At 64.2% G+C, this 55,976-nt stretch carries 56 protein-coding genes (2 of these 56 only partly in view); 39 read left to right on the top strand and 17 right to left on the bottom strand.

The features are described from left to right. A protein-coding gene (locus C1H84_RS01075) for an NAD(P)/FAD-dependent oxidoreductase (protein WP_113606322.1) crosses the window boundary here: on the bottom strand, positions 1-579 show its 5' portion. The gene continues 381 nt to the left of window position 1, outside the view; only the first 579 of its 960 coding nucleotides appear in the window; it begins with the start codon at positions 577-579; the stop codon falls past the left edge of the window. 72 nt (positions 580-651) lie between these two features. Here C1H84_RS01075 and C1H84_RS01070 point away from each other — a divergent pair, with 72 nt between their 5' ends. After that, a complete protein-coding gene (locus tag C1H84_RS01070; RefSeq protein ID WP_113606321.1) occupies positions 652-1,227 on the top strand; it encodes a helix-turn-helix domain-containing protein in 576 nt (191 codons plus the stop codon). Between the two features lie 92 nt (positions 1,228-1,319). Then, positions 1,320-2,138 (top strand): thioesterase family protein, encoded by an 819-nt coding sequence (locus C1H84_RS01065; RefSeq protein WP_047119235.1) that lies wholly within the window; start codon positions 1,320-1,322, stop codon positions 2,136-2,138. On the opposite strand, the gene C1H84_RS01060 is transcribed toward C1H84_RS01065, so the two are convergent. After that, a complete protein-coding gene (locus tag C1H84_RS01060; RefSeq protein WP_244910773.1) occupies positions 2,135-2,743 on the bottom strand; it encodes a uridine kinase family protein in 609 nt (202 codons plus the stop codon). The genes C1H84_RS01065 and C1H84_RS01060 overlap by 4 nt on opposite strands. A 119-nt stretch (positions 2,744-2,862) precedes the next feature. On the opposite strand from C1H84_RS01060, the gene C1H84_RS01055 reads away from it, so the two are divergent. Continuing rightward, on the top strand, positions 2,863-3,609 hold the full coding sequence (locus tag C1H84_RS01055; protein WP_181728003.1) for a lipoate--protein ligase family protein: 747 nt from the start codon (positions 2,863-2,865) through the stop codon (positions 3,607-3,609). Positions 3,610-3,664: 55 nt separating this feature from the next. Here C1H84_RS01055 and C1H84_RS01050 read toward each other — a convergent pair whose 3' ends face one another. Together C1H84_RS01050 and C1H84_RS18160 are read right to left on the bottom strand one after the other, a co-directional pair. Then, positions 3,665-3,943 (bottom strand): mycoredoxin, encoded by a 279-nt coding sequence (locus tag C1H84_RS01050; RefSeq protein ID WP_113606318.1) that lies wholly within the window; start codon positions 3,941-3,943, stop codon positions 3,665-3,667. A 3-nt stretch (positions 3,944-3,946) separates the two neighbouring features. Beyond that, entirely contained in the window at positions 3,947-4,186 is a 240-nt protein-coding gene (locus C1H84_RS18160; RefSeq protein WP_181728002.1) for a hypothetical protein, read from the bottom strand. A gap of 226 nt (positions 4,187-4,412) precedes the next feature. Here C1H84_RS18160 and C1H84_RS01045 point away from each other — a divergent pair, with 226 nt between their 5' ends. Together C1H84_RS01045 and C1H84_RS01040 are read left to right on the top strand one after the other, a co-directional pair. Then, complete coding sequence (locus C1H84_RS01045; protein WP_181728001.1) at positions 4,413-5,456, top strand: S1C family serine protease; 1,044 nt, start codon at positions 4,413-4,415, stop codon at positions 5,454-5,456. A gap of 62 nt (positions 5,457-5,518) precedes the next feature. Next, a complete protein-coding gene (locus tag C1H84_RS01040; protein ID WP_113606316.1) occupies positions 5,519-6,244 on the top strand; it encodes an SOS response-associated peptidase in 726 nt (241 codons plus the stop codon). On the opposite strand, the gene C1H84_RS01035 is transcribed toward C1H84_RS01040, so the two are convergent. The 3 genes from C1H84_RS01035 to C1H84_RS01025 all read right to left on the bottom strand — a co-directional run bounded on the left by C1H84_RS01035 (position 6,241) and on the right by C1H84_RS01025 (position 8,581). Continuing rightward, positions 6,241-6,777 carry a hypothetical protein gene (locus C1H84_RS01035; protein WP_113606315.1) on the bottom strand — a complete coding sequence of 179 codons (537 nt, stop codon included), beginning with the start codon at positions 6,775-6,777 and terminating at the stop codon, positions 6,241-6,243. The genes C1H84_RS01040 and C1H84_RS01035 overlap by 4 nt on opposite strands. 89 nt (positions 6,778-6,866) lie before the next feature. Next, positions 6,867-7,496: an MBL fold metallo-hydrolase gene (locus tag C1H84_RS01030; protein WP_113606314.1), complete on the bottom strand. Its 630-nt coding sequence runs from the start codon at positions 7,494-7,496 to the stop codon at positions 6,867-6,869. Further along, on the bottom strand, positions 7,496-8,581 hold the full coding sequence (locus C1H84_RS01025; RefSeq protein ID WP_047119228.1) for an S-(hydroxymethyl)mycothiol dehydrogenase: 1,086 nt from the start codon (positions 8,579-8,581) through the stop codon (positions 7,496-7,498). Before C1H84_RS01025 ends, C1H84_RS01030 begins: the two co-directional genes overlap by 1 nt. A gap of 253 nt (positions 8,582-8,834) precedes the next feature. Here C1H84_RS01025 and C1H84_RS01020 point away from each other — a divergent pair, with 253 nt between their 5' ends. The 6 genes from C1H84_RS01020 to C1H84_RS00995 all read left to right on the top strand — a co-directional run bounded on the left by C1H84_RS01020 (position 8,835) and on the right by C1H84_RS00995 (position 16,893). Beyond that, complete coding sequence (locus tag C1H84_RS01020; RefSeq protein WP_113606313.1) at positions 8,835-9,662, top strand: aldo/keto reductase; 828 nt, start codon at positions 8,835-8,837, stop codon at positions 9,660-9,662. Positions 9,663-9,907: 245 nt separating this feature from the next. Continuing rightward, positions 9,908-11,263 carry an MFS transporter gene (locus C1H84_RS01015; protein WP_047119226.1) on the top strand — a complete coding sequence of 452 codons (1,356 nt, stop codon included), beginning with the start codon at positions 9,908-9,910 and terminating at the stop codon, positions 11,261-11,263. A 195-nt stretch (positions 11,264-11,458) separates the two neighbouring features. Beyond that, on the top strand, positions 11,459-12,319 hold the full coding sequence (locus C1H84_RS01010) for an SDR family NAD(P)-dependent oxidoreductase (protein WP_113606312.1): 861 nt from the start codon (positions 11,459-11,461) through the stop codon (positions 12,317-12,319). Positions 12,320-12,368: 49 nt separating this feature from the next. Beyond that, entirely contained in the window at positions 12,369-12,872 is a 504-nt protein-coding gene (locus C1H84_RS01005; protein ID WP_113606311.1) for a nuclear transport factor 2 family protein, read from the top strand. A 220-nt stretch (positions 12,873-13,092) separates the two neighbouring features. After that, a complete protein-coding gene (locus C1H84_RS01000) occupies positions 13,093-13,401 on the top strand; it encodes a DUF6504 family protein (RefSeq protein ID WP_202605475.1) in 309 nt (102 codons plus the stop codon). 33 nt (positions 13,402-13,434) lie between these two features. Continuing rightward, on the top strand, positions 13,435-16,893 hold the full coding sequence (locus tag C1H84_RS00995) for a DNA polymerase III subunit alpha (RefSeq protein ID WP_113606309.1): 3,459 nt from the start codon (positions 13,435-13,437) through the stop codon (positions 16,891-16,893). A 30-nt stretch (positions 16,894-16,923) separates the two neighbouring features. Here the strand turns inward: C1H84_RS00995 and C1H84_RS00990 are convergent, their stop codons facing one another. The 4 genes from C1H84_RS00990 to C1H84_RS00980 all read right to left on the bottom strand — a co-directional run bounded on the left by C1H84_RS00990 (position 16,924) and on the right by C1H84_RS00980 (position 19,843). Then, positions 16,924-17,607, bottom strand: coding sequence for an HAD family hydrolase (locus C1H84_RS00990; protein WP_113606308.1), 684 nt, complete (start codon positions 17,605-17,607; stop codon positions 16,924-16,926). 48 nt (positions 17,608-17,655) lie between these two features. Further along, positions 17,656-18,096, bottom strand: coding sequence for a VOC family protein (locus tag C1H84_RS00985; protein WP_113606307.1), 441 nt, complete (start codon positions 18,094-18,096; stop codon positions 17,656-17,658). 164 nt (positions 18,097-18,260) lie between these two features. Then, positions 18,261-18,437: a hypothetical protein gene (locus C1H84_RS18155; RefSeq protein ID WP_181728000.1), complete on the bottom strand. Its 177-nt coding sequence runs from the start codon at positions 18,435-18,437 to the stop codon at positions 18,261-18,263. Beyond that, a complete protein-coding gene (locus C1H84_RS00980) occupies positions 18,434-19,843 on the bottom strand; it encodes an MFS transporter (RefSeq protein WP_113606306.1) in 1,410 nt (469 codons plus the stop codon). Before C1H84_RS00980 ends, C1H84_RS18155 begins: the two co-directional genes overlap by 4 nt. Before the next feature lie 79 nt (positions 19,844-19,922). Here C1H84_RS00980 and C1H84_RS00975 point away from each other — a divergent pair, with 79 nt between their 5' ends. From C1H84_RS00975 to C1H84_RS00925, 11 genes are all read left to right on the top strand, one after another. Continuing rightward, positions 19,923-20,570 carry a winged helix-turn-helix domain-containing protein gene (locus C1H84_RS00975; protein WP_082344767.1) on the top strand — a complete coding sequence of 216 codons (648 nt, stop codon included), beginning with the start codon at positions 19,923-19,925 and terminating at the stop codon, positions 20,568-20,570. A 108-nt stretch (positions 20,571-20,678) separates the two neighbouring features. Further along, positions 20,679-22,694 (top strand): threonine--tRNA ligase, encoded by a 2,016-nt coding sequence (thrS, locus tag C1H84_RS00970; protein ID WP_113606305.1) that lies wholly within the window; start codon positions 20,679-20,681, stop codon positions 22,692-22,694. Between the two features lie 27 nt (positions 22,695-22,721). Continuing rightward, a complete protein-coding gene (locus C1H84_RS00965) occupies positions 22,722-23,282 on the top strand; it encodes an HIT family protein (RefSeq protein ID WP_053798199.1) in 561 nt (186 codons plus the stop codon). 506 nt (positions 23,283-23,788) lie between these two features. Continuing rightward, positions 23,789-25,009 (top strand): biotin synthase BioB, encoded by a 1,221-nt coding sequence (gene bioB / locus C1H84_RS00960; protein WP_113606304.1) that lies wholly within the window; start codon positions 23,789-23,791, stop codon positions 25,007-25,009. Then, positions 25,006-26,367, top strand: a complete 1,362-nt coding sequence (bioA, locus tag C1H84_RS00955) for an adenosylmethionine--8-amino-7-oxononanoate transaminase (protein ID WP_113606303.1) — start codon at positions 25,006-25,008, stop codon at positions 26,365-26,367. The genes bioB and bioA overlap by 4 nt, the downstream gene beginning before the upstream one ends. Then, the gene (locus C1H84_RS00950; RefSeq protein WP_244910772.1) at positions 26,360-27,550 is read left to right on the top strand and encodes an aminotransferase class I/II-fold pyridoxal phosphate-dependent enzyme; all 1,191 of its coding nucleotides are present in this window, start codon (positions 26,360-26,362) and stop codon (positions 27,548-27,550) included. The genes bioA and C1H84_RS00950 overlap by 8 nt, the downstream gene beginning before the upstream one ends. Continuing rightward, positions 27,547-28,728 carry a cytochrome P450 gene (locus tag C1H84_RS00945; protein ID WP_113606302.1) on the top strand — a complete coding sequence of 394 codons (1,182 nt, stop codon included), beginning with the start codon at positions 27,547-27,549 and terminating at the stop codon, positions 28,726-28,728. The genes C1H84_RS00950 and C1H84_RS00945 overlap by 4 nt, the downstream gene beginning before the upstream one ends. Next, positions 28,725-29,441 carry a dethiobiotin synthase gene (gene bioD, locus C1H84_RS00940; protein WP_113606301.1) on the top strand — a complete coding sequence of 239 codons (717 nt, stop codon included), beginning with the start codon at positions 28,725-28,727 and terminating at the stop codon, positions 29,439-29,441. Before C1H84_RS00945 ends, bioD begins: the two co-directional genes overlap by 4 nt. Before the next feature lie 88 nt (positions 29,442-29,529). Then, entirely contained in the window at positions 29,530-30,201 is a 672-nt protein-coding gene (locus C1H84_RS00935) for a TetR/AcrR family transcriptional regulator (RefSeq protein ID WP_160309083.1), read from the top strand. A 10-nt stretch (positions 30,202-30,211) separates the two neighbouring features. Next, entirely contained in the window at positions 30,212-31,141 is a 930-nt protein-coding gene (locus C1H84_RS00930) for an ABC transporter ATP-binding protein (protein WP_113606300.1), read from the top strand. Then, positions 31,141-32,805 (top strand): ABC transporter permease, encoded by a 1,665-nt coding sequence (locus tag C1H84_RS00925; protein ID WP_113606299.1) that lies wholly within the window; start codon positions 31,141-31,143, stop codon positions 32,803-32,805. The genes C1H84_RS00930 and C1H84_RS00925 overlap by 1 nt, the downstream gene beginning before the upstream one ends. Here C1H84_RS00925 and C1H84_RS00920 read toward each other — a convergent pair. Next, a complete protein-coding gene (locus tag C1H84_RS00920) occupies positions 32,802-33,494 on the bottom strand; it encodes an HAD family hydrolase (RefSeq protein WP_113606298.1) in 693 nt (230 codons plus the stop codon). The two genes, C1H84_RS00925 and C1H84_RS00920, sit on opposite strands and share 4 nt — an antisense overlap. After that, positions 33,491-34,294, bottom strand: a complete 804-nt coding sequence (locus tag C1H84_RS00915; protein ID WP_113606297.1) for a DeoR/GlpR family DNA-binding transcription regulator — start codon at positions 34,292-34,294, stop codon at positions 33,491-33,493. The genes C1H84_RS00920 and C1H84_RS00915 overlap by 4 nt, the downstream gene beginning before the upstream one ends. Before the next feature lie 511 nt (positions 34,295-34,805). Between C1H84_RS00915 and C1H84_RS00910 the strand changes: the two genes are divergently transcribed. From C1H84_RS00910 to C1H84_RS00880, 7 genes are all read left to right on the top strand, one after another. Further along, on the top strand, positions 34,806-35,579 hold the full coding sequence (locus C1H84_RS00910; RefSeq protein WP_202605464.1) for a carbohydrate ABC transporter permease: 774 nt from the start codon (positions 34,806-34,808) through the stop codon (positions 35,577-35,579). Further along, positions 35,576-36,460 (top strand): carbohydrate ABC transporter permease, encoded by an 885-nt coding sequence (locus C1H84_RS00905; protein WP_220124865.1) that lies wholly within the window; start codon positions 35,576-35,578, stop codon positions 36,458-36,460. Before C1H84_RS00910 ends, C1H84_RS00905 begins: the two co-directional genes overlap by 4 nt. A 61-nt stretch (positions 36,461-36,521) precedes the next feature. Beyond that, complete coding sequence (locus tag C1H84_RS00900) at positions 36,522-37,889, top strand: ABC transporter substrate-binding protein (protein WP_113606295.1); 1,368 nt, start codon at positions 36,522-36,524, stop codon at positions 37,887-37,889. Between the two features lie 2 nt (positions 37,890-37,891). Then, positions 37,892-38,641 carry a glycerophosphodiester phosphodiesterase gene (locus C1H84_RS00895; RefSeq protein ID WP_113606294.1) on the top strand — a complete coding sequence of 250 codons (750 nt, stop codon included), beginning with the start codon at positions 37,892-37,894 and terminating at the stop codon, positions 38,639-38,641. A 602-nt stretch (positions 38,642-39,243) separates the two neighbouring features. Then, on the top strand, positions 39,244-40,146 hold the full coding sequence (pdxS, locus tag C1H84_RS00890; protein ID WP_047119207.1) for a pyridoxal 5'-phosphate synthase lyase subunit PdxS: 903 nt from the start codon (positions 39,244-39,246) through the stop codon (positions 40,144-40,146). Positions 40,147-40,332: 186 nt separating this feature from the next. Further along, complete coding sequence (locus tag C1H84_RS00885; protein ID WP_113606293.1) at positions 40,333-41,214, top strand: class II glutamine amidotransferase; 882 nt, start codon at positions 40,333-40,335, stop codon at positions 41,212-41,214. Between the two features lie 40 nt (positions 41,215-41,254). Beyond that, on the top strand, positions 41,255-41,815 hold the full coding sequence (locus C1H84_RS00880; RefSeq protein ID WP_113606292.1) for a dihydrofolate reductase family protein: 561 nt from the start codon (positions 41,255-41,257) through the stop codon (positions 41,813-41,815). Positions 41,816-41,904: 89 nt separating this feature from the next. Here the strand turns inward: C1H84_RS00880 and C1H84_RS00875 are convergent, their stop codons facing one another. Next, a complete protein-coding gene (locus tag C1H84_RS00875) occupies positions 41,905-42,669 on the bottom strand; it encodes a GNAT family N-acetyltransferase (RefSeq protein WP_047119205.1) in 765 nt (254 codons plus the stop codon). Continuing rightward, positions 42,669-44,675 (bottom strand): M3 family metallopeptidase, encoded by a 2,007-nt coding sequence (locus C1H84_RS00870; RefSeq protein WP_113606291.1) that lies wholly within the window; start codon positions 44,673-44,675, stop codon positions 42,669-42,671. The genes C1H84_RS00875 and C1H84_RS00870 overlap by 1 nt, the downstream gene beginning before the upstream one ends. A gap of 93 nt (positions 44,676-44,768) precedes the next feature. Between C1H84_RS00870 and C1H84_RS00865 the strand changes: the two genes are divergently transcribed. Continuing rightward, positions 44,769-45,977, top strand: coding sequence for a CapA family protein (locus C1H84_RS00865; RefSeq protein ID WP_113606544.1), 1,209 nt, complete (start codon positions 44,769-44,771; stop codon positions 45,975-45,977). Between the two features lie 15 nt (positions 45,978-45,992). Here the strand turns inward: C1H84_RS00865 and C1H84_RS17895 are convergent, their stop codons facing one another. Together C1H84_RS17895 and C1H84_RS17890 are read right to left on the bottom strand one after the other, a co-directional pair. Continuing rightward, the gene (locus tag C1H84_RS17895; protein WP_146955798.1) at positions 45,993-46,901 is read right to left on the bottom strand and encodes a PKD domain-containing protein; all 909 of its coding nucleotides are present in this window, start codon (positions 46,899-46,901) and stop codon (positions 45,993-45,995) included. A 2-nt stretch (positions 46,902-46,903) separates the two neighbouring features. After that, on the bottom strand, positions 46,904-47,551 hold the full coding sequence (locus tag C1H84_RS17890) for a DUF6318 family protein (protein WP_146955795.1): 648 nt from the start codon (positions 47,549-47,551) through the stop codon (positions 46,904-46,906). A gap of 404 nt (positions 47,552-47,955) precedes the next feature. Here C1H84_RS17890 and pdxT point away from each other — a divergent pair, with 404 nt between their 5' ends. From pdxT to C1H84_RS00820, 9 genes are all read left to right on the top strand, one after another. Further along, positions 47,956-48,567, top strand: a complete 612-nt coding sequence (pdxT, locus tag C1H84_RS00860) for a pyridoxal 5'-phosphate synthase glutaminase subunit PdxT (RefSeq protein WP_113606290.1) — start codon at positions 47,956-47,958, stop codon at positions 48,565-48,567. 3 nt (positions 48,568-48,570) lie between these two features. Then, complete coding sequence (locus C1H84_RS00855) at positions 48,571-49,329, top strand: YebC/PmpR family DNA-binding transcriptional regulator (RefSeq protein WP_113606289.1); 759 nt, start codon at positions 48,571-48,573, stop codon at positions 49,327-49,329. Positions 49,330-49,333: 4 nt separating this feature from the next. Next, positions 49,334-49,933 carry a crossover junction endodeoxyribonuclease RuvC gene (ruvC, locus tag C1H84_RS00850; RefSeq protein WP_047119200.1) on the top strand — a complete coding sequence of 200 codons (600 nt, stop codon included), beginning with the start codon at positions 49,334-49,336 and terminating at the stop codon, positions 49,931-49,933. Between the two features lie 85 nt (positions 49,934-50,018). Further along, positions 50,019-50,642 carry a Holliday junction branch migration protein RuvA gene (gene ruvA / locus C1H84_RS00845; RefSeq protein WP_047119199.1) on the top strand — a complete coding sequence of 208 codons (624 nt, stop codon included), beginning with the start codon at positions 50,019-50,021 and terminating at the stop codon, positions 50,640-50,642. Between the two features lie 9 nt (positions 50,643-50,651). Continuing rightward, a complete protein-coding gene (gene ruvB / locus C1H84_RS00840; protein WP_082344761.1) occupies positions 50,652-51,701 on the top strand; it encodes a Holliday junction branch migration DNA helicase RuvB in 1,050 nt (349 codons plus the stop codon). Between the two features lie 185 nt (positions 51,702-51,886). After that, the gene (gene yajC / locus C1H84_RS00835; protein ID WP_113606288.1) at positions 51,887-52,306 is read left to right on the top strand and encodes a preprotein translocase subunit YajC; all 420 of its coding nucleotides are present in this window, start codon (positions 51,887-51,889) and stop codon (positions 52,304-52,306) included. Positions 52,307-52,362: 56 nt separating this feature from the next. Then, entirely contained in the window at positions 52,363-54,099 is a 1,737-nt protein-coding gene (gene secD / locus C1H84_RS00830) for a protein translocase subunit SecD (RefSeq protein ID WP_113606287.1), read from the top strand. After that, a complete protein-coding gene (secF, locus tag C1H84_RS00825) occupies positions 54,092-55,066 on the top strand; it encodes a protein translocase subunit SecF (RefSeq protein WP_047119197.1) in 975 nt (324 codons plus the stop codon). The genes secD and secF overlap by 8 nt, the downstream gene beginning before the upstream one ends. Before the next feature lie 272 nt (positions 55,067-55,338). Beyond that, on the top strand, positions 55,339-55,976 hold the beginning of the coding sequence (locus tag C1H84_RS00820; protein ID WP_047119196.1) for a RelA/SpoT family protein. The gene runs 1,630 nt beyond the window's last position; the window shows 638 of its 2,268 coding nt (coding positions 1-638); its start codon is at positions 55,339-55,341; its stop codon lies beyond the right edge, outside the window.

Here is a 55,976-nt window from a genome sequence, read left to right as displayed (position 1 = left end):
CAGGATTGGCACACCCAGCTTTTCAAGTGTTGCCCGGTTTTCCTCGGAAAGAACATCTGGCTGGTGGTTGATGAATACCACGTGGCTGCTGAGTTGTGCGAATAGTAGGGCCTGGTGGGTGCTCATCGGGCCGACCCCCAAAACGGCGACTGCCTGATCCCGCACCTCCCATCCATGGCAGTACGCGCAGTGGATGGCGGAGATACCCCAGGCTTCGCGCAACCCTGGGATCTCTGCAAGGTTGTCGGTGAGTCCGGTGGCCAGCACGATGCGCGAGGCGGAGTACTCGCTGGCGCCGGTTTTGACGGTGAATCCGTTTTCGACGGATCCGGTCAGGCGCTCCGCCTCCTCGTGGACGATCCGTGCGCCGTAGTGTTCGGCTTCGCTTCGCCCGAGCTCCAATAGATACTGCGGGCTGATTCCTTCTTGGCCCAAGACGTTATGGGCGTGTGATGCGCGAGCATTTCGCGGCTGGTTCGTGTCGATAACTATAACCGTCCGGCGAGAACGCCCCAACGCTACGGCCGCTGCAAGTCCAGCGCCGCCACCGCCGATGATGATTGCGTCGTAGTGTTCCATTGCTGTGTCCTTTCGGGTGGTTGTGAACACTACCGTAGAGAGAAATTGCTTCTTCGGAGTATTGTTTTGCGTATGACGCAAGAACTTGATGTGGACAGCACGATTCGCCAGCGGATTCGCGCGCTGCGGCAAAGCCGGGGCTGGTCCTTGGAGTCCTTGGCAACCAAGGCGAAACTCAGCGTCTCAACACTGAGCCGCATCGAAACCGGCTCTCGGCGTATCGCCCTGGACCAGCTGGTGCCCATTGCCCGCGCCCTGGGCACCACGCTTGACGTATTGGTGGCGACGGCCGGGGAAGACGTCGTCATCAGGCCCGAGCCAGTTGACCTGCCGGGAATGACCATTTGGAAACTGACGAATGAGGACGCGGTCAACGGCGTGACGGTGTCGAAAATCCGCTACGACTCCGCGACCGCCCCGGCGCCCAGCGAGGCTAGGATCCATCAGGGCAAGGAATGGTTCACTGTGCTCTCCGGCGAAGTGCAGTTGAAGCTCGGCGAAAGAACCTACCACGTCGTCGCCGGGCAAGCGGCCCAATTCGACACGTTGACCCCGCACGTCATCTGGGCAGTGAACGGGGTTGCTGAAATTCTCAGCATCATGGATCACGAAGGCCGGCGAGCGCATCACGGTGATCGACCGAGCTGATCCGGGGTGGTGGATGATTTAGTGGTTTGTCTCACCCGTTCGATACGCTGGGATCAACGACACATCCGCGCGAACATGCCTGGAGGGCAGCAATGACGCATCAGCTCACCGAGGACCTGGACAAGATTCTTGCATCGGGGGACTTCTACTTCGAGTCGCTGGGCGAGGGGCGCTACCGTTCTTCGTGGCATGCCCAGGGTGCGTGGAATGCGCACGAGCAGCACATGGCGCCGGCTTCGGGGATCATGGCACATGAACTGGAGCAGTTCCAGCCTCGAAGCGACATGCGCATTGCGCGACTGAGCTTTGAAATCCATGGCCTGATCCATGCCGGCGAATTCGAGATCACCACGCGCATGGTGCGACCGGGCCGGACGATCGAATTGATCGAAGCCGAAATGAAGGCCAAGGGTCGGACGAGCATTGTTGCGCAGGCTTGGCGCGTGATTACCGGGGACTCCTCGGCTGTTGCGGGTGTTGAGGATGCACCGGTGGTTGGGCCGCAGGACTGCGAAGCGTTGGAGATTTCAAAGCTCTGGCCCGGGGGATACATCAAGTCCGTTGAAATGCGTGCCGCTGAGGGTCGCCGCAAGGGAAAGGGGCTTGCCTGGCTGCGCACTCCCTACGATCTGGTGGACGTCCACAATGCCTCGTCGATGTCCCGCCTGATTGGGCTTGTCGACACCGCCAATGGTGTCGCTCCGCGGGTGGAACCCGGCGCCGGCGAGTGGATGTTCCCGAACCTCGATCTGCAGATCCACATGTACCGTGCCCCGGCGGGAGAATGGCTGGGGCTGGAGGCACAGCAAAGCTACGGCACCGATGGCATTGGGCTGACCTCGACGGTTCTGCACGATGAAAGCGGGCCGTTCGGACGAGCAGAGCAGATCCTGACGGTCCGCTCGCGCTAGGAAACCGGGCTGAGGTTTGCCAGCAGCTTCTTGAGCTGGGGCTTCGGCATGATCGTGAATCCCTTGGCCCGGTAGTTTTCCCTGTCGGAGGCATGCGCCTTGAAGAGCGCATAGCCTCGCTTGATGAGGAACAGCAGCGGCTTGCGGCGCTGGGAGACGTCCCTGACGAAGCGGCGGATCGTCGTCAGCAGCGCCGGCTCGTCGACGTAGTAGGCCTGGACATCGATTCCCTGGGCGCGCAGCGGCTCGAGGATTTCCGAGAGGAAGATCCCTTCCGCGATGATGGGGCCGCCATTGCCGCAGATCTTTCGATGCCCGTCGTAGCTTGAGGTGGAGATGGAGTAGTTCGGCACCATGGTGCTGCCCGATTCCAATAGCTCGTTGACTGCCTTCAACGCTGCGTCCATGTTCCAGGTGCCCGGGTGGTCCCAGTCGACTTCTCCGTAGGGAGTGCGGGGGAATGCCTCGGGGTGCCCGTCTTCGGAAAGCTGGCGGTAGAACTCATCGAGTGGAAGATGCGGATTTCCAAACCGAGCTGCAAGGTATGACTTGCCTGAGCCTGAGGGTCCGCCGATGAGAATTACTGGTGTAGATGAAGAAGGCACACGACCAATTATGTCCTACTGCGCCCAACGCCCAGTAATTTTCACCCTCACCTCACCCAGCCGGTGACTGGGCGTCATACGTTCGAAGCGGCTTCGCCGGCTGAATTAGACTCATGACCATGACCTTGTGGAATCGCCAATCTGATGCTCCGTTGACCTTGCTGCGCGAGGAACCCAGCGGAGATCCCGGTGCTGATCTGGAGCGCGGGGTGCAGCTGTTGCGCGAAGTCCAGTCCGGTGAGCGCGGGCCGCTGCTGCGCCTGTACCGGCCCGACCCCACCTTGGCGTTCGGCCAGCGTGATGTTCGCCTCCCGGGCTTCGAGCTGGCCAGCCGGGCGGCCGAGAATCAGGGATTCGCGCCGCTGGTGCGGAAGGCGGGCGGCCGGGCGGCCGCGTACCATCGCGGCACCTTGATCGTTGACCATATCGAGCCGCAGGCCGAAGCGATCATGCACCAGCAGCAGCGGTTCGAGATTTTCGCCCGGCTCTATGCCGATGCATTCCGCAGGGTCGGGGTCCAAGCCGAGGTGGGGCCCATCGACGGCGAGTACTGCGTCGGGGACCATTCGGTGCACGGGGTCCCGGGGCCGGGCTCTGCGATCGGGCATGCGGTCAAGCTGGTGGGCACCGCGCAGCGGGTGATTTCCGGAGCTTGGCTGTTCTCCAGCGTTTTCGTGGTGGAGAACTCTGAGCCGTTGCGACGCGTGCTGGATGCCGTCTATGGTGCCATGGAAGTCCCGATGAACCCCGAGACGGTGGGTGCAGGTGATGACCTGATGCCCGGGCTCTCAACCGAAACGTTTATCGAGGCGCTGCTGGCCGAATACCGGGAGCATGTCACCATCCCGGGGTGGACGGCCGGTTAAACACGAAGTTCCCGGAACCGCGGCGGGTTCCGGGAACTATGCATTTAAGGCGGACTTACGCTCCGACGCGCTCGACGACTTCCTCGATGCGCGGGTTGGTGGCGGCGGTGCCGTCCGGGAAGATCAGGGTCGGGACGGTCTGGTTGCCGTTGTTGAACGACTCGACGATTTCCGCGGTGCCCTCGACCTCTTCGATGTTCACCTCGGTGTAGGCCACGCCCTTCTGGTCCATCAGGCGCTTCAGATTGCGGCAGTAGCCGCACCAGCTGGTGGTGAACATGGTGACTCCGCCAGCGGCAGGAACGTACTTCTGAAGATTCAATTCGTTGCTCATACTTCATGTAACCATGTGTGCCACGATTTTCTTCCCTGTGGCTTGGTTCTTTCCAAGTGCTACTCGAGTACGTTCGGACCCGCCCGAACCGTTGTCGAGAGGTGAAGGCTCGGGATAGTCTAGCCCCAATTCGGACAGTGGTTGTCTTGGAGAATCAAGCTGGGCGAAGGCGGCGAATTCCATGAGCAGCATCAAGGATTGTGGCAAGAAATTCGGCACGGCTATTGCGGGGGCGTCGCTCATGCTTGCACTTTCTGGCTGCGTAACCATCAACACTCCCGAGGCGCAGCCCTCGGCAGGAGCCACGGAGCCCAGTAGCCAGTCACCAACAACCCGCCCGCCCTCAAACCCGCCAGTTGTGCCGCATACCCCCACTGCAACGGCTACGCCAAGCCAGGGATGGGACTCGCTGACAGCTTCCTCCCGCTCCGGGATAGCGCATATTGGGACCGGGCATTGCGAGGAGGGTATGTCTACCGGTACCGGTTTCCTGGTCGACGACGACCTGGTGGTTACCGCGGCGCACGTTGTGGATCAGGCCAGCTCGCTGCAGGTTCGTGTGGATGATGCGCTCCACGGGGCGATGGTGGTGGGTGCGGACCCGATCATTGATATCGCTTTGTTGAAGCTGGCCAAGGACTCAGACGGCCACATTTTTGAGTTGTCGGACGATGCCCCAAACATTGGAACCGAAGTCGGGGTGCTTGGCTTTCCGCTCAGTCTTGAAGTAGAGGATGCCGTCAAGTCGAATAACGACCTGAGCCTGACCACTGGCAAGATCAGCAGTGTCAATCAAGGGACTCCATGGTCCGAAGCTGAGGTCGAATCCATATTGAAGACCGACGCGGCCATGAATAGCGGCAACTCGGGTGGGCCGGTGCTGGACACCAAGGGCAACGTGGTGGGCATGGCCATAGCTGTGCAGCGCGAAGGACGCGGTGTAAGTGTCGAGGGCACTGGCTTCGCAGTGACATCCCAGCGTATTAATCGCGCCGTCAAACAGTGGGAAGACCGAGCAGACTTCATGCCGTTGCAAAGCTGCGCAGGTTCTGATGCCCCAACCGGCTTTGTGCTGACCCCGGAAGTGAGCAGCGAGCACGAGCAGGCGATCTATGTCGCCGAACTTTTCGGGGCGTTCGGCCAAGGAATCAATTCCGGAAACTACGAAGCGTCCTTTGAATTGATGACTCCGGAAATGCAGGAGCGCATGGGCAGCGTGCAGGACTGGGCCGCAGGTCTGTCAACAACCGTCTGGGCCTACGTGGATGTGTACGACATCGAGGGCAAGGACACCCTGAGTGTGGGTGTGGAATTGTGGACCGTGCAGGAGGCGGCTTACGCGCCTGCCGGGACCGAACAGGTCTGTTCCATCTGGGACAACCAGTACACGTTGAAGAGCGACGAGATCGGGTGGATGATCGATTCGGTCAAGCTCAACCGCGAACCAATCGAGTGCACCAGAGACATGCTTGAAGACAAGCTCCGTGACCAAGCACCGGAATTCTTCGGGTAACCAGCAGGCCGGCCGTGCAGTACCCTTAGTGCCAAGGAAACCAACATCTCAAGGGGGACTCCATGTGCGGACGCTACGTCATGGCCAAGGCCATTGGCGACCTGGTTGCCGAGGCTGAAGCGGAGGCGGACGCCAACCTGGAGCTTCGCCAGTCGTGGAACGTCGCGCCGACCACCGATGTCCCGGTGGTGCTCGAGCGGATGATCGACGGACAGCTGCATCGCCAGGTCCACGTGGCCCGCTGGGGCCTGGTTCCGGGCTGGGCCAAGGAGCTGTCGGTGGGGGTGCGCGCCTTCAACGCGCGCAGCGAAACCGCTTCCTCCAAGCCGACGTTCCGTTCGGCGGTCAAGAAGCGCCGGGCCGCGGTTCCCGTGCAGGGCTACTACGAGTGGAAGAAGGAAGGCAGCAAGAAGCGTCCCTTCTTTGTGCACCGCGATGACGGCAAGCTGATCTTCTTCGCGGGGCTGTATGAATGGTGGAAAGACGAGGACGGAAGCTGGATCCTGTCCACCTCGATCATGACCATGGATTCGCCCTCGAGCGAAGAGCCGGGAGTACTCGGCGAGCTAGCCGGGCTCCACGACCGCCTGCCGATTCCGCTGGATCGGGACATGATGGCCCGCTGGCTGGATCCGGAACAGGAGGACGGCGAAGGGCTGATCGAGCAGATCCGGTCCGAGGCATTCGATGTGGCTTCAACTTGGACCATGCACGAGGTGGATCCCGCGGTGGGAAACGTGCGCAACGACGGTCCGGAGCTGATCGAACCGCATCGTTCGCTGTTCTAGGAGTCCACGTGCCGAGCCGGTGCTCCTGCGTGCAGCCCGATGCCCAAGCCGAAGGCACCAAGGCCCAGCGCGCTAAGCAGCTTGCCGAGAATCTGTGTCCAGGTCACCCAGGGGGCGGGGGAGAACGCGCTGTTGCTGAGCGGCGCGTAGGCGAACCAGCCGAAGCTCCTGACCTGCAGTGCATCCCAGATCAGCAGGCCGGTTCCGCCAGCCAGCACCAGCAGCCCGGTGAGCCAGATGATACGCGTGGTGAGTAGATGTTTTCTGCTTTTCAGCATGCGGCGCCCCAGGATCAGTCCCAGGCTCAGGCATAGCGCCCCGAATCCGAAGGCCAGCAGCAGCTCGCCGGAGACCTGCAGCATCGAGGGGCCAATGGAAAAGGTGTCGACCGATTGCGGTTCGCTGCTGCCGGAATAGAGCAGGTATTCGGCCTGGCTGTCGCGCCAGAGCAGCACGCTGCCAGCCAGGATGAACAGTGTTCCGATCCAGCCGGGGATTTTCGCTGAGCGCACGCGGGCAGAAGATTCAGGCATGTACTCATCATTTCACACGAAAGCCCAAGCCGGGAGGGAAATTCTCATTCCTTCCGGGCCTGGGCTCCGCGTTGCGCTCCGCTGTGGGGCTAGTGACCGCGGGCGATCCACTCATCCAGGTTCGGCGCTTCGTCGCCGATGGTGGTGGCGGCGCCGTGGCCGGTGTTGACCACGGTTTCCGCCGGCAGGGTCAGCAGCTTGGAGCGGATCGAGTCGATGATCGTCTCGAAGCTCGAGTAGCTGCGGCCGGTGGCACCGGGGCCGCCGTTGAACAGGGTGTCGCCGCTGAACAGCACGCCCAGGTCCTCCGAGTAGAAGCAGGTGGAACCCGGCGAGTGCCCCGGAGTGTGCAGGGCGGTCAGCGTGGTCCCGGCGACGGTGAAGCTGTCGCCTTCGTGGATTTCCGCGTCGATGTCGCGCTCCGGGTACACCGCGTCCCAGAGCATCTGGTCTTCGGGGTTCAGGAACAGCGGGGCGTCGACCTCGTCGGAGAACTGCGCGGCGGCGCGGATGTGGTCGTCGTGCCCGTGGGTGAGCAGCACCGCCATCACCTCGCGCTTGCCGATGGCCTCGCGGATGGCCTGCGAGTCGTGGGCCGGGTCGATCACGATGACCTCGGCGTCGTCCCCGATGAGCCAGACGTTGTTGTCCACCTCCCAGGTGCCGCCGTCCAGGCTGAAGGTGCCGGAGGTGACGATGTTCTCGATGCGCGCGGCCACTAGATTTCCACCACCGATCGCAGCACGGTGCCCTCGTGCATCTTGTCGAAGGCCGCCTCGACGTCGTTGATGCCGATGCGCTCGGTGACGAAGGAATCCAGGTCCAGGCGGCCGAGCTTGTACTGCTGGACCAGCATCGGGAAGTCGTGGCTCGGCAGGCAGTCGCCGTACCAGGAGCTCTTCAGCGAACCGCCGCGGCCGAAGACGTCCAGCAGCGGCAGCTCAAGGGTCATCTCCGGGGTCGGCACGCCCACCAGCACCACGCGCCCGGCCAGGTCGCGGGCGTAGAAGGCCTGCTTGTAGGTTTCCGGGCGGCCCACCGCGTCGATGACCACGTCGGCGCCGAAGCCGCCGGTGAGCTCCTGGATCGCGGTGACCGCGTCCACCTGGGCGGAGTTCACGGTGTGGGTGGCGCCGAAGCGCTTGGCGGTTTCCAGCTTGTCCTGGTTGACGTCCACCGCGATGATGGTGGTAGCCCCGGCCAGCTGGGCGCCGGCGATGGCCGCCGAGCCCACGCCGCCGCAGCCGATGACCGCCACGGATTCCCCGCGCTTGATCTCTCCGGTGTTGATGGCCGCGCCGATGCCGGCCATGATGCCGCAGCCCAGCAGGCCCACGGCCGCCGGATCAGCGTCCTCGTCCACGATGGTGCACTGCCCGGAGTGGACCAGGGTCTTTTCGGCGAAGGATCCGATGCCCAGCGCAGGGGACAGTTCGGTGCCGTCTTCCAGGGTCATCTTCTGGGTGGCGTTGAAGGTGTTGAAGCAGTACTTCGGCTCGCCCTTGGCGCAGGCGCGGCACTGGCCACAGACCGCGCGCCAGTTCAGGATGACGCGGTCGCCGACCTTGACGTTGGTGACGTTCTCGCCGATCTGGCTGACCACCGCAGTGGACTCGTGGCCCAGCAGGTAGGGGTAGTCGTCACCAATGCCGCCGAGCTTGTAGTGCAGGTCGGTATGGCACACGCCGGTGGTCAGCACGTCGACCACGACCTCTCCCGGTCCCGGATCCGGAACGATGATGTCGACAACCTCGACCGGGGCGTCTTTGGCGCGGGAAATGACCGCTTTGACCTTGTGGGACATGTCAGTGAGCTCCTTGTGGTGGATTGTGCTTCTGACCCGATGCTATCGGTGCGGCAGACGGGAATCTAGGAGCCGCGCGCCAAATGACCAAGTGTGGCGCGGGATGGATGCGCTGTGCGGCCGATTCGCCGATTGTCCCGGAATCCTACATAGTCGCTGACGTGTTTAGTCGTGGACTTTTGCGCGGCGGCCGCTTAATACTTGAATGGATTAGCCAAGGCGATAAGCGCAGGTCAGGGACGAGGGAGCAGGAATGCAGGAACAGCACACGATCGAGTTGGCGCCGGGGTTGCGGATTCCGGCCATCGGGCTGGGCACCTGGCCGCTGACCGGCGAGGAAGCGGCTGATGCGGTGGCCCGGGCGCTGGGCAACGGCTACCGCCACGTGGACACCGCGGCGAACTACGGCAACGAGCAGGCGGTCGGCGAGGGCATCGCGCGGGCCGGGGTGCGGCGCGAGACGCTGTGGGTGACCAGCAAGTTCAACAAGGAGGACCACTCGCGCGACGGCGTGGCCGCCGCCTACGAGCGCGCCTGCGAGCTGATGGGGCTGGATTACCTGGACTTGTATCTGGTGCACTGGCCCAACCCGCAGCAGGGTGCCTATGTCGAGGCCTGCCACGGGCTGGAGGAACTGGTACAGGCAGGGAAGCTGCGCGCCTGGGGCGTGTCCAACTTCAAGCCGGCGCACCTGCAGGCCGTCTACGACGCGGGGCTGCGCCCGGCGCTGAACCAGGTGCAGGTCGACCCCGAACACCTGCAGCGCGGGCAGCTTCAGGCCCATGCCCAGCGCCAGCTCGTCACCGCCGCCTACAGCCCGCTGGGCCGTGCCGGGGATTTCCTGTCGCATCTGGCGATCACCGAAGCGGCGGAGCAGTATGGCAAGACCCCGGCGCAAATCGTGCTGCGCTGGCACCTTGATTCGGGACGCGTCGCGGTGCCCAAGTCCGCCAGCGATGTGCGGCAGCGCGAGAACCTTGATGTTTTCGACTTCTCCCTGACCGGGCAGCAGCTGGCGGCGATCGATGCGCTGGATACCGGTGCCGGCCCGCGCCTGGATGCGGATTCCTTCGGCCACTAACCTCCCTCGCGCAGACCAGGGGCGCCCCTCGGGGCGGCCCTTTGCCGCGTTAACGGGGCCTGCACACGGCAAATCGCCGTTGACCTGCAAGGCACCGAGCGCCTGCGGGAGATTTTCGGATCGGCGAATTTTCTTTGAAATTTCCCTAGGTGTTGCGGATCACACAGGAGTACACTCAAGTGTGCGCAAAACGTACCACTGTTCGGATAGCGTGCACATCGGTTCTTGTTACTTGGAGGTTCCCCATGGCGATTGACCAGAGCAGCGCAGTTGTCGGTACAGATCTCTCGCGTGTCGAGCAGAGCTACCGGATGAAGCGGGCGAAGAAAGCGGCGCTGGCCGCGTTCCTCGGAGGCATGCTGGAGTACTACGACTTCTTCATCTATGCGACCGCCGCGTCGCTGATCTTCTCGCATATCTTCTTCCCGGCGGGGGATCCCACGATTACCCTCATGGCCTCGTTCGCCACCTTCGGCGTCGCCTACGTGGCCCGCCCATTCGGGGCCATCGTGTTCGGCCACCTGGGCGACCGACTGGGGCGTAAGAACACGCTGGTGCTGACCCTGATGCTGATGGGAGGGTCGACCTTCGCGATCGGCCTGCTGCCGAACTTCGCGCAGGCCGGCTACCTGGCCCCGGCCCTGCTGGTGTCCCTGCGGCTGGTCCAGGGCCTGTCCGCCGGCGCAGAGACGGCGGGGTCCTCGACCCTGACCATGGAGGAATCCCCGGTGGGGCGGCGCGGGTTCTTCCCGTCCTTCGCCATGAGCGGGATCTCGGCGGGCATCGTGCTGGCCTCGCTGGCATTCATCCCGGTCGCCGCGATGGAGGAAACCGCCAGGATGTCGTGGGGCTGGCGTGTTCCCTTCCTGCTCTCGGTGGTCGTCATGATCGTGGCCATGCTGGTGCGCCGCTCGCTCGAGGAGCCTGAAGTCTTCGAGGACGAGGTCAAGGCGCAGGCCGGCGACGCCAAGGAGAAGCTGCCGTTCCTGCTGATGCTCAAGACCCACCCGGCGCAGTTCTTCCAGGTCTCGCTGATGTCCTTCCAATGCGTCACCAACACCCTGATGCAGGCCTTCGGCCTGGCCTACGCGGTCAGCGTGGGCATCCCCGCGGCCACCATGCTGGTGGTCAGCATCGTGGGCAACGTGCTGGCGATCTTCACTCAGCCGCTGAGCGCCTACCTCTCGGACCGGTTCGGCCGCCGCCCGATCTTCATCACGGGCATCCTGTCTTCCGGCGTGCTGATCTGGGTGTACTTCTGGGCGATCTCCACCTCCAACATCGCGCTGGTCTTCCTGCTGAGCATCGCGATCACCGCCGGCAGCTACGCGGTGTCCAACGCGATCTACCCGGCCTGGTTCTCCGAGCTGTTCCACGTCAAGGTCCGCTACTCGGGTGTCGCCATCGGCCTGCAGGTGGGCATCCTGTGCGCCGGGTTCACCCCGATGATCGCCACCGTGCTTGTCGGCGGGATCCCTGCCAACTACGGCCCGGCGGCCTGGATCGTTGCCGGATCCTCCATCGTGGCGGCCATCGGAGCCATCTGGGCCCGCGAAACCTTCAAGACCCCGCTGCACGAGCTGGGCAACCGGGTGGAGTAGAACCTCCGTCTCCTGCCAAGGGCCCGGAATCCGCTGGTCGTCGACCGGCTGGTTCCGGGCCTTCGTGCCGCCGGGGCGGCGCGGCGGCCCGTCCCGTTCAGCGGGACGGGCGGATTTCGGCGGCGCGCGGGCGGGATGTAATCGAGCCACGAGCGCCCGGGACCTCGAGCGCGCCAGAATCACGGGAGGAAATCGATGACCCAGAAAACCCGACGCGTCGCAGTTGTCACTGGAGCCAGCCGCGGGGCGGGCAAGGGGATCGCGCTGGCGCTGGGCGAAGCCGGGGCCAAGGTCTATGTCACCGGGCGTACCACCACCGAAGGCGAGGCCCCGCTGCCGGGGACCGTTTTCGCCACCGCCGAGGAGATCACCGCCCGTGGCGGGATCGGCGTGCCGGTGGTGCTCGACCACACCGACGACACCCAGGTGAAGGCGCTTTTTGAACGCATCGCCGCCGAAGACGGGGCCATCGACATCCTGGTCAACAACGCCTACGCGGTCCCGGCGGAGCTGACGCTCACCGGAGCGTTCTGGGAGAAGTCCTTGGACCTGCTTCAGGTGTTCAACGTCGGGCTGCGCTCCAGCTACGTCGCCAGCTACTACGCTGCGCCGCTGCTGATCGCCGGTGGCGGGCTGGTGGTGAACACCTCCTCCTTCGGCGGAACCTGCTACATGCACGGACCGGCCTACGGGGCCGGCAAGGCCGCCGTGGACAAGATGGCCAGCGACATGGCCGTGGACTTCAAGCCGCACGGCGTCGCCGTCATCTCCCTGTGGATGGGGATGCTGAAGACCGAGCGCACCCTGGCCGAGCTGGCGAAAAGCCCGGAGCAGTACGGGGACCTGGAAGCCACCGTCGAATCCCCGGAATTCCCCGGCCGGGTCATCGACGCGCTGCACCGCGACCCGCAGTTGATGCAGCGCAGCGGCCAGGTGCTGATCGCCGCGGAAGTGGCCGCGGAACTGGGGGTGCAGGACGTGAACGGTGCGCAGCCGGTCTCCCACCGCCCCATGCTTGGAAACCCGCCGGTGTTTTCCGACGCAGTCATCGGCTAATTCGCCAACGGACTATCCGCTCGACACGACTTTTTCAGGAGAACAATCCATGGATTTGGAACAACGCCTTGCCGCGCTGGAAGCGATCGAAGAGATCAAGGCGCTAAAGCACCGCTACTGGCGCGCCTGCGACGGCAAGGACCCGCAGGGATTCCGCGACTGCTTCATCAAACGCGGCGCGATCATCGACTACGGCCCCATGGGCGCCTTCGACGACGTGGAGCCGATGGCCGAGATCTTTACCCAGGTGGCGCTGGCGAAGGTCGACGGGAAGCCCGTGATCTTCGACATGCACCACGGCATGCACCCGGACATCACGCTGATTAGCCCCACCACCGCCCGGGGACGCTGGACGCTGCGCTTCCGCCAGATCAACCTGGCCGAACGCACCGAGTACCTGAAGACCGGCGAATACGACGACGAATACGTGCTGGTGGACGGCCAGTGGAAGATGTCCGCCTGCCGCTTCACCGACACCTGGTCGATGACCCGCGCGCTTGATGAGAGCGCGCAGATCGTAGAGGGCGAGTTCCTGGAGGTTCCGGCACCCTAGCGGCGCCCGTCGAAGGCCCGGGGCCGAGCGGATCATCCGTTCGACCTCCGGGCCTTTGCCGTACCTTCCTCGGCAGCGCCGCGAGCGGTGAACTGATCAAAAAAATTGTTCACGAAACCGGGCCCGCGCCAAACTGTCGGCCGGGCTGACTAGTGTAGCTACCGATCGAACACATGTTCGAATAGAATGAATTTGTTGAGTAAGGAGCGCACACGTGGGCATGTTCACCGAGCCGATTGAGGTCACCCGCGCAGCGAACGGAATACCGCTGCGCGTCACCTGGCGAGGGAAAGACTACCGCCTGGTGGCTGAACCCGAACGTTGGTTCGAACGCCGCAAATGGTGGGAGGAGAACATGAGAATCCCGCGTGGACTAGGGGCAGGAGTGGCCGATTATGAGATGTGGCGACTGCAACTGGCCGACTCCTCGGGCCGTTCGGAGCCGTTCAGCATCGATGTCAGCTTCGATGCGCAGAGCACCCGCTGGCGCCTGGTCCGCCTGCACGAGCAGCATGCCCGCAGCGCCTGAGGCGGCACTCGAATACATGTTCGAGGCGATGGCATGAGCTTCACGCACCTGAATGTCGCTTCCTCCTACAGCGCCCACTACGGGGTCTCCACCCCGCCCCAGCTGGCCGCCGCCGCGCACGCCATGGGCGCCGAAGCGCTGGCCCTCACCGACCGCGACGGGCTCTACGGGGCGGTCAAGCACGTAGCCGCCTGCATGGAACACGGGCTACAACCCTTGCTGGGCGTGAACCTGGCACTGCTCGACACCCCGGGCCATGCAGCTGGCCGGGTCATCCTGCTGGCCCGCGGGCACAGCAACGGAGCAGGCTACGCGGCCCTATGCCGCAGCATCAGCCAAGCCCACCAGGCGCCCCGCGGCATTCCCGGGTTGACCCGGCGCCAGCTCGCCCACCGGGTGGCCTCCGGAAACCTCATGCTGCTGGTCGGCGGGGAATCCGACGTGGCCCGGGCGCTGGCCCGCGGGCAGTACGCCAAGGCCCGCGCACTGCTGGCCGACTGGAAAAAGCTGGCAGGCCCCATGCTGCGCGTGGAAATCACCACCCATCTGTCCACCCCCGGATCCCGCTACAACCTCGGGGAAGCCGGCAGGATGCTGCGCTACGCCGAGGAACTGGGCCTAAAGGCGGTGCTGAGCAACGCCGTGCGCTACGCCGACCCCGACGGCGCGGTCACCGCCGACCTCCTGGACTCCGCTCGCACCCTGAACAGCCTGAGTGAAATGGACTCCTGCCAGCCCAACGGGCAGGGCTGGCTCAAGTCCCCGCAGGAGATGCGCCAGCTGGCCTCCGAAATCGCCCGCGCCACCGAGCGCGGCTGGATGCGCAAGCTGCTGCGGGAAACCGAGGCCGTCGCCAACTTCGCCGCCCTGGACCCCGCCGGCGACTTGGGCTGGAAAAAACCTGTCATCCCCGAAGCCTCGGTGCTGGGCCTACACCGCCCGGCCATGCAGGAGCTGACCGAACGCGTCTACGCCGCCGTGCCCCGGCTGCTGCCCAACGAGACGAAGCACACCGTCGAGCAGCGGCTGTCCCTGGAACTCGGGGTCATCAACCGGCTGGACTTCGCCGGCTACTTCCTCACCGTCGCCGAAACCGTCAAGCTCATCACCGGGCTGGGGGTGCGCGTGGCGGCCCGCGGCTCCGGCGCCTCCTCGCTGGTCAACTACCTGCTGGGCATCAGCCAGGTCAACCCGCTGGCCCACGACCTGGTCTTCGAACGCTTCCTCTCCGACACCCGCACCACCCTGCCGGACATCGACATCGACGTGGAATCAGCCCGCCGCCACGAGATCTATCGCAAGATCTTCGCCAGCTTCGGCGAAGAACGCGTGAGCCTGATGAGCATGCAGAACGCCTACCGGGCCCGCGGAGCGGTCCGCGATGCCGGAGCCGCCCTGGGCCTGGAGGACGGGCAGGTGGACGGCATCGCCAAGCAGCTGTGGCGTTTTTCCGCCTCCTCCTTCCGCGAAGCGCTCGCCGAGAAGCCGGAGCTGGGCGAACTGGCCGAACGCCTCACCGAGGACTCCCAGCTGGACATCCTGATCGACGCCACCGAACGCCTGGACCGGCTGCCGCGGCACATCTCCATGCACCCGTGCGGCGTGATCCTCTCCGACGCCTCGCTGCTGGACCGCACCCCGGTCCAGCCCTCGGGCATCGCCCTGCCGATGAGCCAGTTCGACAAGCACGACATGGACCTCATGGGGCTGATCAAGCTCGACGTGCTCGGGGTGCGCATGCAGTCGGCCATCGCCTACACCCTTCAGGAGATCGCGCGCCTGCACCCCGATGCGGCCGCGGTCGCCCGCGCCGGGGGACACGCCACCACCAGCTATATCGACCCGGCCGGTCATATCGACCTGGCCCGGGTCCCGCTGGATGACGCCCCCACCTTCGAACTGATCCGCTCCACCCACACCCTGGGCTGCTTCCAGATCGAATCCCCGGGCCAGCGCGAGCTGATCGGCAAGCTCGCCCCCGCCGAATTCAACGACCTGATCATCGATATCTCGCTGTTCCGCCCCGGCCCCATGCAGTCCAACATGGTCAAGCCCTACCTGGAGCACCGCCACGGCTTCGCCCCCGAACAGTACCTGCACCAGGAACTCAAGCCCGCGCTGGCCGAAACCCACGGGGTAGTGGTCTTCCACGAACAGGTGCTGCGCATCCTGGACACCATGACCGGCTGCGGCCTGGGCATGGCGGATGTCTACCGCCGCCACCTGGGCAACCCCGCCCAGGAACCGGCGGTCGAAAAATACTTCCGCGCCAGCGCCGCCGCCAAGGGCTACACCCCGGAAACCATCGACAAGGTCTGGACGGTGCTGGCGGGCTTCGGCTCCTTCGGCTTCTGCAAGGCCCATGGGGCCGCCTTCGCCGTACCCACCTACCACTCGGCCTGGCTCAAGGCCCACCACCCCGAAGCCTTCCTCGCCGGCATCTGGGAGCACGACCCGGGCATGTACCCCAAGCGACTGCTGGTCTCCGAGGCCCGGCGCATGGGCATCCCCATCCTGCCGCTGGACATCAACCGCTCCACCGGGCACTACCGAGTCGAACGAATCTTCGAATACGCTCCTGCCGCGGCCCCCGCCGTGCCCCGCGCGCCCGGAACCCTGCGCCCCGGACGCTATGGTGTCCGCCTGGCCTTCCGCGACATCCACCAGATGAGCGAACGAGAGGTCGAACGCCTGGTCGCCGGGCAGCCCTACGAGCACCTGGCCGACGTGCGCGACCGCGCCGGCCTGTCCCGGCGCACCTACCAGAACCTCGCGGCCCTGGGTGTCTTCGACTCCCTGCTCACCGGCACCAGCCGGGCGGACACCATCGCCCACACCCAGTCCATGGCCCGCACCAGCCTGCCGGCCAAATACCGGCCCGGCCCCGGCCAGCTCACCCTCGACCTCGGGCAGATCGAACACATCAATAACACCGGAGCGCAGCTGGAACCGGCCGAGATCATCCGCACCGAACTGGACCTCATGCACCTGGACGCCAGCGAACACCTCATCACCTCCTACCGGCAACGCCTGGCCCACCTGCCGATCACCCAGGCCATCGAGCTGCTGCACCTGCGCAACGGCACCGAGGTGCTGGTCGCCGGGGTCCGCGTGGCCACCCAGACCCCGCCCATGCGCGGAGGCAAACGCGTCGTGTTCATCTCCGTGGACGACGGCACCGGCTGTATCGACGCCACCTTCTTCGACGACACCCAGCAACGCACCGGATCGCTGCTGTTCTCCACCCGCATGCTGCTCATCCACGGCATCACCCGGCGCACCGGACCCCGCGGCATCTCGCTGCAGGCGCTGAACGCCTGGGACCTGCACCAGCCCGAAACCCTGCCCGCCGCCGGATACCTGGACTCCGCAGCCCGCCCGCGCCCCAGCTACCGGCCCAAGCTCGGACAGAGCCCCACCGAAACCGTCGGAGAACTCGCCCGCCGCATGAACGCCGAAGGCCTGGACCAGCGCGGAGCGCAAAACATGTAGGGGGAGCTTCAGGTGAGGGGGATCAGGTCGTCAGGATCCGCGTACCATGCCGGGCAGCAGCGCGAGCGAAACCGGTTCCCGGCCAGACTCTGGTGCGCCGACATAGAACGCGCGCATCCCGACCGCTTGCGGACCCTGGATGTCCGCATCCCAGTTATCTCCCACGAACACCGCATCCTGCGCAGTGATCCCGTGCGCGTCCAACACCAACTGGAAGATCTGCCGGTGCGGTTTGCGCCACCCCAGCTCTATTGAGGTGAAGACCCTGTCGAAGTACGCGTCCAACTGCAGCTCGCGCAGCAGCCGCGGCACCAACGCCGCATCATGGGTATTGCTCACCACGCTCAGCACATGATCTGCGCAGAGATTCTGCAAGCACGTCCGGACACCAGTTGCGGGGGCAACCTGAGCGCTCCATACGGCAAGATACTCCCGCACCAGGCGGGCAAGCTCATTCTCGGCTACGGGCGGAGAACCGAGCAGCTCCCAATAGCGCCGGGCGATCTGAAGCATCGAACACTCACGCCCGGAGCGGTGCGCCGTCGAATCCAGCTCATCCCATGCGCGAGTCCACAACGCATCGGCCTCTGCCTGGCCCACCCGAACCGAAGCCCTGCGCGCAAATTCCAGCGGAGCGTTGAACGCGCTCGGCAGGATCGACGGGTCATAACGCACCAAGGTGCCAAAGAAATCAAAATAAACGTGCGAGGGCATAGGTTCATCTTCCCCCGCACTGGAAAGAACCAGGTAAACGTGAACCCGCTACACCGAGGACACGTGGCCGTCCGCATCAATGACAAATGACGGATTGTGCACAAAATCCCAGCGGAACCCGTCAGGATCGGCCACGCAGGCGCTCATCCCGCCCCACGGCTGCACGGTAGGAGCCGTAACGGACTGGGCCCCGGCATCAAGCGCTCGCCGGTAGAGCTGTTCAACTTCCGCATCGGTGTGCACATTGTGCCCCAGCGAAACAGGGGGAGCCTTCTCGCCGTGCCCGATGTCGCCATACTCGTTGGGCATCTGCGTAATGTCCCACAAGGCCAGCATCAAGGAATGCCCGGCGCGGACAAAGGCAATCTCCGGATGGGCTGGCTGCACCAGCTCGAAACCCAGTCCCTCGGTATAGAACCTGGTTGAAACACCGACATCACGCACGCCGAGGGTGATCGCGCTGATGGTCGGCGGGGCCGACTTGTTCATATGACCAGCCTAGGGTGCGTTGACCTCGAATGATAGAGGCAGAGCAACCCCTGTCATTACCCTGACAGGGATTGCTCTGCCTGACCATGCCTTACCTGCGGAATGTGCAAGCAGCTGCGCCATGGAAACCTGATAAGAACGATTGCCGAATTCCGACGTAGCCCTTACAGATAGATCCATTGCTCATTGCGCGGCGAAGACAAATAGCGCTCACGCTGGGCACGGAACTCTTGATCGATACTGCGCGGCGCGTGATGGTTGCGCTGTTCACTGCTGGGGATGCGGCGCAAGCCAAGCCTCCCGGCAGAAACTGACGACCTTGATGCTGGATGGTTTTTCATGCTCGGTTCTCCTTAGCCTGCGGCAGCTCGCCCTCTGTAGACACCACGTCTGCAGATTCCCTCGCCTCCGCTTCGATCTGAGAATTTGCGCTCGCCGGTTCGCTGGTCCAGTGATCCGGGTGCGGGATGCCGCGCACGTGCCGTGAGCACCAGGCGGCGACGGTTGCAACGATCACCAGGGAGCTGAAGAACAGCAAGGTCGGCCCCATGCCCAACCACTGAAGGCCGAGCCCGGTGAGAAACGGCGCCAGCGGCAAAGCCGACAGGGCCATGAACAAGATCAGGGAGTTGGCGCGTCCTGCCATCTCCCTCGGCACCACTGCCATGAAATAGCCTCCGACCGACGCGTTTAGCGCCGGAACACTCAGGTAGGCGATCAGCAGCATGGCGCCCAGCCAGATTAGGTTCGTGTTGAACCCCATGAGCAGCATCGCGCCGCCCAGAACGCTCAAGCAGCTGCAGGCCAGCACTCCGGTCCGGAACTTCTCGATCAGGCGTCCGGCGAACAGCGAGCCGGCGAACATGCCCAGCCCCATGAATGTGGATACCAGGCCGATCACCCAGGGGGCTTCGCCGCGTTGCTGCAGTCCGTAGATCAACGTCGTGTTCAGCCCGTTGGTTCCGATATTGATGACGGTGATCAGGATCAGCAGGCTGCGCAGCTGCGGCCTGGCGAAACACCACCGCATGCCTGCCGCGATGCCGGGGGAGACCGCTGCGCTGCCGGCAGGGGAGTTTTCTACGGGCTTGGAGTCGGCTTCAGCTGCGCGCAACGGCCCGCGCAGTGCGAACCCCGAGGCGGCTGCGAGTAGCTGCAGGAAACTGACGGCAAGCAGGGCAAATGCCGCGCCCAGTCCGAGCAGGAGTCCGCCCAGCGGGGCGGCTCCCAGCATGAGCACCGAATCGCGCCCCTGGTTTGCGGCCATGGCTCGTCCCAGTTGCTTGGGATGGACCACGTCCTTCAGCGCGGCATTCGTGACAGTGCCGAAGTAGCCTCCGCGCAGTTCCATGAGCACGTGGGAGACGCACAGCACTGCGGCGCTCAGCGACCCGCTGATGCTGGCCACTGCCAGTGCCGAGGTGAGCGCTGCACCGCAAATCCCTCCGAGGAGCATCATGCGCGCCCGGTCGGAACAGTCGGCCACGGAGCCGCCAAGCAGCGTCAGGCTTGCCCGCGCGGCCAGGCCCACGGCTGCCAGCGTGCCTGCCTGCACCGGCGAACCGGTCAATGCCAGCAGGATCAGCGGCAGCACGAAGGCGTAGATACCACCGGCTAGCAGGGCCGTGGTGTCGGCAACCCACCAGATGCGGTAGCTGCGCTGGTGGCGCAACGCCGGCAGCCGCTGTGCGCCGGCGCCGGCGTCGGCCGTCTGCAACTGAAGCAGGGGAGTCTGGTCCGTGGTCATGCACCAACCATAAACCCGCAAATAAAGTTGCGCAATAGAACTTGCGCAATTTTATTTGAGCAATTGTTATGCTGAATCCATGACTCAAGCACAGTCGAACGTCACGTTCACCACGCCCATGCTCAAGGCCATGGCCAACCCGCTGCGCCGGCAGATCTTCGACGCGCTGGCTGCCATGCGCACCGGGCGCGCCTCGGATATCGGCGAGCTGCTGGGTCTTGCCCCGAACAAGGTCAGTTTCCACCTGCGCGAGCTGGCCAAAGCGGAGATGATCGAGGAGGCTCCCGAGCTGGCGCGCGACAAACGCGACCGCGTCTGGCGCCCGGCCGCCACCGGCTACACCACTGGCCAGCCCGCAGACCGCACCGAGGACGGGTCGGCCACTGCCATGAACGCCTACCTCGGGCAGGTCATTCACGACGAGCAGCGTCGCCTCGAGGCCACCTTGGCCCACGCCCAGCGCTGGTACGACAGCGGCGAGGCCAGGGCTGACCTGGCGCAGCTGAGCACCAGCAACCTGATGCTCACCGAGGACGAGCGCCAAGAGCTGCAGCGCCGGTTGGATGCGGTGATCCCGGCCTTCCGCGAGGATCAGAAGAACGGGAAGATCGCCAGCTCGCAACCGGTCTCCGAACGCAAGCTGTGGCACTATTCGGGGCTGTTGTCGGCCGATGAGCTGTTGAACGGGTCACACTCGGGCGGACAAACGGCACAAAAGCCGAAGTGAACCGGTTGCGCAGCGCAATGCTGAACTAAACTGGGTTCTGGCTGGCTGTGGCCAAGGTATGCCACAAGCTATGAAGCCATCACAGATTGAAAGGTAGAACCCGATCTCATGAGCGAGCAGCTGACTCTCACCATCGACGGCGAGCAGGTACAGGTGGACGCGGGAACGACCGGTTTGCAGTTCTTCGCCAAGGACAAAGACGTTGTAGTCATGCACGTCGACGGCGTACTGCGAGACCTGTCCCGCGAACTCGAAGCCGGAACCACTGTCACCCAGGTAACCATCGCCGATCCTGAGGGTCTGGAGGTGTTGCGCCACTCGACCGCCCACGTGATGGCCCAGGCGGTGCAGCAGCTGCGTCCCGATGCCAAGCTCGGCATCGGCCCGTACATCACCGACGGCTTCTACTTCGACTTCGATGTCGCTGAGCCGTTCACTCCCGAAGATCTGAAGCAGCTGGAAAAGATGATGCTCAAGATCGTCAACCAGAACCAGCTCTTCTCCCGCCGCGAGGTCTCCCCTCAGGAGGCCAAGGCCGAGATGGCCAACGAGCCGTACAAGTGCGAGCTGCTGGCCAAGGCTGATTCGGCCGACACCTCCGGCGAGGGCGTGACCGTCGAGGTCGCCGCCGGCGAAACCACCATCTACGACAATGTGGACCGCAAGTCCGGCGAAACGCTCTGGAAGGACCTGTGCCGGGGCCCGCACCTGCCGAACACCAAGCTGATCAAGAACGCCTTCTCGCTGACCCGTTCGGCCGCCGCCTACTGGCTGGGCAGTGAAAAGAACAAGCAGCTGCAGCGCATCTACGGCACCGCCTGGCCGACCAAGGAGGACCTCAAGGCCTACCAGGAGCGCCTGGCCGAGGCCGAGCGCCGCGACCACCGCAAGCTGGGCGCCGAGCTGGATCTGTTCTCCTTCCCTGACGAGCTGGGCTCCGGCCTGCCGGTGTTCCACCCCAAGGGCGGCATCATCAAGCGCGAGATGGAAGACTACGTGCGCGACCGCCACGTGGAAGAGGGCTTCCAGTACGTGGGCACCCCGCACATCTCCAAGGACGGGCTGTTCCACACCTCGGGCCACCTGCCGTACTACGCGGACACCATGTTCCCGGCGCTGCACATCGATGAAGAGCGCGATGAAGACGGCAACATCACCAAGCAGGGCCAGGAATACCGCCTGAAGGCCATGAACTGCCCGATGCACAACCTGATCTTCCGCGGCCGCGGACGTTCCTACCGCGAACTGCCGCTGCGCCTGTTCGAGTTCGGCCACGTCTACCGCTACGAGAAGTCCGGTGTGGTCCACGGCCTGACCCGCGTGCGCGGTTTCGCCCAGGACGACTCGCACTCCTACGTCACCAAGGAGCAGGCCCCCTCCGAGGTCGAGCACCTGCTGAACTTCATGCTGTCCCTGCTCAAGGACTTCGGCATGGACGACTTCTACCTGGAGCTGTCCACCCGCGATCCGGAGTCGGACAAGTTCATCGGCTCCGACGAGCAGTGGGAGGAAGCCACCGCGGTGCTGGAGCGCGTTGCCACCGAAACCGGCGTCGAACTGGTCGCCGATCCGGGCGGCGCCGCGTTCTACGGCCCGAAGATCTCGGTCCAGGCCAAGGACGCCATCGGCCGCACCTGGCAGATGGGCACCGTGCAGTACGACTTCAACCAGCCGGCACGTTTCGGCCTGGAGTACCAGGCAGCCGACGGCTCCCGCCAGGAGCCGGTGATGATCCACGCCGCCAAGTTCGGCTCGATCGAACGCTTCCTGGGTGTGCTCACCGAGCACTACGCCGGCGCCTTCCCGGCCTGGCTTGCCCCGGTGCAGGTTCGCGCCATCCCGGTGGCCGAGGCCTTCAACGACTACCTCGCCGAGGTCGTCGCGAAGCTCAAGGCTCAGGGTGTGCGTGTGGAGCTGGATGACTCCTCGGACCGCTTCCCGAAGAAGATCCGCAACGCGTCCAAGGAAAAGATCCCGTTCGTGCTCATCGCCGGCGGCGAGGATGCCGAAGCCAACGCGGTTTCCTTCCGCTTCCGTGACGGCAGCCAGGACAACCAGGTTCCTGTCGACGAGGCGGTTGCCCGCATCGTCGAAGTCATCAAGAGCCGCGACAACAACAACTAAGCACACCGGAATAGGGAGTCCACCAGCATGCAGTATCCGCAGGACGCACAGGTCACCGACGACTTCGAACTCGCCGGCGTGCCCGACTCGTTCCAACGCTTGTGGACTCCCTACCGGATGGCCTACATCAAGGGCGGCCAGGATCAAGTCAAGGACGAGGCGAGCTGCCCCTTCTGCGCCGGTCCGCACCGCACCGACAGTGAGGCGCTGATCGTGCACCGCGGGGAAACCTGCTTCGTGATCCTGAACCTGTTCCCGTACAACCCGGGCCACCTGCTGATCTGCCCGTACCGCCACGTGCCGAACTACACCGACATCACGCTGGAGGAGACCGCTGAAATGGCGGCCCTGGCGCAGAAGTCGATGCGTGTGCTGCGCGCGGTGTCCAACCCGGCCGGCTTCAACCTGGGCATGAACCAGGGCGAGGCAGGGGGAGCTGGCATCGCCGCGCACCTGCACCAGCACGTGGTGCCGCGCTGGAACGGCGACGGGAACTTCTTCCCGATCATCGCCCGCACCAAGGCGATCCCGCAGACCCTCGGCGAGGTGCGCGAAGCCATCGCCGCCGCCTGGCTGGAGGTCGAATAGGCCGAAGGCCGGCTGCAAGCAGGCCTGCAACGTTGAATGAGCGCGCCGCGGCCCGAGAGTGAAATCCCTCGGACCGCGGCGCGCTTTTTGCTGCCCGACAACCGGGGCGCGAGTGATCGACGCCGGATGGAGGGGTGATCGAGTTCGGCAAGTCGGTGCGTGGACGCGGCGAGCCCTGGGGCTTGGCGGATCCACGGGGCGGCGCATCCTGCAGGGACTGGGAAGCGCGCCGGCGAACCGTCGAATTCCGCCAAAATCAAGGGAAAATGACCTCACCGCGTAGCGTCTGCCGCGCTCTTGCGCCCCGGGTGATCCGGGCCAGCTGCGAAAGTCCGCGTGGTTTCGGATCTTCACGACACACAGTTGAACGGTGTTCAAGAAAACTCCGACATGGGTGTACGGTGTGTAATCAATACACATTGAACACCGTTCAAGGAAGCTGTGGCGGGTAAAAACTCGCGCCCCCGCAGCGCTCCGGAACGGGTTCGCGATCGAAAGGCACCGCCATGACCTTGAACACCGCAGCCGCAGATACCGCCGCACCGGCGGCGCTCGACGCAGACCAGCTCGCCGCCCGCATCGCCGCCGGGCACCGCCTCACCGAGGCCGAGGCGCTGGCGGTGCTGGCCACCCCCGACTTCGCCACGCTGCCGCTGGTCGGCGCCGCCGGCACCCTGCGCCGCAAGCACTTCGGCAACACCGTCAAGGTCAACTACCTGGTCAACCTGAAGTCGGGCCTGTGCCCGGAAGACTGCACCTACTGCTCCCAGCGACTGGGCTCGAAGGCCGAAATCCTGAAGTACACCTGGCTCAAGCCCGACGAGGCAGTCGCCCAGGCCGGCTACGGCATCGCCGGCGGCGCCTCCCGCGTCTGCATGGTCGCCTCCGGCAAGGGCCCCACCGACCGCGACGTGGACCGCGTGGCCACCATGGTCGAGCAGCTCAAGGAAGAGCACCCGCAGGTCGAGGTCTGCGCCTGCCTGGGCATCCTGAAGGACGGGCAGGCCGCGCGGCTCAAGGACGCCGGGGCGGATGCCTACAACCACAACCTGAACACCTCCGAATCGCTCTACCCGGAGATCTGCACCTCGCACAGCTACCAGGACCGGGTGGACACCGTGCAGCAGGCGCAGTCTGCCGGCCTGTCCTCCTGCTCCGGGCTCATTGTCGGCCTGGGCGAAACCCCGGAGCAGCTCATCGAGGCGGTGTTCGCCCTGCGTGAGCTGGGCTCGGAGTCCATCCCGGTCAACTTCCTGATGCCCTTCGACGGCACCCCGATGGAGGGAACCTGGCTGCTGACCCCGCTGGCCTGCCTGCGGATCCTGGCCCTGGTGCGTCTGGCCTGCCCGGACAAGGAACTGCGCATCGCCGGCGGCCGCGAAATGCACCTGCGCTCGCTGCAGTCCACCGCGCTGGAGGTCGCCAACTCGATTTTCCTGGGCGACTACCTCACCAGCGAAGGCCAGGGCGCGGCCAAGGACCTGGACATGATCGCCGACGCCGGCTTCGTGGTCCTGGGCCAGGAGGCCTCCAGCCCGGCCGAGGTGGCTCGCCGCCTGCAGCACGCGGCCCACGCGGCCTCCGCCCACGAAGCCCCGGCCGGCGGTTGCGCCAGCGGCTGCGGCACCGGATGCGGCAGTGCCGCCACCGGCTGCGGACCGAGCGCCGCGCGCGAACCGGTGCTGCGCCGCCGTGGCGCCGGAACCCAGCAAGGACCGAACGCATGAGCACCGCAACCGACCTGCTGAGCAGGGATTCCGGGCTGCTCTGGCACCCCTACGCGCCGCTGGATGCCGGCGCGCTCTACGCGGTGAGCGGGGCCGGCGGGGCCGAACTCACGCTGCGCGATGCCCGCGGCGCTGAACATCGGGTCATCGACGGCATGGCCTCCTGGTGGTCCATGGTGCACGGCTACCGTAACCCGGTGCTGGACGCCGCCGCGCATGCGCAGATCGATACATTCAGCCACGTGATGTTCGGCGGGCTGACCCATGAACCCGCCATCGAGCTGGCCGAACGGCTGGTCGGGCTCGCTCCGGAAGGACTGCGCCACGTGTTCCTGGCCGACTCCGGATCCATCAGCGTCGAGGTAGCGCTCAAGCTGGCCTTGCAGTACCAGGACGCTTGCGGACGGCCCGAACGCCGCCGCTTCCTGGCCCTGCGCGGGGGCTACCACGGAGACACCTTCGCCGCCATGAGCGTGTGCGACCCGGTCGACGGCATGCACGCCGCCTTTGCCCCGCTGGCGAGCGAGCAGCTGTTCCTCCCGCGCCCGCCCGCCGCCGAGCGCACCATCGCCGGGGACTGGCTCTACGACGAGGACGAACTGGAGCTCTGGGCAGCCCGGGCCCGCCGGCTGGCCGCCGAACACGCCGCAGAGCTGGCCGGCATCATCTGCGAACCTCTGTTGCAGGGCGCCGGCGGCATGTTCATCTACCCGCCGCGGGTGCTGCAGGTGCTGCGCGAGATCGCCGACGAGCACCGGATGCTGCTGATCGTTGACGAGATCGCCACCGGTTTCGGGCGCACCGGCAAGCTCTTCGCCGTGGAGCACGCAGGCATCGAGCCGGACATCATGTGCGTGGGCAAGGCATTGACCGGCGGCTACCTGTCCCTGGCCGCGATGCTCTGCACCAACAAGATCGCCCGGGTGCTGGCCTCGGGCGGAGCCACCGCCGGATCCGCGCTGCTGCACGGTCCCACCTTCATGGGAAACCCGCTGGCCTGCGCCGTGGCCTGCGCCTCGCTGGATCTGCTCACCTCTCCCGGTGCGGCCGACTCCGAACCTGCGCCGTGGCAGGCCCAGGTGGCCCGGCTTGAACGCGGGCTGAACAGCTCGCTGGCCGGCGCCCGGAAGCTGCCGGCCGTGCGGCAGGTGCGGGTACTCGGCGGGGTCGGGGTGATCCAGCTGCACGAACCGGTCAAGGTCGCGGAGGTGACCCGCGCCGCCGTTGCATGCGGCGCCTGGGTGCGCCCGTTCCGCGACCTGGTCTACGTGATGCCGCCGTACATCTGCACCGACGGGCAGCTGCAGACCTTGGGCACGGCCCTGACCGGCGCGGTATCGGAGGTCCACGGTGGCTGAACTGACGCTCGCTCCTGCGACCACGGCCTGGGATGGCTGGCTGCACGGACGCTCAGCGGTGCGCGCCAAGCGGGACATGCAGCGCACCGACAGCGCCCGCTCCACCCGCTACGACCTGGCCTCCAACGACTACCTGGGCCTGGGCGCGCACCCGGTGGTGCGCACCGGAGCCATCAACGCGCTGTGCATCGCTGGCGCCGGCGCTTCGGCCAGCCGGGTCGCCTCCGGCACCTGGGAAATCCACCGCGAGCTGGAAAACGCCCTGTGCAGCTACACCGGCCGTTCGCAGGCGCTGGTGTTCTCCAGCGGCTACACCGCGAACCTCGGCGTGCTCGGCGCGCTGGGCGGACCGGGCAGCCTGTTCCTGCTCGACGCCCACGCCCACGCCAGCCTTCTCGACGGGGCCAAGCTCTCCGGCGCCGACTGGCACAGCTTCGAGCACAACAACCTGGACGCCGCCGAGCAGCTGCTGCGCGCCAACCGCGACGCCCCGGCCCCCAAGCCGCGCGTGGTGCTCGTTCTCGAATCGCTCTACTCGGTGCTCGGCGACGCCGCACCGCTGGAGCAGGCTGCCGCGTTGTGCGCCGAGTACGGGGCGGTGCTGCTGGTCGACGAGGCGCATTCGCTGGCGACGGTGCCCGGCGGATCCGCCGTGCGCGCGGCGGGACTGGAGCAGGCCGGACACGTGCTGGCCACCGCCACCTTGTCCAAGGCGCTGGGCGCCCAGGGCGGCGCGGTGCTCCTCGGCGGAGACGACGCCGAATTGTGGCGCGAGCACCTGCTGAACACCGCCCGCACCTTCATCTTCGACACCGCGCTGGCCCCGGCCGCCGCGGGCGCGGCGCTGGCCGCGCTGAGCCTGGCCACCGGCGAGCGGATCGCGCAGCTGGCGGCCAACACCCGGCTGATCCGCGACACCCTGTCCGCCGAGCCGCGGCTGGCCGGCCGCATTGAAGCCTCGGCGGGCCCTGTGCAGTCGGTGCGCATGAACACTCCCGCGCAGGCCGCGGCCGCCGCCGCGCTGCTGCGCGACCGCGGCTACGCAGTGAACTGCTTCCGCCCGCCCAGCGTGCCCGACGGCGTGTCCCGGCTGCGGCTGACCGCCCACGCGCACCACCATCCCGACACCCTGGCCGCCGCGCTGCGCAGCGTCATCGGCGCCATCCTGGAGGTTGAAGCATGAGCTGCCCCTACGCCGGATCCCTGTCGGCAGCGGCCGGCGCACCCCTGGCCCGGCCGCTGCAGGAGGTCTTGCCGAATGCGGTAACCGGACGCTACCGCAGCATCGAAGACCCTGCGACGGTCCGCGAAATCCTGCGCCGCGCAGAGGACTTCACCCCGGCCAACGCGCTGCATGCAGCGGTCGAGCTGGCTCCTGCCACGCTGCGCGTCCTGGCCCGCGGCCGCTTCGCGCTGCCGCCGGTGCTCGCCAGCGCCACCGGCCCCGAACACCTGGCCGTGCGCCGGGTGGTCGCCGGCTTCTTCAGCCCCGCCAAGGTCGCCGCGCAGGCTCAGTTCATCACCTCACGCACCGGGCAGCTGTGCCGGCAGCTGCGCGAAGAGCTCGATGCCGGGGCGGAGCTGGATTTGGCCGTCGAGCTGGCCGCCGTCATCCCGCCCGAGGTCATGGCCCGCTTGACCGGAACTCCGGTGCCGCCGGTTGAGAAGCTCAAACGATGGAGCCGGGACTCGCTGGAACTGTTCTGGGGCTGGCCTGATGCGCAGCGCCAGCAGGAGCTGGCCCGCAGCGCCGTCGAATACCACGCCTGGCTGCGCGGCACGGTGGCCGATGCCTTGGCGAGGGACGACGGAAACCTCTACGCCGCGCTGCACCAGGCCGGGGTGGACGCCAAACGCATCGTCTCGCTGGCCTACTTCCTGGGCATCGCCGGGCAGGAAACTACCGCAATGCTCATCCAAAGCGCGCTGTTCTGCGCCCTGCACGACGGCGACTGGGCCGACTGCGCCGATCCGGGCACTGGCGACGCCGCCAGCTCCCGGGTGGTGCAGCGGGTGCTCCTGGAAGCGAGCTCGGTCCCCACCTGGCGCCGCATCACCCGGGTCGATACGGAGCTGGACGGCGAACGCTTCGCCCCGGGCGATGAACTGGTGCTGCGCCTGTCCGGCGGCCAACTGGCCGAGTCGGGGGACGATTCCCTGGTCTTCGGCTTCGGGCTGCACCGCTGCTTGGGCGCCGGACTGGCCCGCATGGAAACCGAGGTGGTGCTGCGCACCGCCGCCGAGGCATGGCCCAAACTGGAACTCGTCGACAGCAACGAACCCTGGGGCCATCTGGTTTCCTTCCAATCACCGACTACAGTCCGCGTTCGCCGCGCCACTTTCGAAAGGACCCAGCCATGATCCACGTCATCACCGGAACCGACACCGATGTGGGCAAAACCGTCGCCACCGCCGCCCTCGCCGCCCGAGAGCTTGCCGCCGGACGCCGCGTCGCGGTCTACAAACCCACCCAGACCGGGGTACAGCCAGGGGAGGCCGGCGATGCCCAGAACATCGCCGCCTGGCTCGGGCATCCGACCGGCCTGCTGGTTGCCGAAGGCATCCGGCTGCGCGAGCCCATGGCGCCGGTGGACGCAGCGCTGGTCGAGGGCGGGTCCGCCGCCGTGGCGAAGCTTCCGGTGCTGGCCGACCATCTGGCACGCATCACCCAGCTGGCCGCGGACTACGACACCGTGCTGGTCGAAGGCGCAGGCGGTTTGCTGGTGGAACTCACCGCGGCAGGGGAGAACATCGCGGATCTGGCCCGAGCGCTCGGGGCCGCGCTGGTGGTGGTCTCGCGCCCGGACCTCGGCACCCTGAACCACACCGCACTGACCCTGGAGGCGGCCGTGAACCGCGGATTCGCCTCGGGCACCCTGCTGCTGGGAAGCTACCCCGCGCAGCCGACCGTCCTGCACTGGAGCAACCTGGAGAACCTGCAACAGCTGGCGGCACGGCACGGCTGGCACTGGGCCGGAGCGATGCCCTCCGGCCTGGTCGCAGGTGACACAGGAAAATCCCTGCTCACCGCGGGAATGGCGCTCACCCAGCTGCGTGCCGCGGCGGTTCGCTGAGACCGGTTGAACCGGGGCGAAACAAGGGACTGAAACCCGTAGGAAAAACCCATTGCCAACTCCTATACACCGGAGTAGCCTCCTATACGTGAGTACAGCCCAGGATGATCTGACCGCACGGGCCAGGTTGCGCGACGCCGCAATCGAGGCCTTCGCCGCGCAGGGATTCGACGAATCCCTGCGGGCCATCGCCGCCCGCGCACAGGTCACCGCCGGGCTGGTGCGGCACCACTTCGGGTCCAAACAGGCATTGCGCGCCGAGTGCGATGCCACGGTACTCGAACGCTACCGCCGGCTGAAGGAAGAGTCCCTGCGCGTCAATCCCGGCCAGGTGCTCAACCACCTGCCTACCTCGCGGGAGAGCGGGGTTCTGTTGCTGTACATCTTGCGCTCCGCGCGCGAGGGCGCGCAGGCCGGAAGGCAGTTCACCGAACAGCTGATCAACGAGGCTCTCGCCCTGCTGGACCAAGCCGTATCCAGCGGCCTGATCGTCCCGAGCCGCAACGAGCCGGCCCGGGCACGTTACCTGATCCTGCAGTCGCTGGGAGCGCTGGTGCTCTACTTTGCGCTGTACCCGCCGAAGGATCCGGAAGACTTTTCCACCGTGGTCAAGGACTACTACGGACAAATCGCCCTGCCCACGCTGGAGCTGTACACCGAAGGGCTGTTCGCCGACCCGGGATACCTCAACGAGTACCTGGCCTCCGACGCAGCGCATATCCCGCCCGCGGGATCCGCGGGAGACACCGTATCCCGGTAAGGAGCACACCATGGCCACCACCATCCCGGCCATTGAAGTGAGCGGACTGACAAAGAACTACGGGCGCACCGCCGCCCTGACGGGCCTGGACCTGCGAGTAGAAACAGGCCAGGTCGCCGGATTCCTCGGGCCGAACGGTTCGGGAAAGTCCACCACCATCCGCATCCTGCTCGGCCTGCTGAAGGCCGATGGGGGAGAAGCACGCATGCTCGGCGCAGACCCCTGGAAAGATGCGGTCGCCCTGCACCGCCGGGTGGCCTATGTCCCCGGCGAAGTGAACCTCTGGCCCAACCTCACCGGCGGGCAGGCCATCAGCATCCTGTCCAAGCTGCACGGCCAGAGTGATGAGCGCCGCCGCGCCGAACTGCTCGAGCGCTTCGATCTGGACCCCACGAAGAAGGCCCGCAGCTACTCCAAGGGCAACCGCCAGAAGGTCGCCCTGGTCGCGGCCCTCTCCTCCGATGCGGAGCTGCTGCTGCTGGACGAGCCGACCTCGGGGCTGGATCCGCTGATGGAGCAGGTTTTCACCTCCTGCATCCGCGAAGCCGCCGCCGAGGGACGCAGCGTGCTGCTTTCCAGCCACATCTTCGCCGAGGTGGAAAAGCTCTGCGACACCGTCACGATCATCCGCGACGGGCAGACCGTGGAAGCCGGCCGCCTGTCCGACCTGCGCCACCTGCAGCGCACCCAGGTCAGCGTGGAGATCTCCGGCAACCCCGCCGAGCTGGCCGCGGTGCCGGGCATCGAGGAGCTGCAGCTGGCCGGCGCCACCGCCAACTTCAGCGTGGATCCGGCGCAGCTTCCGGGTGTGCTGGCGGCACTGGCGGCGCATTCGCCGCGCAACCTCGTCAGCGCCCCGCCCTCGCTGGAGGACCTGTTCCTGCGCCACTACTCCGACGCGCCGGCCCAGCCGGCCGCGGCCCGGGGAGGCGAGCGGTGATGAGCACCGGAACCGCCCGCGGGCGCCATGCGCCGGCCGAGCACCTGGTGCACCCGACCGCCTCGAGGCGCGGCACCGGCACCCTGACCGGGGCCGGCACCGCGGCGCTGTTCATCCTGCGCCGCAACTGGCTTCGCCTGGCCATCTGGGCGCTGGTGCTGGCCTCGATAATCCCGGTGGTCTACGACTCGCAGCAGCAGGCGTTCCCCACGCAGGCCGCGCGCGACGCCTACGCGCAGGTGGCCAACACCCCTGCGGTGGCCGCCATGACCGGCCTGCCCTATGCGGCTGGTTCGCTGGGAGGCATCCTAGTCATCAAGATCTGGATGACGCTCGCGGTGGCACTGGGCTTCGCCGTGGTTTTCTTGGTCACCCGCAACGGCCGGGCCGATGAGGAAGCCGGGCGCACCGAACTGCTGCGCTCCACCGCGCTGGGGCGCCATGCCTACCCGACGGCGAACTATCTGGTTGCCGCGGGACTGTGTGCGGTCACGGGCCTGCTGATCAGCCTGCTGTGCCTGGCGGTGGCGCTGCCGGCAAACGGCAGCTGGGTCATGGGCGCGTCCATCGCCGGCACCGGCCTTGCTTTCATCGGCCTGGGCGCGATCTGCGGCCAGCTGGCCTCCACCAGCCGTGGGGCGAACTCGCTGGGCGTGGCGTTGATCGGGCTGTTCTACTTCATCCGCGCCGCCGCCGACCTGCAGGCCGACGGGGTCGACCCCACCGCACTGAGCTGGTTCTCGCCCGTCGGCTGGGCGCAGAACATGCGCGCCTTCGGCGAGGACAACTGGTGGCCGCTGCTCGCCCTGGTCGGCCTGGGCCTGGCCGGATGCCTGTTCGCCCTGCGCCTTGAAAGCACCCGCGACCTGGGCGCCGGACTGCTGCCCGAACGCCGGGGTCCCGCCGCGGCCGGAAACTTCACCACTACCGCGCTGGGACTGGCGCTGCGCCTGCAGCGCTCCTCGCTGGTCGGCTGGTTCATCGGAGCAGCCGTCTCGGGCCTGTTCTTCGGCTCCGTGGCGCAGGCCATGAGCTCGCTGCTGGATCCGCAGAACCCGTTCGCCCGTAACTTCGTGGGCACCGGGCACAGCATGCTCGACGGCGTGCTGGGCATCTTCGTGCTCTTCAACGCCCTGCTGGCCGGAGCCTTCGCCATCCAGTGTCTGGGCGCGGCGCGCAGCGAGGAGGAAGGCGGACGGCTGGAGCAGCAGCTGGCAGGCTCCCTGTCCCGCGGTACCTGGCTCGGCGCGCACCTGCTGATCGCCGTGCTCGGCTCCGGGTTCATGCTGGTGCTGGGTGGATACCTTACCGGCGCAGCCTCGCAGGGGTCGGCCGATCCCGGACAGCTCGCGGGCGCAGCCCTGGCTTTCTGGCCGGCGGTGCTCTCCATGCTGGGACTGCAGCTGCTGACCTTCGGCTACCTGCCGCGATCCACCACCGCGATCACCTGGGCCGTCTACGGCATTTCGGTGATGGCTGCGATGTTCGGCGGGCTATTCTCGCTGTCGGAAGACGTCATCCGCGCCACGCCGTTCGGTGCCATCCCGAGGGTTCCGGCAGAGGACTTCAGCTGGACCCCGCCGGCGGTGCTGCTGCTGATTTCACTGGCACTCGGAGCTGCGGGCATGGCCCGATTCAACCGCCGCGACGTGCTGACGAACTAGCCTGCCGGGACCGGCCGGCCCACCAGTGCACCGAGCTGGGCGGCCGACCGGCCCGCCAAGCTGTCCCACCGCACCAGTCCGGGCAGCGCTTCCAGTGGCACCATGTTGGGCACTCCGACGGTGCACAGCCCAGCCGCCAGGGCGGAGCGCACTCCGGGCGGCGAATCCTCGACGGCGACCATGGCACGGGCTGCCTCCTGCGGCAGCTCGTGCCTCCGGCACAGCTGCTGCACTGCCAGCAGGTACGGTTCCGGATCGGGTTTGCCGCGCCGCACCATTTCGCCGGTCACCACCACGTCGAAGGTATCCGGCGGCAGCGCATCGAGCAGCACCTTGGCCAGCGGGCCGCGGCTCATCGTGACCAGCGCGCAGGGGACACCCAAGGAGTCCAGCTCCTGCAACAGCCGTCTGGCGCCCGGACGCCACGGGATTTCGGCCCGGGTGCGTGCCGCCACCTTGCCGATCAGCGTACCGATCAGCTCGTCGGCAGGCAACGGAACCCCGAGCTGCTGGAAAAACGCGGCCGAATCCGGCAGTGCGCTGCCGACCAGCGCATGCGCCTGCTCCTGGGTCCACGCAATCGAGTAGCGGCCGAGCAGTTCGCGCTGCGCAAGGAACCAGTAGGGTTCGGTGTCGACCAGCGTCCCGTCCATGTCCCACAGCACCGCGCGTGGAAGTTCCTGGTTCATTCGGTGATTCCCTCCATCGCGTCGGGGGCCACGTGCACCCGGACGCCCAGTGTTTTCAGCTGGCCCAGGAAGTCCGCCGGCGCCAGCGCATCGGTGATCAGGTCGTCGACTTTGTCCCACCCGCCAAGGCGGTGCATGGAGCTCTGGCCGAGCTTGCTCGAATCCATGAGCAACACCCTGCGCCGCGCCGAGCGCAGCATCGCCATCTTCAACTCGACGATCGCCTCCTCCTGGTGGTAGAAGCCATCGGCATCGGCGGTGCTGGTGGAAACGAAGGCCATGTCGACGCGCAGCTCCTGCACTGCACGCACCGCAGCCAGCCCCAGGAACGACTCGTGGCTGTGGTCATAGGTTCCGCCGATGGCCCGAACCTCCGCGGCGCCGGCCTCGGCCAGGGTGTTGAGCAATGGCAGGTAGTTCGTCGAGATGCCAAGGCCGTCGATGCCGGCGACTGCCGGCGCCATGAATGCCACAGTGGTTGAGTCGTCCAGAAATAGCGACTGCCCCGGCGTGAGCAAACCAGCGGCGCACTGTGCCAGACGCTGCTTGTTCTCGGTGGCGATGTTGCGCCGCAGCGAGGCGGCGATTTCATGGTTCCCCGTGCGGGCGACGGAGACGCCGCCGTGGAATTTGCGCACCATCCCGCGGCGCTGCAACTCATCGAGGTCGCGGTGGATGGTCATGACTGAAACGTCGAATCGAGCCGCGAGGGATTGCGCCGAGCTCTTTTCATCGTCCAGAAGCAGCTGGAGAATTTCTTCAAGCCGCTGCGGGCGGGTTCCGGTCTTAGGTGTGCTCATGGCCTGCCTTTCAGGGATTTATAACAACTTACCTCATTTAGTGATTTCACTTAAAAATTGTTATGAACGCTAAATGAACTTCACCTGAAGATAGCTTGTCGTGATCTTGTCGTGCAGGTTGCCCGCGGGGAGCGATGTTGATTAAGAATGGCAAACTCCCTTGTAAATCAGCAAATTCTTGCGATTTGAATAAATGGTGCTGTGATCTGAATCGCAGGTAATAGGCAGGTTGACCGACTGTGGTCCGAGTGAAACTATCGTTCTCGAGTACGTGAAATCTCAAGTAGTCATGTGAAATTTGAGAGGCATGAGAATGACGGTTCTCGAAACCGAACGAACGGCGCCCACCGCTGGCGCAACCAAGGACCTTCATACCGAGTCCCCGATCGCGGCTCCCGCGGAACCGCAATCCAGGAACCACCGGAAATATTTATTGTTTGCGCTCTTCGCATTTCCCAACCTGCTGCTGATTGCAGTTTTTGCCTATTGGCCGATCCTGGGAAATCTGCTCTTGAGCCTCACCGACTGGGACATGATCTCCCCGTTCCCGAACTTCATCGGCTTGGAAAACTACACCGCGCTCTTCACCGACCCCGGCTTCGTCGACGTCATGCGGCGGACCCTGACCTGGGTCGTGGCAGTGGTCGGGGCAAGCCTCGTCTGCGGCCTGGGCATGGCGCTGCTGTTCAACGGCGGCGCCAGGGGCACCAAGGCAGTGTCCACCTTGGCCTTCACGCCGCATGTTATTTCCGGTGCCGCGGTGGCAGCGGTCTGGCTGTTCGTCTTCGACCCCAACTACGGCCTGTCGCGGCTGCTGTTCAACGCCATCGGCATGGACTCGCCGCACTGGACGACGGATCCGGACATGGCGCTCTCCGCACTGATCATCGTTGCAGTGTGGAAGGGTGCGGGCTTCGTGGCCATCGTCTACCTGGCCGCATTGCAGTCGATTCCACGTGACGTCATTGAAGCGGCGCAATTGGACGGCGCTGGCCGATGGAAGACCTTCAGCAAAATCGTCTGGCCATTGCTGACGCCGACAACCTTTTTCCTGTGCGTCACCCAGATCATTGGCGCCTTCCAGGCATTCGACCTGATCGCCATGATGACCAGCGGCGGGCCGGCAGGTTCAACCACGACGCTGAGCTGGTACATCTACGAGCAAGGATTCCAGGAATTCAATATCGGATCCGCGGCAGCCTCCTCGGTTTTCATGTTCATCATCCTGCTCGTGGTCACCGCGGTGCAGATGCGATTCGCAGAACGAAAGGTGCACTACTCGTGAGCGCCCTGGCATCCCTTACACGTGAGACGACAACCGCGGCCGGCGGTCGTCCACCGGCCAAGCGCCGGAAGCGCCATCTCGCCAGCTACCTGCTGCTGGGCCTGATCGCCCTGGTTTTCCTGGTGCCGGCCTATTGGATGGTCTTGGCGGCGATCAAGCCCAACGACGAAATCTACCAGTGGCCATTCACGCCGTGGCCCAGCGAGCCAACCACCGAGAATTTCTCGGCGGCGTTGGCCGCCGCGCCATTCGACCAGTTCTTCATGAATTCGCTGCTGGTCACCACCGTCGGCGCCACGGTGAAAGTGGCGCTCGCGGCCCTCACCGCCTACGCCTTCGCATTTCTGCCCTTCCCCGGCAAGAAATGGCTGTTCCTGGGAGTGCTCGGCGCGCTCATGGTTCCGGGCCATGTCACCTTGCTGCTGAACTACTCGACGATCAGCAACCTCGGGCTGATCAACACCTATGCCGGCATCATCCTGCCGGGGCTCGGCTCCGCCTTCGGAACCTTCCTGCTGCGCCAGCATTTCATGGGCCTGCCCAAGGAAGTGCTGGAAGCGGCCGAACTCGACGGGGCCGGCCACCTGCGCAAGCTGTGGTCCTTCGTTCTGCCGATGTCCAAGCCGGCGGTCATCACCGTGGCGCTGATCGCGGTCATCGACGAATGGAACGACTTCATCTGGCCGCTGCTGGTCACGAACACCCTCGACATGCGCACGATGCCCATCGGCCTGATGTTCCTGAAGCAATCCGAGGGACTGGACGACTGGGGCATGATCATGGCCGCGACGCTGATGATTGTCCTGCCCATGCTGCTGCTCTTCCTCTTCGCCCAGAAGTACATCATCAACGGCATGGCCGGCGCCGCAGTGCGCCGCTAGGCCGTAAACCCCGAAATCCGCAAACCGCCCGCATTTCACCGCAATCACAAAGGACCCAACCATGCAGAACAACCCGCTTGCCAGCACACTGGAGAAATCATCGTCGCGCCGCAGCTTCCTTGGCGCCCTCGGCCTCACCGCCCTGGCCATCCCGGCACTGGCGGCCTGCGGGAACTCCTCCACCGCAACCTTCGCGCAGCCGGCCACAAAGGTGCCCGCCGGCTTCGCCGGCCGCCGCAACGTCGTGATCTGGAGCTCCTGGGGAGGCGACAACGGCAAGATGTTCGCCGACCTGATCAAGAAGTTCAACGAGTCGCAGACCGCGATTTATGCGGAGGTCCAGCAGTTCGACGGCTATGACGGAGTGGGCGAGAAGCTCACTGCAGGCCTGCGGGCCAAGCAGGTTCCGGATCTCGCGGTGCTCTCCGACATCCACTGGAACCGCTACTTCCTCTCCGACGCGCTGGAGCCACTGAACAAGTACCACGACTCCAGTTTCGGCCCATCGGTATACACGGAGAACTTCTACAAGGAAGGCACCGTGCGCGACGAGTCCTACTGGGTTCCCTTCGCCCGTTCGACTCCGCTGTTCTACTACAACCGGGATCTCTTCGCCAGCGTAGGCCTGCCTGATCGAGCCCCGGGAACCTGGGATGAATTCCGCAGCTGGGGCAAGGAAGTCACCGGTGTGAAGTTCAAGGGCAACACCATGAAGATGCGCGCCCTGACCGGCGCCGACGACTGGTACTTCAGCGGACTGCTCTGGGCCTTCGGAGGCGCGATCTCCAACGGGCTGGACGTGCGTCTGGACAGCGCCGAGTCGCTGGCCGCCGTGGACTTCGAACGCCAGCTGGTCCACGAGGACAAGAGCATGTACCTGGCGCAGAGCTTCGTCAACGACTTCAGCAACGGCCAGTGCGCCACCGTCACCCAGTCCACCGGCGGGCTGACCAGCGTCACCAAGGCAGCCAAGTTCGAGGTCGGCACCGGCTTCATGCCCAAGGGCCCTGCCGGGACGGGAACTCCTACCGGAGGCGGCGGCCTGTCCGTCCTGCGTCAGATCAGCGACGAGCGCAAGGCCGATGCGGTCGAGGTCCTGCGCTTCCTGGCCAACGACGAAATCTCCTCGCAGTGGACCGTCGGCACCGGGTACCTTCCGGTGACCAAGGGGGCAACCAGCTCCAAGCTCGTCACCGACCTGATGGACAAGAATCCCAACTACCAGGTCGCCGTGGACCAGCTGCAGATCGCCTCGGGTCCGGACGATGTGCGCCGCTACGTCACCTCCGCCATTTCGGAGCTCAAGCAGATGGTGCAGAAGAACTACACCTCCAACGTCAAGCCGGAGGAGCTGGTGAAGCCGGTAGCTGCGAAGCTGCGCGCCGAAGCGGACAAGATCCGCGCCACCTACGAAGAGAAGGTTGCCTAACCATGAGCCAGATGACTGGAATGCGACTTGTCGGGCACCGCGGCGCCATGGCCCATCGCCCGGAAAATACGCTGGAATCCTACCGCTATGCCGAAGAGCTGGGTGTTGCCGAGATCGAGCTGGATATCAGGCTGTCTGCCGACGGCGAGGTGTTCATCCTGCATGACGAGACGATTGACCGGGTTGCCCCCACACCGGGTGCCCTCGCCGGCATCAATGTAGCTACCCTGACGATGGAAGAACTTCGAGGTGTCGATCTGGGGGAGTGGCTGGGTATTCCTACGCTCACCGAGGCACTGGACGCCACGACCACCGCCATCCAGATCGAGATCAAGGATCCCCGTGTCGTCCCGGCAGCTGCTGCGATCGTCAATGCCAGGCCGCAGGACTTCGAGCGGCTGCAGTTCACGAGCTTCAACCATGAGGCACTGGTGCAGATCAAGACATTGTGCCCGCAGGTTTCGCGGGGATTCATCCTCGGAGGCACCACCACCCTGACCGACGATGTTGACGCGCTGTTTGGATTGCTGGCCGAAAGCCAGGCGACCTTTGTGCACCTGAATGTCCACGCTGTGCGCGATGCTACGGTGCAGGAGCTCCACCGTAAGGGATACCTGCCCACGCTCTGGCCGCTTCGCGGTCCGGACGACGTGCGTCAGGCCTTGGCGATCGGAGCCGCCGCGGTCTGCGCCGATGATCCGGCGGCCGCCAAAACATGGATAGCCGACATCGTGGCCGAGATTCCTGCATAGCCAGCAGATCCATGGCACCGTCGTTCCGAAGCTCACGCTCACCGAATGGCGGTGCCTTCTGCATATATGCAATGCGCACGAAACGTGCGTGGACCGACGCATCGGTCCGCGCTAAAAACATGCGAAACCAGAAACGAACACGACCCACGAGCCCGGCGCAGACGACGTTGTCGAAGGCTGGCCATCAACAGGGATGCACTGACCGGGCAGTGAAAATCTGCCGCCGAATGTCGGAATCTACCAAGACTGCTGGCGAGAGCCGTAGATGCCCGAAGCGCAGCATTGATCCGCATGGCATTGGAGCCCAGAATGTGACACCGGGGTTTTGCCCTATGACAACTCATCTAGCGTGCGGCAATGTCGTAGCAAATTCGTGAAAATAGGCTTTGACCAGAGGTAACGCGGAGATCCAATTGTTACGCCGGAAACCTGATCTAAGGGATAAATCTCCTACCGTAACAATGTTACGCAACACTCAAGGTTATGAACTTCGCTGATCCTACGATGAATGGGTACTACCTCGTCGCTCCCCGCATTCCACGGTAGAATCTCGGGCGCCCAGCGACATTTTTATGCAGTATTGAAAGGAACCAGTTCTCCCCATGTCTTCGAACTCCCAGAACCCAGTTATCGGTTCGGACCGCGTTAAGCGCGGCATGGCTGAAATGCTCAAGGGCGGCGTCATCATGGACGTTGTCACCCCGGAGCAGGCACGTATCGCTGAAGATGCAGGCGCGGTCGCTGTCATGGCGCTGGAGCGGGTTCCTGCCGATATCCGCGCCCAGGGCGGCGTATCCCGCATGAGCGATCCGGACATGATCGACGGCATCATCAACGAGGTCTCCATCCCGGTGATGGCCAAGGCCCGCATTGGCCACTTCGTCGAGGCGCAGATCCTCCAGTCGCTGGGTGTCGACTACATCGACGAGTCCGAGGTCCTCTCGCCAGCCGACTACGAGAACCACATCGACAAGCAACCGTTCACCGTGCCGTTCGTCTGCGGTGCCACCAACCTCGGCGAAGCTCTGCGCCGCATCAACGAAGGTGCCGCGATGATCCGCTCGAAGGGCGAGGCAGGCACCGGCGACGTTTCCAACGCCACCGGCCACATGCGCAAGATCCGCGCGGAAATCGCAAAGCTCTCGGCCCTGCCGGAAGACGAGCTGTACGTTGCCGCCAAGGAACTGCAGGCTCCATACGAGCTGGTCAAGGAAGTTGCCGCCACCGGCAAGCTCCCGGTAGTGCTGTTCACCGCGGGCGGCATCGCAACCCCTGCCGACGCTGCCATGATGATGCAGCTGGGTGCCGACGGCGTCTTCGTTGGCTCGGGCATCTTCAAGTCCGGCAACCCGGTGCAGCGCGCCGAAGCCATCGTGAAGGCCACCACCTTCTTCGACAACCCGGACGAACTGGCCAAGATCTCGCGCGGCCTGGGCGAAGCCATGGTCGGCATCAACGTCGCCGATGTTCCTGTGCCTCACCGTTTGGCTGAGCGCGGCTGGTAAGCACCTGCTCTATCTGATTGAAACCCCCAAGGCCACCTTGGGGGTTTCGTCGTCTCCTGAATAGCGGTGTGCCTTGAACGCGGGTGTGCCTGCTCTCCGCACGAACGATTGCTGTGGTTGCGATTCCTTGTCCACTCAGACTGGCAACGATATCGTAAAGTCCATCGGACGTTTCAAGGGGGGACCATGTGCCGTTGGCTCGCTTATCTCGGTTCGCCAATAGACATCGCAGACATCCTGCTGCGCCCCAATCACTCGCTGATCGACCAGAGCCTGCACGCGCGCGAACTGTACCTGCCCCACTACCGGCTAGCCGAGGGCTTTGCAGCTCATGCGTTCCCCACGAACGGGGATGGGTTCGGCATGGCGTGGGCCGGGTTGCGGGGAACGCTGGGGCGGTATCGGCAGATCGGCCCGGCCTGGGACAGCCAGAACCTGCGCCATCTGGCGCAGCAGATTCAATCCAACTGTGTTCTTGCTCATGTCCGGGCCGCGCCCGGCGGTACGATCGCCGAGCAGAACTGCCACCCATTCGTCCACGACAGCTGGATGTTTCAGCACAATGGAACGATCCCGGAATTCGCCACACTCAAACGTGAGCTCACCTTCGACGTCGACGCGGCGCTCTACCCCTCCATCCTTGGCAATGCAGACACCGAGGTTTGCTTTTTCCTAGCGTTGACCTATGGACTGGATCAGGATCCTGTGGCGGGCATGTCGCGTATGGTGGCACGGGTGGAACGGGCACGCAACGAGCACGGGATCGCCGATCCGTTCACCGCTACCATGTGCGTATCCAACGGGCAGCAATTGATAGTCCTGCGCTGGGTCAGCCCGGATGCGCAGGGCGTCCAAGCCCCGTCGCTCTACCACGCAACGGGCCCTACCGTGTTGCTGACGGTCGATGGCCAAAATGATCGTTTGCCTGAAAATGCGCAGCTGGTGGTTTCCGAGCCCCTCGAACTGCACTGGAGCAGGCATACATGGCGGGAAGTTCCCAGCGCGTCGATCGGGATCCTGGAAACCGGCCAGCCTGCGCGATTTATGCCGATCAACCTCGACTCCTGAGGGGCCCGGCCGGAGCCGGCAGCGTGTTTAGACTTGGTCCATGGGTGAAATAATCTTTGATGCCGCAACCACGCTCAATGGCTATCTGGCCGATGCCGACCACAGCCTCCAATGGCTATTCGACGTCGGAGGGGATGAACAACCAGACCCGGATCTGTTGCCGCGGGACGTGTCCGTACATGTTGAAGGCGCCAACACGTACCTCTGGGTGCTTGAGCATGAGAAATTCATGGAGCACCCCGCAAAATGGCACACCTATTACGGGGACCGGCCCACGTACGTCTTTACGCATCGCGACTTGCCAATCCCGCAGGGGGCAGATGTCCGGCTGCTGCGTGGTGCGGTAGCCCAGCATCTGGACCACATCCGCAATGCCGCAGGCGCTGGCAATATCTGGGTGCTGGGCGGCGGAGAGCTTCTCGGGCAGTTCCTTGACATCGACGAGCTCGACGAGCTGGCGCTGACGATCGCACCGGCAACCGTTGCTGCCGGTGCGTCACTGCTGCCTCGTGCGATAGGCAGCGACCGTCTCAAGCTCGTGGAAGCACGGCAAGCCGGACCGTTCGCGAGGCTGCGGTACCGGGTGCTCAAAAGGGAATGAAGTTCGGCCGCAGCTACGTCAAGGGATGCAAAGCGGCGGGATCGATACCGATTCCGGCCCCTGCCGATCAACAAAGTCTCAAGCAGCTTCTAGGCCCAAGAACGCAGCACCATATGACGGCCTCGCCCAAGGAGCTTCAGGCCGTTGGCCGTGAAGAAATCGGCGCTGGACGGAGTGGCCGCTGCGAGCAATTCGGTCGGGCCCTCGTCTTCGACGGGAGCCAGCGGGTTGATCATCGAACGCGACAGGCCGTGCAGCAGTGCAGTGCCGATGCCCTGACGGCGGAAATCGCTGCCGACGGCCAGCGCATGGACCATCAACTGTCCGCCGAGACCCTGTTGGGCGAAACCGCGGCCGACAATGTTGCCTTCCTCGGTGCGGGCAACCGCATGCTCTACCCGGCGCAACGCCGGGTGGCCACTGGAAAGCTGGGGTGAGGCTTCCCTCCACAGATTCGTGACTGCCAGTTCAGCGGCGTCGGCTCCGGTGGCTTCCGGAACATTGTTGCCAAGGCGGATCTTTCCGTCCCAGCGGTCCATCGGAATGGCCAGCGGCCCCGCATGCCAGGAGACCTGGGCGTTATCGCTGAACCCGGCGGCCTTCAGCTGCGTGGCATCCGCGCCCGAATTCACCCAGGCTTCCACCCGGCGGGCGCCGAGCCGCATGCCTTCGGCCAGGGCGGGGCGCAGGCCTGCAGGTTCCGGGTTTTCCGGGAAGAGCAGCACCAGGCGTCGGCGCACCGGCTGCCAAGCCCATGAGCAGCCGTGGGTGGTAAAAATCTTGCCGCCAGTGGCAACGGCCAGCGCCTGATGCCAGTGGCTCAACGCTTCCTGTGCGGAGGCAATCGTCGTCATTATTCTGCGTTCACCAATCCTCGACGGCGCAGCAGCGGTTCGACCTCTGCATTGCGTCCGCGGAACAATCTGTAGGACTCAAGGGGATCGCGCGTATTGCCGCGCGACAGCAGCTCCTCGCGGAACCGATTACCATTTTCCCGCATTAGGCCACCATTTTCCGCGAACCACTGCACAGTGTCGGCATCGAGCACCTCACTCCAAATGTAGGAGTAGTACCCGGCCGAGTAGCCGTTGGCGAAGATATGCTGGAAGTAACCGGTGCGGTAGCGCGGCGCGATCATCTGCGGATCGAATCCGGCCTCCACCAGCACCTGCTGTTCGAATGCTTCCGGATCGGCGATGACGGTTCCCGGCTCGATGGTATGCCAGGCCCAGTCGAGGACGCTCGCGGCCAGGTATTCGGTCGTCGCGAAGCCCTGCCCCCATAATTCCGAGGCCCGCAAGCTTTCCAGCACGGATGGATCCAGCGGCTCGTCGGTCGCGTAGTGCTTTGCATATCCGCCGACCACATCTTCATGCAGCGCCCACATCTCGTTGACCTGGGAAGGGAATTCCACGAAGTCCCGTGGCACCGAAGTTCCGGAGAGCGAGGCGTACTTCCCATTCGCGAACATCCCGTGCAAGGCGTGCCCGAACTCGTGGAACAGCGTGTTGGTCTCGTCCAGCGTCAGCAGTACCGGTTCTCCGTCCGCTGGCGGGGCGATGTTCAAGGTGTTGGTGACGATGGGGCGCTCATTGAGGAACGATGCGCCGTCGCGCAGCGTCGTCATCCATGCGCCACCCTTCTTGGTGGGCCGAGCCAGGAAATCTCCGCTGTACAACGCCAGTGCGCTGCCATCGGCGTCGAAGACCTCCCAGACACGGACATCAGGATGGTAGCCAGGTAGATCGAATCGCTCGGTGAAGGTGATTCCGTACAATCGGGTCGCGGTGGCAAAGACGCCCTGAACCAGGACCCGCTCAAGCTCGAAGTACTCGCGAAGCGCCGACGTATCTACCGAGAACTTCTCCTGAAGCACCTTCTCCGAATAGTAGCGCCAGTCCCATGCATTGATCGGGCCGCCGGCAAGGCCGGAAAGTATCTCGGCCTCGGCGTTTGCATTGCGCACGGCTGGGGCTGTCAGCTCCGCGAGTCGTTCGGCTACGGCTGCGGTGCTCGGCGCCGTTGCATCGGCGAGCACCGTCTCGGCGTGATTCGCGAAGCCGAGTACCGAGGCTCGTTCTGCACGCAGGGATGCCATTTGTGCCGCGAGTTCCAAGGTCGACTTCAGGCCGCGGGATAGCGACGCCTCGTGAACCTTGCGACGGGATTCCGAGCGAGCCAGTTGGGAAAGCACAGGCTGCTGCGAAGGCGAAACCAGAGGCAGCAAGAAACCGTCTGGATACCCGGCGTCAAGAGCAGCCTTGGCCGCCGCAGCTATTGCCGCGTCGCCCAATCCTTCAAGCTCCGCTGCGTCGGCGAAATGCACCGCATGCTTATTCTGGTTTTCCAATGCCAGATTCGAGAACTGGCTGGAAAGCTCCGAAATTAGTTCGTTCAGCTTCGAGAGCTTGTCCTTGGCCTCTGATCCCAAGGCCGCTCCTGCCTGTTCAAATTCCCTGAGGGTCTGTTCGGCCAGTCGAGCATCCTCACCTACCAGAGAATCAAGGTTTAAAGCTTGTAAACGAGAAAACAAAGTTTCGTTCAGGTGAATGGCGTCCTGCTGGCGTGTCATGATGCTCGACATCTCGCTTTGGATCGCACGCAGGTCCTCGGTTCCGTGGGCGGAGAGCACGGTGAAGTATGTCATCAGCGTCCGACGAAGCACCTGACCTGAGGCTTCGAGAGCTACCAGCGTGTTATCGAATGTCGCAGGTTCATTATTGGACGTAATCGCCTCCAGCTCCTCCTGCTGCAATGCGGCGCCCTGGCGCGCTGCAACAACATAGTCTTCCGCGGTAAGCGACTGGAATTCGGGCCATTGATAAGGATTTTGGCTGGGAGAAAGGAGCTGATTCGACATGCCCTAAGGTTCCCATATTGAACGTGACCCAGCTTGCATTGACGCCAATGTCATGCCAAGGGCGAACTGCGATCCACCGGTATGCTGTGGCGTATGAGCTTTCCCTTGCCCATTCGCTTCGCTGCGCTGACCGTATCAATTGCACTTCCTGCGGCCCTAACATCTGGATGCAGCGTTGCGCCGCAAACACAATCAGGCGCGCTCACATCGACATCTGGCGCACCGACCGTTGAAGCTTCGCAGCCAGCAAAGGACCAGGATGGCCCGAAGGAAACACCAATGGATCGACCCGAGGAGTTGTCCCTCACGGTGACCGGGGATGTGCTGCTCCACCCGCAGTTGCTAGATGAAGCAGAAACCGCTGCCGGGAAATCCGACGGCAATGGCAAGGAATTTGACTTCGAGCCACTCTTGGCTGGCCTCAAGCCATACGTTCAGGACGCAGATGTAGCCCTATGCAATCTGGAGACGCCGATCGGCACCCCTCCTTATTCCGGATACCCGCTATTCACTGTTCCCTCGCAAATCGTCTCCGATCTCGCAGCCATCGGCTATGACGGGTGCACCACCGCGACGAATCACACCGTGGACGCCGGCACTAAGGGCGTCATCCGAACCCTTGACACTCTGGCAAAGAATGAGATGTTCTATACCGGAAGCTATAAGAGCAAGAAGGACTCCGAGCAGCCACCTATTATGGACATCAGTGGCGTGAAGCTCGGTGTTGTTGCCACAACGTACTCGTTGAACGGGATGCGCGCTGATTCTGACTGGCGAGTCGACACGGGGGTCAACTCATTGAAACTCATTGATCGTGCGAAATCTGCACGTAAGGCCGGGGCTGACATCGTGGTTGCTGCGGTGCACGACGGCGCGGAGTACACGAGTGCGCCAACTGAGTCCCAGCGAAAACTCGGCCGAGCATTGGCCAGCTCGGGAGAGTTCGATTTCGTCTACATGCACCATACGCACTCGGTCCTGCCGATCGAGAAGTACAAGGGAACATGGATCGTGTACGGTCTTGGGAACTCGGTCGCAAAGCATGCCACCCCTACGATCCTGAATCGCGAAGGAATAAGCGTAAAAGCAACTTTTGCTCGAGACGGCGAGAACTGGGACGTGTCGAAACTTCAGTGGGTTCCGCACCAGCTAAGCAAAGCGCCGGTGGCATGGTGCCAGGTCGCCACCACAGAAACATGTGTATCCGATGCGGATGCTAAAGCGTCACTTCAACGGACGCTGAAGACCGTTAATGCGTACGGAGCCGTTGACGATGGTCTGGAGGAGTGGATCCTGCCTTAGTGGGCTTCCTCTCCCTTATTCATTTGCGATCAATTCTTTCTTGGTTCTCCAAACGTCCACTTCTATCGGAGAGCTGGGAACTGCAGCTTGTCCGCCGATCGGTTGCCAAGGGCCATTCCCCACTCGAAACTCGCCGCGATATATGGTGGTTAGTGTGACTGTAAAAGTTCCAGTTTGAACATACGAGTGACTCGTAGGAGTCTCATCGTGAAGAGTATGGCCTGGTACTAGCCGGCCTGGAAAATCAAGAATGCGAACGCTTCCATCACCATAATCCCAATTCCATTGAACCGGGATCGCTTTGATTGTCACAGGGGTGTTATCAATTTGGTCGGTAAATGTTTGCTCATTCTCTGTTGCCCACATGTGACTATGGCCGTTGCGCAGAGAGAACTGTTTCGGGTCACTGTGTATTGTTGAACCAAGTATTGGAAACCTTCTAAAGTGTTCTGGTGTAATTTTAATTTCTCGTACAACGTTTTCAGGGACTTCCACGTTGTCCTCCGGGCAAACTAATCGTGAAGTAAATATTTGTCCGTCACTATCGCCTCCAGAATATCGGATAACCAGTAGATACGGCGAAGTTCCATCTGTACATAACCGCGCATCAGGATTGCGGTCACATCCATTAGTCGACTCCAGTCCTATTGGGCAAGAATTGTCATAATCCAAAGTAAATTGTTGTTTGGGCTCCGACTCGTTCTCTTCATAGAAATTTGGTATATCAGTCAGTTGCTTGAGTTTCGTTCTGCATTCTTTTCGAATTGACTCGCCAAAAGTCTTAGTAAAATCAACCTCATAAACTGAATCTGGACAAGTTTCTTCCATCCTTAAGTCAATCAATGCTCTTTCGTGTACTTGCTGAACTGGCATGGCGGAAATAAGAACAGTGGCAAGAACTGCCATTGATTTAATTTGCATCATGGCTACTCATTAATGGAGATCGAGTCAACGATCCATGAATTGTTGTACTTCAAGACCGCGACTGCATGGCTGTTCCCGTCTTGCTCAGGCTGTCTAATGGCGAGTTCGCCTGAGGATTTGTAGAGTTCCGAAGGCAATTTATGCATTGAGAATCCAAGTAGTGCCGTCGATTTGTTGAGTTTGGATGAATAGACCTTATATTCGTATTGACCGCCAACCTGCCAGCCACCCTGAGCTGAATTGAACTGTATTCCCTGGATTATATTTTGATAACAGACTTTGCAGTTATCAGATGTCAATCTTTCCAAAGAACTACTGTTGTAAGTTTCGAATGAGTAGTTCATGACTGCTAAATAATGCTTCAAAAACGCGATAGCGCCCGGTTCAGATTTTTCACCGGCCAGTTCGGGTTTTTCGGGTACGGGGACGTTTTCGGCAGGCCCTTCAGAAGTCGCAGGCTTGTACTCCTTCGTCTTCGTTCCGGTCGAGGTCGAGGATGGCGTACTTGTTGAAGCGGATCCGTCTGTCTGATTTTCTTCACTCTGAGATTGCGTTGGAGTAGGCGGCGTCTCGGGGCCGGACTCGCATGCTGCGAGTGCGATCGAGCTGGCTGCAAGCAGAGCTACACATGCAATTTTCCGAGCGCTCATAGGAACTCTCCGTAATCACTAGGATGCCGTAGTGAGCGTCATCCTATGCCCGGCGCTCAAAGATTGGGAGAGTTTTGTTCAAATCTGTGGATAACTGGCGCAAAGCGATGCAGTCGTGCTTACTTGAAAATTCCGGAATCTACTCAAAGCTGCTGGTATGCAATTCAGACCGCGAGCCCACTAGTGGTAGTCAAGTGCGGAAGTGGGCAACGCAGATAGTTGTCTCGAGCACTTCTGGAGATGCGAAAGAATCGCGACACGCCTGGTAATAAAACCTGTATGAGCTGTGGGGGAGGAATAACGTTGATCCGGCGCTTGCTGGATTGCCTGCGCGCTGTCCCGATGGATTCCGTTTTTTGAGCGTCGAGTCCGTGGGGGATCGATTCAATTGTGAAGGTAGAACCATGCCGCTCTTCGGTGTCCTTGCCCTGCAGGGTGATTTTCGTGAACACCTCGCTTCGTTGACAGAACTTGGTGAAGTCGCTGTGCCCGTGCGTACTGTTGAAGATCTGGGGCGGATCGACGCGCTAGTTATTCCTGGCGGCGAGTCGTCGGTGATTGACCGACTGTCGCGCATTTATGGTCTCGCTGATCCGATTCGCCAACGTATTGCCGACGGCATGCCGGCCTACGGTTCTTGCGCAGGAATGATCATGCTGGCTGATCGTCTGGAAAATCCCGCCGTTGCCAGCAATAGCGCGGTCCAGGAGACTTTCGGCGGGATCGACATGACGGTTCGTCGCAACGCTTTCGGACGGCAGGTCGATTCGTTCGAGAACCGACTGGATTTCAACGGCGTCAACCTCGAAGCGGTGTTCATCCGAGCACCTGAAGCGGTGCAGGTTGGCCCGGACGTTGAAGTGATCAGCACCGTACCCGGAGCGGATCCGTCGTCACGAGGTAGAATCGTTGCAGTACGTCAGGGAAATCTGTTGGCAACCAGCTTTCATCCGGAGGTATCCGGAAGCGCTGCCATCCATGAATTCTTCATCAAAATTACGCGAGGAGACGCTTAAAGCATGTCAGGCCACTCCAAATGGGCAACAACCAAGCACAAGAAGGCAGCCATTGACGCCAAGCGCGCCAAGGCCTTCGCGAAATTCATCAAGGGCATCGAAGTAGCAGCCCGTGCCGGCGGTGCCGATATGGCCGGCAACCCTGCTCTTGAACTTGCGGTCAGCAAGGCCAAGAAGAACTCCGTGCCGATCAACAACATCGACCGCGCCGTCAAGCGTGGTGCAGGCCTGACCGGCGAGGTCGTCGACTACACCGAAATCATCTACGAAGCGCGCGGTCCGCAGGGCTCCGCACTGCTGATCGAGTGCCTCACCGACAACAAGAACCGTGCGGCCTCCGAGGTCCGCGTGGGCATCACCCGCAACGGCGGCTCCGTTGCCGACCCAGGCTCCGTGAGCTACCTGTTCGCCCGCAAGGGCGTTGTCCGCCTGCCGAAGGGCGAGCTGACCGAAGACGATTTGCTGATGGTTGTCCTGGACGCGGGTGCCGACGAGATCCTGGACGAGGACGACAGCTTCGCCATCGTCTGCGAGCCAAGCGACCTGCGCGCCGTGGCAGCTGCGCTGGATGAGGCCGAAATCGCCTACGAGTCCGACGAAATGGAATTCCTGCCGTCCATGAAGGTGGACCTGGACGTGGACGGGGCCCGCAAGTTCTTGAAGCTGTTCGACGCGCTGGAAGAGCTGGACGACGTGCAGAACGTCTACACCAACGCCGACCTGTCCGACGAGGTTCGCGCAGCGCTGGACGAGGAGAACTAGGGGTTTGTCCCTTCGAGTCGTGGGCGTCGACCCCGGCCTGACCCGCTGCGGGTTGGCCGTGGTCGACGTTTCTGCAAGCCGACTAGTAGAACTCGTCGACGTCACCGTCGCGGGCACGCCGCCGGGCACCCCGCTGGATGCCCGCCTGCTGGCCATCGCGAACGCGATCGACGCCTGGCTGGATACCCACAAGCCGGACGTGCTGGCCATCGAACGGGTTTTCGCCCAGGTCAACGTCTCAACGGTGATCGGCACCGCGCAGGTGACCGGCATCGTCATCACCGCCGCCGCCCGCCGCGGCATCCCCGTGGCGTTGCATACCCCGACCGAGGTCAAGGCCGCGGTCACCGGCTCCGGGCAGGCCACCAAGGCCGCCATCGGCAAGATGGTCGCGAAGATCTGCCGCCTGGACGAGCCACCCAAACCAGCTGACGCCGCCGACGCGGTCGCCCTGGCGATCGCCCACGCATGGCGCGGCGCGGCCGCCGGCTCCAATGCCTCCGCCTCCGCTGCCAGCTCCTCCGGGTCCCGGCAGCTCACCACCGCCCAACGCGCCTGGATCGCCGCCGAGGCTTCGGCCAAGCACCGCGCCGCTCGGCGCTGAGACTCACCCGCGACAGGCAGACGTCGCGCTTCGTAGGTATCTTCGATAAACTGTCTGGGATCGAACATATATCCCAAGGAGTGGCATGATCAGCTCATTGACCGGCACCGTCCAAGCGGTGTCCCTGAACACCGCCGTGCTCAACGTGAACGGCTTTGGCATGTTGGTCAATGCCACCCCCGGCACGCTGTCCACCCTGCACCAGGGACGCGAGGCCACCGTGCACACCTCCATGGTGGTGCGCGAGGACTCGATGACCCTGTTCGGCTTCGCCACCACCGAGGAACGCGACGTTTTCGAGGTGCTGATCGGCGTTTCCGGCATCGGGCCGCGTACCGGCCTGGCCATCCTCGCCGTGCACACCCCCGAAGAAGTGCGCATCGCCGCCAACACCAAGGACACCGCCGCCTTCACCAAGGTCTCCGGCATCGGCCCCAAGGGCGCCAGCCGCATCGTGCTGGAGCTGAACGGCAAGCTCGTTCCCACCGGCGCCCCGGTGCCCTCCGGATCCGCAGCCGCCGGTTCCGCCTCGGTCTGGGAACCGCAGGTCATCGAGGCGCTCACCGGGCTGGGCTGGAGCGAGAAGGATGCCACCGCCACGCTCAAGGCGCTGTCCAAGGCGGATCCCGACATCGTCGCCACCGGCAACGTGGCCGACATCCTGCGCGCGGCCCTGCGCAGCATGTCCAGCGCCAACCGCGCCCGATAGGATTACTCCGTGTCTGATTCCAAACCGCTGACCCACGCCGGAAGCGAACCGGAGGAGCATGCGCTGGAAGCCGCGCTGCGCCCGCGCAACCTGGACGACTTCGTGGGCCAGTCCCGCGTGCGCCAGCAGCTTTCCCTGGTGCTCGAAGCGGCCAAGATCCGCGAACGCAGCGCCGACCACGTGCTGCTTTCAGGCCCTCCGGGGCTGGGCAAGACCACCTTGTCGATGATCATCGCCGCGGAAATGAACGCGCCGCTGCGCATCTCCTCGGGACCTGCCATCCAGCATGCCGGCGACCTGGCCGCCATCCTGTCCTCGCTGACCGAAGGCGAAGTGCTGTTTCTGGACGAGATCCACCGCATGTCGCGGCCGGCCGAGGAAATGCTCTACATGGCGATGGAGGACTTCCGCGTCGACATCGTCGTGGGCAAGGGCGCCGGCGCGACCGCCATCCCGCTGGATTTGCCGCCGTTCACCCTGGTGGGCGCCACCACCCGCGCAGGCCTGCTGCCCGGCCCGCTGCGCGACCGCTTCGGCTTCACCGGCCATCTGGAGTTCTACGCCGTCGAGGAGCTTGAGCTGGTGCTGCGCCGCTCGGCCATGATGCTGGACCTGCGGGTTACCTCGGCAGCCTTCTCCGAAATCGCCGGACGCTCCCGCGGGACCCCGCGCATCGCCAACCGCCTGCTGCGCCGCGTGCGCGACTGGGCGCTGGTGCACAAGCTCGAGGAGATCGACGCCCAATCCGCGGCAGCCGCGCTGGACATGTACGAGGTCGACTCCAGGGGATTGGACCGACTTGACCGGTCGGTGCTCGAGGCGCTGTGCCTGAAGTTCGGCGGGGGACCGGTGGGCCTGTCCACCCTGGCCATTGCGGTCGGTGAGGAAACCGAAACCGTGGAGACCGTCGCCGAGCCATACCTCGTGCGCGAGGGCTTGATGGGACGCACCCCGCGCGGGCGAATCGCAATGCCCAGCGCCTGGCAGCATCTGGGGATCGCCATGCCCAAGGACGCCATTTTCGCCAGCGCCCAAAGCTATGAAAACGATGAGGATTAGACCAGCATCGCTTCACCGGACGCGTAAATGGTTCGCCCGTAGTCGCGCACCCATTAGACTAAAGACGCCTGACCTATGCCCTCGACAGGGCCTGGGTGGGGCGTCTTTGCTGTTTTGCGCGTCGCTGACGCCCGCAGCATCCCGAATTTTCAGCATTCGCAACGAATCGTTAGCAGGTAATTTACGTGAACTCTCTGGTGATCGCCCAAGCCGCCGGCGGCGGCTTCAACCCCTCGATGATCCTGATGATCGCGCTGTTCGCAGTGCTGATTTTCATGATGTTCCGCGGGCGCAAGAAGCAGGCAGCCCAGCAGGAGAAACTGAAGAACAACACCGTCCCGGGTGCGAAGGTCATGACCAATTCGGGCATCTTCGGCACCGTCGTCGGTATCGACGCCGAGGACCGCGTGCAGGTCGAAGTCGCCAACGGCGTGGTGCTGACCCTGCACCGCCAGGCCATTGCAACCTTCCTGGACAACGACGCTGCTGCCGCGGCGGCCGCCCCTGCTGTGGCCGAGGCCGATGCCCCGTCGTCCACCGTGGAAACCCCGGAGGAGTCCCTTCGTCGCCTGAACGACGAGGGCAAGGACGAGCGCAACGCCTAGCCAGGCCGATTCGCGGCGGTCCGCATCTGGTCCGCCTAGACGAGAAAGCACATTAGATGTCATCAATTAGACCTGTGAAGCAGGCACGCAAAGCCTTGCTGTGGCTGCTGGTGGTCTTCCTCATCGCCTCCGGCGTGCTGGTGGGCGGCGTGCTCAGCGGCAAGACGAGCTTCGCACCGAAGCTCGCGCTGGACCTGGAGGGCGGCACCCAGATGATCCTGGCCCCGCGTGTCCAGGGCGACCAGGCAATCAGCCAGGAGCAGCTGGACCAGGCGGTGGAGATCATCCGCCAGCGCGTTGACGGCGCCGGCGTGACCGAATCGGAAATCACCACCCAGTCCGGACGCAACGTCGTCGTCTCGATGCCGGGTGTTCCGAGCCAGGAGACCCGCGACCTGATCCAGGCCTCGGCGAACATGGAGTTCCGCCCGGTGCTGATCACCGGCGCGTTCACCGCCACCCCGGAGGCCGACCGCACCCCTGCCAAGGACCTGCCGAAGCCGACCGGCAAACCGGAGAACCCTTCGGATACCAACTGGATCAGCGCAGACCTGTACAAGCAGTTCGAGGCCTACGACTGCCCGACCGAGCTGAAGGAAGCCAGCACCACCACGCACGATCCTGCCAAGCCGATGATCTCGTGCGATGAGCGCATGGGCGTGAAGTACATCCTCGGCCCGCAGGAGATCCCCGGCGACCAGATTTCCGACGCCTACGCCCAGCTGGCGCGCGGCGTGAACGGCTCGGTCACCGGCGAATGGGTTGTGGTCATCGAGTTCAACTCCGAAGGCACCAAGACCTTCGCCGACACCACCCAGCGGCTGATCTCGCTGACCGGTTCGCGCAACCAGTTCGCCATCGTGCTCGACGGCAACACGATCTCCGCCCCGACGACCAACGCCGTGATCTCCGACGGCCGCCCGCAGATTTCCGGCGGCTTCACCCAGGAGACCAGCCAGGCGCTGGCCGAGCAGCTGAAGTACGGCGCCCTACCGATCAGCTTCGACATCCAGTCCGAGCAGCAGGTCTCCGCCACCCTCGGCGCCGACCAGCTCAAGGCCGGCCTGATCGCCGGCATCATCGGCCTGTTCGCGGTGTTCATCTACTCGATCTTCCAGTACCGCGCGCTGGGCTTCGTGACCATTGCGTCGCTGATCGCCTCCGGCGTGCTGACCTACCTGGCGCTGGTGCTGCTGGGCTGGGGCATGAACTACCGCCTGTCGCTGGCCGGCGTGGCAGGCCTGATCGTGGCCATCGGCCTGATCGCCGACTCGTTCATCGTGTACTTCGAACGCGTGCGCGATGAGCTGCGCGACGGGCGTCCGCTGGCAAGCGCCGTGGCCATCGGCTGGAAGCGCGCCGAGCGCACCATCCTGGCCTCCAAGGCGGTCAACGTGCTGGCGGCCGTGGTGCTGTACATCGTGGCCGTGGGCAACGTGCGAGGCTTCGCCTTCACCTTGGGTTTGACCGCCATCATCGACCTCGTGGTCGTGTACGGCATGACCCACCCGACGCTGGTGCTGCTGGCACGCACGAAGTTCTTCGCCGAGGGCCACCGCTTCTCCGGCCTGGACCCCTCGCTGCTCGGCGCCGAGCCGCTGTACAAAGGCGCGGGCCAGATCCGCCGCTTCACCGACAACGTCGATGCGAACCGCGGGAAGAAGAACCAGAAGGCGGGCGCAGAGGCCGCCAAGCGCATGACCATCGCCGAACGCCGCCGCGCCGAAGCGGTCTCCGCCTCCACCAAGTCGAAGGCCGCCAAGGACCAGGCGCAGGAGGAGAACAATGAATAAGCTGGTCACGTGGGGCAACGAGCTCTACACGGGCAAACGCTCCTACCCGTTCACCTCCAAGCACCGCCTGTGGTTCAGCATCGCGGCGGTCCTGGTGGTCTTGTCCATACTGTTGCCCGTCGTCAAGGGCGGCTTCAACCTTGGCATCGACTTCCGCGGCGGCTCGGAGTTCACCGTGTCGAACACGACCCACACCGAGCAGGGCATCGGCGAGGAGGCAGTCAAGGCCGTCGCGCCGGAGGCCGAGGCGACCGTCACCAACATCGCCCCGGGCACCATGCGCATCCAGACCGAGCGCCTGTCCGACGACCAGACCCTGGCCATCGCCAAGGACCTGGCCGCCGGCTACGGCGTGAGCGCCGACGAGGTCACCAGCAACTTCATCGGCCCGACCTGGGGACAGGACGTCTCCCGCCAGGCCCTGGTCGGCCTGCTGGTCTTCGTGGTGCTGGTGGGCCTGCTGATGGCCGCGTACTTCCGCACCTGGAAGATGTCGCTGGCCGCCATCATCGGCCTGTTCACGGTGATCATCGTGACCGGCGGCATCTACTCGCTGACCGGTTTCGAGATCACCCCGAGCGCGATCATCGGCTTCCTGACGATCCTGAGCTACTCGCTGTACGACACCGTCGTGGTGTTCGACAAGATCCGCGAAAACACCAAGGACTTCTCCAAGCGCAATGAACGCACCTTCGAGCAGCAGGTGAACCTGGCGATCAACCAGACCCTGGTGCGCTCGATCAACACCTCCGTGGTGGCGGTCCTGCCGGTCGCCTCGATCCTTTTCATCGGTTCCTACCTGTTGGGCGCCGGTACGCTCAAGGACCTGTCGCTGGCCCTGTTCGTCGGCATCATCGTGGGCACCCTGTCCACGATCTTCGTCCAGGCCCCGCTGTACGCGTGGCTGCGCCGCAACGACCCCGAGGTCGTCGCGCACACCAAGAAGCTGGAAGCCGCCGCGGCCTAGTCCGCCGGCCCCCGGCCCGAAGAAAATCGGCACCCGCCACCTGTGTGGCGGGTGCCGATTTTCTTAACCCATGACACCGCGGAATTCGTGGACACCGGTTTCACGTGCTATAACGAATAAACTGGAGAACGTGTTTTTACTGGTAGCCGCGGTAACCCCCGCGGCGGCACTGATCTCGACCGAACGCAGGCAGTGGCGTCGGCACCTGGCGATCATCTCGCCGTGCGCGACGCCGTCTCTGTTTGACCGGTGCAACGTGGAAGGAGCGGGGCATGGCCAACACGCCTAACCTGAACAATGGGAAACGACGCTCGATCTCACGTTTGGTGCGCTTCGCAGGCCGCGGCAGCACCCCGAGCACCTCGCCGACGCTGGAACCGCTGCTGCGTACCGTGAAGTCCAAGCACCCCAAGGCGGACCTGGACCTGCTGGTCCACGCCTACGAGGTCGCCGAGAAGTACCACGAGGGGCAGAAGCGCAAGAGCGGGGACCCCTACATCACCCACCCGGTGGCAGTGGCCACGATCCTGGCCGAAATGGGCATGACCGGCTCGATCCTCGCCGCCGCCCTGCTGCATGACACCGTGGAGGACACCGAGTACTCCCTGGAGTCGGTCAAGAAGGAATTCTCCGAGGAGATCGCGATGCTGGTGGACGGCGTCACGAAGCTGGACAAGGTCACCTACGGCGACGCGGCCCCGGCCGAGACGGTGCGCAAGATGGTGGTGGCGATGTCCCGCGACATCCGGGTGCTGCTGATCAAGCTGGCCGACCGACTGCACAACGCCCGCACCTGGCGCTATGTCTCGCCCGAATCCAGCTCGCGCAAGGCCAAGGAAACCCTGGAGATCTTCGCGCCGCTGGCCCACCGCCTGGGCATGAACACCGTCAAGTGGGAGCTGGAGGACCT

It is taken from the genome of Glutamicibacter soli, assembly GCF_003309065.1.
Classification (GTDB): domain Bacteria; phylum Actinomycetota; class Actinomycetes; order Actinomycetales; family Micrococcaceae; genus Glutamicibacter; species Glutamicibacter soli.
The sequence above is the reverse complement of the archived record's forward strand: the minus strand, read 5'-3'. Positions and strand labels throughout refer to the sequence as shown.

What these genes read in the sequence shown, in the direction of transcription:
- C1H84_RS01070 (WP_113606321.1), top strand. Translation starts at nt 652, where the DNA reads ATGACGCAAGAACTTGATGTGGACAGCACGATTCGCCAGCGGATTCGC.
- C1H84_RS01065 (WP_047119235.1), top strand. Translation starts at nt 1,320, where the DNA reads ATGACGCATCAGCTCACCGAGGACCTGGACAAGATTCTTGCATCGGGG.
- C1H84_RS01055 (WP_181728003.1), top strand. Translation starts at nt 2,863, where the DNA reads ATGACCTTGTGGAATCGCCAATCTGATGCTCCGTTGACCTTGCTGCGC.
- C1H84_RS01050 (WP_113606318.1), bottom strand. Translation starts at nt 3,943, where the DNA reads ATGAGCAACGAATTGAATCTTCAGAAGTACGTTCCTGCCGCTGGCGGA.
- C1H84_RS18160 (WP_181728002.1), bottom strand. Translation starts at nt 4,186, where the DNA reads ATGAGCGACGCCCCCGCAATAGCCGTGCCGAATTTCTTGCCACAATCC.
- C1H84_RS01045 (WP_181728001.1), top strand. Translation starts at nt 4,413, where the DNA reads ATGTCTACCGGTACCGGTTTCCTGGTCGACGACGACCTGGTGGTTACC.
- C1H84_RS01040 (WP_113606316.1), top strand. Translation starts at nt 5,519, where the DNA reads ATGTGCGGACGCTACGTCATGGCCAAGGCCATTGGCGACCTGGTTGCC.
- C1H84_RS01035 (WP_113606315.1), bottom strand. Translation starts at nt 6,777, where the DNA reads ATGCCTGAATCTTCTGCCCGCGTGCGCTCAGCGAAAATCCCCGGCTGG.
- C1H84_RS01025 (WP_047119228.1), bottom strand. Translation starts at nt 8,581, where the DNA reads ATGTCCCACAAGGTCAAAGCGGTCATTTCCCGCGCCAAAGACGCCCCG.
- C1H84_RS01020 (WP_113606313.1), top strand. Translation starts at nt 8,835, where the DNA reads ATGCAGGAACAGCACACGATCGAGTTGGCGCCGGGGTTGCGGATTCCG.
- C1H84_RS01015 (WP_047119226.1), top strand. Translation starts at nt 9,908, where the DNA reads ATGGCGATTGACCAGAGCAGCGCAGTTGTCGGTACAGATCTCTCGCGT.
- C1H84_RS01010 (WP_113606312.1), top strand. Translation starts at nt 11,459, where the DNA reads ATGACCCAGAAAACCCGACGCGTCGCAGTTGTCACTGGAGCCAGCCGC.
- C1H84_RS01005 (WP_113606311.1), top strand. Translation starts at nt 12,369, where the DNA reads ATGGATTTGGAACAACGCCTTGCCGCGCTGGAAGCGATCGAAGAGATC.
- C1H84_RS01000 (WP_202605475.1), top strand. Translation starts at nt 13,093, where the DNA reads ATGTTCACCGAGCCGATTGAGGTCACCCGCGCAGCGAACGGAATACCG.
- C1H84_RS00995 (WP_113606309.1), top strand. Translation starts at nt 13,435, where the DNA reads ATGAGCTTCACGCACCTGAATGTCGCTTCCTCCTACAGCGCCCACTAC.
- C1H84_RS00990 (WP_113606308.1), bottom strand. Translation starts at nt 17,607, where the DNA reads ATGCCCTCGCACGTTTATTTTGATTTCTTTGGCACCTTGGTGCGTTAT.
- C1H84_RS00985 (WP_113606307.1), bottom strand. Translation starts at nt 18,096, where the DNA reads ATGAACAAGTCGGCCCCGCCGACCATCAGCGCGATCACCCTCGGCGTG.
- C1H84_RS18155 (WP_181728000.1), bottom strand. Translation starts at nt 18,437, where the DNA reads ATGAAAAACCATCCAGCATCAAGGTCGTCAGTTTCTGCCGGGAGGCTT.
- C1H84_RS00980 (WP_113606306.1), bottom strand. Translation starts at nt 19,843, where the DNA reads ATGACCACGGACCAGACTCCCCTGCTTCAGTTGCAGACGGCCGACGCC.
- C1H84_RS00975 (WP_082344767.1), top strand. Translation starts at nt 19,923, where the DNA reads ATGACTCAAGCACAGTCGAACGTCACGTTCACCACGCCCATGCTCAAG.
- thrS (WP_113606305.1), top strand. Translation starts at nt 20,679, where the DNA reads ATGAGCGAGCAGCTGACTCTCACCATCGACGGCGAGCAGGTACAGGTG.
- C1H84_RS00965 (WP_053798199.1), top strand. Translation starts at nt 22,722, where the DNA reads ATGCAGTATCCGCAGGACGCACAGGTCACCGACGACTTCGAACTCGCC.
- bioB (WP_113606304.1), top strand. Translation starts at nt 23,789, where the DNA reads ATGACCTTGAACACCGCAGCCGCAGATACCGCCGCACCGGCGGCGCTC.
- bioA (WP_113606303.1), top strand. Translation starts at nt 25,006, where the DNA reads ATGAGCACCGCAACCGACCTGCTGAGCAGGGATTCCGGGCTGCTCTGG.
- C1H84_RS00945 (WP_113606302.1), top strand. Translation starts at nt 27,547, where the DNA reads ATGAGCTGCCCCTACGCCGGATCCCTGTCGGCAGCGGCCGGCGCACCC.
- bioD (WP_113606301.1), top strand. Translation starts at nt 28,725, where the DNA reads ATGATCCACGTCATCACCGGAACCGACACCGATGTGGGCAAAACCGTC.
- C1H84_RS00930 (WP_113606300.1), top strand. Translation starts at nt 30,212, where the DNA reads ATGGCCACCACCATCCCGGCCATTGAAGTGAGCGGACTGACAAAGAAC.
- C1H84_RS00925 (WP_113606299.1), top strand. Translation starts at nt 31,141, where the DNA reads ATGAGCACCGGAACCGCCCGCGGGCGCCATGCGCCGGCCGAGCACCTG.
- C1H84_RS00920 (WP_113606298.1), bottom strand. Translation starts at nt 33,494, where the DNA reads ATGAACCAGGAACTTCCACGCGCGGTGCTGTGGGACATGGACGGGACG.
- C1H84_RS00915 (WP_113606297.1), bottom strand. Translation starts at nt 34,294, where the DNA reads ATGAGCACACCTAAGACCGGAACCCGCCCGCAGCGGCTTGAAGAAATT.
- C1H84_RS00900 (WP_113606295.1), top strand. Translation starts at nt 36,522, where the DNA reads ATGCAGAACAACCCGCTTGCCAGCACACTGGAGAAATCATCGTCGCGC.
- C1H84_RS00895 (WP_113606294.1), top strand. Translation starts at nt 37,892, where the DNA reads ATGAGCCAGATGACTGGAATGCGACTTGTCGGGCACCGCGGCGCCATG.
- pdxS (WP_047119207.1), top strand. Translation starts at nt 39,244, where the DNA reads ATGTCTTCGAACTCCCAGAACCCAGTTATCGGTTCGGACCGCGTTAAG.
- C1H84_RS00885 (WP_113606293.1), top strand. Translation starts at nt 40,333, where the DNA reads ATGTGCCGTTGGCTCGCTTATCTCGGTTCGCCAATAGACATCGCAGAC.
- C1H84_RS00880 (WP_113606292.1), top strand. Translation starts at nt 41,255, where the DNA reads ATGGGTGAAATAATCTTTGATGCCGCAACCACGCTCAATGGCTATCTG.
- C1H84_RS00875 (WP_047119205.1), bottom strand. Translation starts at nt 42,669, where the DNA reads ATGACGACGATTGCCTCCGCACAGGAAGCGTTGAGCCACTGGCATCAG.
- C1H84_RS00870 (WP_113606291.1), bottom strand. Translation starts at nt 44,675, where the DNA reads ATGTCGAATCAGCTCCTTTCTCCCAGCCAAAATCCTTATCAATGGCCC.
- C1H84_RS00865 (WP_113606544.1), top strand. Translation starts at nt 44,769, where the DNA reads ATGAGCTTTCCCTTGCCCATTCGCTTCGCTGCGCTGACCGTATCAATT.
- C1H84_RS17895 (WP_146955798.1), bottom strand. Translation starts at nt 46,901, where the DNA reads ATGATGCAAATTAAATCAATGGCAGTTCTTGCCACTGTTCTTATTTCC.
- C1H84_RS17890 (WP_146955795.1), bottom strand. Translation starts at nt 47,551, where the DNA reads ATGAGCGCTCGGAAAATTGCATGTGTAGCTCTGCTTGCAGCCAGCTCG.
- pdxT (WP_113606290.1), top strand. Translation starts at nt 47,956, where the DNA reads ATGCCGCTCTTCGGTGTCCTTGCCCTGCAGGGTGATTTTCGTGAACAC.
- C1H84_RS00855 (WP_113606289.1), top strand. Translation starts at nt 48,571, where the DNA reads ATGTCAGGCCACTCCAAATGGGCAACAACCAAGCACAAGAAGGCAGCC.
- ruvA (WP_047119199.1), top strand. Translation starts at nt 50,019, where the DNA reads ATGATCAGCTCATTGACCGGCACCGTCCAAGCGGTGTCCCTGAACACC.
- secD (WP_113606287.1), top strand. Translation starts at nt 52,363, where the DNA reads ATGTCATCAATTAGACCTGTGAAGCAGGCACGCAAAGCCTTGCTGTGG.
- secF (WP_047119197.1), top strand. Translation starts at nt 54,092, where the DNA reads ATGAATAAGCTGGTCACGTGGGGCAACGAGCTCTACACGGGCAAACGC.